50 protein-coding genes and 2 riboswitches (2 of these 52 only partly in view) are annotated in these 56,317 nt (G+C 71.3%); of the genes, 10 read left to right on the plus strand and 40 right to left on the minus strand.

The window, feature by feature from the left end:
- The 3 genes in view from ACYVO7_RS03595 to thiM are tightly spaced (each overlapping or abutting the next) and all read right to left on the minus strand, a layout consistent with a single transcriptional unit that may run on beyond the window.
- Positions 1–169, minus strand: the 5' end (the start) of a protein-coding gene (locus ACYVO7_RS03595) for a TRAP transporter substrate-binding protein (RefSeq protein ID WP_460448456.1). It extends 896 nt beyond the left edge of the window; only the first 169 of its 1,065 coding nucleotides appear in the window; the start codon lies at positions 167–169; its stop codon lies beyond the left edge, outside the window.
- The gene (gene thiE, locus ACYVO7_RS03600; RefSeq protein WP_460448457.1) at positions 166–816 is read right to left on the minus strand and encodes a thiamine phosphate synthase; all 651 of its coding nucleotides are present in this window, start codon (positions 814–816) and stop codon (positions 166–168) included. Before thiE ends, ACYVO7_RS03595 begins: the two co-directional genes overlap by 4 nt.
- Entirely contained in the window at positions 816–1,634 is an 819-nt protein-coding gene (gene thiM / locus ACYVO7_RS03605; RefSeq protein WP_460448458.1) for a hydroxyethylthiazole kinase, read from the minus strand. The genes thiE and thiM overlap by 1 nt, the downstream gene beginning before the upstream one ends.
- A gap of 46 nt (positions 1,635–1,680) precedes the next feature.
- A riboswitch (TPP riboswitch) is annotated at positions 1,681–1,779 on the minus strand.
- A 125-nt stretch (positions 1,780–1,904) separates the two neighbouring features.
- Here thiM and ACYVO7_RS03610 point away from each other — a divergent pair.
- Positions 1,905–3,548: a Na/Pi cotransporter family protein gene (locus ACYVO7_RS03610; RefSeq protein WP_460448459.1), complete on the plus strand. Its 1,644-nt coding sequence runs from the start codon at positions 1,905–1,907 to the stop codon at positions 3,546–3,548.
- Positions 3,549–3,560: 12 nt separating this feature from the next.
- On the opposite strand, the gene pcaDC is transcribed toward ACYVO7_RS03610, so the two are convergent.
- From pcaDC to ACYVO7_RS03645, 7 genes are all read right to left on the minus strand, one after another.
- Complete coding sequence (gene pcaDC, locus ACYVO7_RS03615) at positions 3,561–4,766, minus strand: bifunctional 3-oxoadipate enol-lactonase/4-carboxymuconolactone decarboxylase PcaDC (RefSeq protein WP_460448460.1); 1,206 nt, start codon at positions 4,764–4,766, stop codon at positions 3,561–3,563.
- A 172-nt stretch (positions 4,767–4,938) separates the two neighbouring features.
- The gene (gene pcaB, locus ACYVO7_RS03620; protein ID WP_460448461.1) at positions 4,939–6,303 is read right to left on the minus strand and encodes a 3-carboxy-cis,cis-muconate cycloisomerase; all 1,365 of its coding nucleotides are present in this window, start codon (positions 6,301–6,303) and stop codon (positions 4,939–4,941) included.
- A gap of 206 nt (positions 6,304–6,509) precedes the next feature.
- Positions 6,510–7,103 carry a protocatechuate 3,4-dioxygenase subunit alpha gene (gene pcaG, locus ACYVO7_RS03625; RefSeq protein WP_460448462.1) on the minus strand — a complete coding sequence of 198 codons (594 nt, stop codon included), beginning with the start codon at positions 7,101–7,103 and terminating at the stop codon, positions 6,510–6,512.
- Positions 7,096–7,806: a protocatechuate 3,4-dioxygenase subunit beta gene (gene pcaH, locus ACYVO7_RS03630; protein WP_460448463.1), complete on the minus strand. Its 711-nt coding sequence runs from the start codon at positions 7,804–7,806 to the stop codon at positions 7,096–7,098. The genes pcaG and pcaH overlap by 8 nt, the downstream gene beginning before the upstream one ends.
- A gap of 59 nt (positions 7,807–7,865) precedes the next feature.
- Entirely contained in the window at positions 7,866–9,068 is a 1,203-nt protein-coding gene (pcaF, locus tag ACYVO7_RS03635) for a 3-oxoadipyl-CoA thiolase (RefSeq protein WP_460448464.1), read from the minus strand.
- Positions 9,065–9,838, minus strand: a complete 774-nt coding sequence (locus ACYVO7_RS03640; protein ID WP_460448465.1) for a CoA-transferase subunit beta — start codon at positions 9,836–9,838, stop codon at positions 9,065–9,067. The genes pcaF and ACYVO7_RS03640 overlap by 4 nt, the downstream gene beginning before the upstream one ends.
- A gap of 11 nt (positions 9,839–9,849) precedes the next feature.
- Entirely contained in the window at positions 9,850–10,698 is an 849-nt protein-coding gene (locus ACYVO7_RS03645; RefSeq protein WP_460448466.1) for a CoA transferase subunit A, read from the minus strand.
- A 142-nt stretch (positions 10,699–10,840) separates the two neighbouring features.
- On the opposite strand from ACYVO7_RS03645, the gene ACYVO7_RS03650 reads away from it, so the two are divergent.
- Together ACYVO7_RS03650 and ACYVO7_RS03655 are read left to right on the plus strand one after the other, a co-directional pair.
- Positions 10,841–11,626, plus strand: coding sequence for an IclR family transcriptional regulator domain-containing protein (locus ACYVO7_RS03650; protein ID WP_460448467.1), 786 nt, complete (start codon positions 10,841–10,843; stop codon positions 11,624–11,626).
- Positions 11,627–11,711: 85 nt separating this feature from the next.
- Positions 11,712–12,008 carry a hypothetical protein gene (locus tag ACYVO7_RS03655; protein ID WP_406855802.1) on the plus strand — a complete coding sequence of 99 codons (297 nt, stop codon included), beginning with the start codon at positions 11,712–11,714 and terminating at the stop codon, positions 12,006–12,008.
- Between the two features lie 48 nt (positions 12,009–12,056).
- On the opposite strand, the gene ACYVO7_RS03660 is transcribed toward ACYVO7_RS03655, so the two are convergent.
- The 8 genes from ACYVO7_RS03660 to hutI form a co-directional block, all read right to left on the minus strand.
- Positions 12,057–12,797 (minus strand): ABC transporter ATP-binding protein, encoded by a 741-nt coding sequence (locus ACYVO7_RS03660; RefSeq protein ID WP_460448555.1) that lies wholly within the window; start codon positions 12,795–12,797, stop codon positions 12,057–12,059.
- Positions 12,798–12,844: 47 nt separating this feature from the next.
- A complete protein-coding gene (locus ACYVO7_RS03665) occupies positions 12,845–13,621 on the minus strand; it encodes an ABC transporter permease (RefSeq protein WP_460448468.1) in 777 nt (258 codons plus the stop codon).
- Between the two features lie 73 nt (positions 13,622–13,694).
- Entirely contained in the window at positions 13,695–14,675 is a 981-nt protein-coding gene (locus ACYVO7_RS03670; RefSeq protein ID WP_460448469.1) for an ABC transporter substrate-binding protein, read from the minus strand.
- 134 nt (positions 14,676–14,809) lie between these two features.
- The gene (locus tag ACYVO7_RS03675; RefSeq protein ID WP_460448470.1) at positions 14,810–15,202 is read right to left on the minus strand and encodes a response regulator; all 393 of its coding nucleotides are present in this window, start codon (positions 15,200–15,202) and stop codon (positions 14,810–14,812) included.
- Positions 15,203–15,339: 137 nt separating this feature from the next.
- Complete coding sequence (gene hutU, locus ACYVO7_RS03680; RefSeq protein ID WP_460448471.1) at positions 15,340–17,022, minus strand: urocanate hydratase; 1,683 nt, start codon at positions 17,020–17,022, stop codon at positions 15,340–15,342.
- Between the two features lie 64 nt (positions 17,023–17,086).
- A complete protein-coding gene (hutG, locus tag ACYVO7_RS03685; protein WP_460448472.1) occupies positions 17,087–17,905 on the minus strand; it encodes an N-formylglutamate deformylase in 819 nt (272 codons plus the stop codon).
- A complete protein-coding gene (gene hutH, locus ACYVO7_RS03690) occupies positions 17,902–19,449 on the minus strand; it encodes a histidine ammonia-lyase (protein WP_460448473.1) in 1,548 nt (515 codons plus the stop codon). Before hutH ends, hutG begins: the two co-directional genes overlap by 4 nt.
- Complete coding sequence (gene hutI / locus ACYVO7_RS03695) at positions 19,446–20,699, minus strand: imidazolonepropionase (RefSeq protein WP_460448474.1); 1,254 nt, start codon at positions 20,697–20,699, stop codon at positions 19,446–19,448. The genes hutH and hutI overlap by 4 nt, the downstream gene beginning before the upstream one ends.
- Before the next feature lie 63 nt (positions 20,700–20,762).
- On the opposite strand from hutI, the gene ACYVO7_RS03700 reads away from it, so the two are divergent.
- Both ACYVO7_RS03700 and hutC read left to right on the plus strand, forming a co-directional pair.
- On the plus strand, positions 20,763–22,124 hold the full coding sequence (locus ACYVO7_RS03700; RefSeq protein WP_460448475.1) for a formimidoylglutamate deiminase: 1,362 nt from the start codon (positions 20,763–20,765) through the stop codon (positions 22,122–22,124).
- Between the two features lie 24 nt (positions 22,125–22,148).
- Positions 22,149–22,892: a histidine utilization repressor gene (gene hutC / locus ACYVO7_RS03705; RefSeq protein ID WP_460448476.1), complete on the plus strand. Its 744-nt coding sequence runs from the start codon at positions 22,149–22,151 to the stop codon at positions 22,890–22,892.
- A 48-nt stretch (positions 22,893–22,940) separates the two neighbouring features.
- Here hutC and ACYVO7_RS03710 read toward each other — a convergent pair whose 3' ends face one another.
- The 5 genes from ACYVO7_RS03710 to ACYVO7_RS03730 form a co-directional block, all read right to left on the minus strand.
- A complete protein-coding gene (locus ACYVO7_RS03710; protein ID WP_460448477.1) occupies positions 22,941–26,243 on the minus strand; it encodes an error-prone DNA polymerase in 3,303 nt (1,100 codons plus the stop codon).
- A complete protein-coding gene (locus ACYVO7_RS03715) occupies positions 26,240–27,712 on the minus strand; it encodes a Y-family DNA polymerase (protein ID WP_460448478.1) in 1,473 nt (490 codons plus the stop codon). Before ACYVO7_RS03715 ends, ACYVO7_RS03710 begins: the two co-directional genes overlap by 4 nt.
- 31 nt (positions 27,713–27,743) lie before the next feature.
- Positions 27,744–28,769: an ImuA family protein gene (locus tag ACYVO7_RS03720; protein WP_460448479.1), complete on the minus strand. Its 1,026-nt coding sequence runs from the start codon at positions 28,767–28,769 to the stop codon at positions 27,744–27,746.
- Positions 28,770–28,946: 177 nt separating this feature from the next.
- The gene (locus ACYVO7_RS03725) at positions 28,947–30,632 is read right to left on the minus strand and encodes a methyl-accepting chemotaxis protein (protein ID WP_460448480.1); all 1,686 of its coding nucleotides are present in this window, start codon (positions 30,630–30,632) and stop codon (positions 28,947–28,949) included.
- A gap of 124 nt (positions 30,633–30,756) precedes the next feature.
- Complete coding sequence (locus ACYVO7_RS03730; protein ID WP_460448481.1) at positions 30,757–31,662, minus strand: DMT family transporter; 906 nt, start codon at positions 31,660–31,662, stop codon at positions 30,757–30,759.
- Positions 31,663–31,876: 214 nt separating this feature from the next.
- Here ACYVO7_RS03730 and thiD point away from each other — a divergent pair, with 214 nt between their 5' ends.
- Positions 31,877–32,695, plus strand: a complete 819-nt coding sequence (gene thiD / locus ACYVO7_RS03735; protein ID WP_460448482.1) for a bifunctional hydroxymethylpyrimidine kinase/phosphomethylpyrimidine kinase — start codon at positions 31,877–31,879, stop codon at positions 32,693–32,695.
- Between the two features lie 9 nt (positions 32,696–32,704).
- Here thiD and ACYVO7_RS03740 read toward each other — a convergent pair whose 3' ends face one another.
- Both ACYVO7_RS03740 and ACYVO7_RS03745 read right to left on the minus strand, forming a co-directional pair.
- Positions 32,705–33,670 (minus strand): ABC transporter substrate-binding protein, encoded by a 966-nt coding sequence (locus tag ACYVO7_RS03740; RefSeq protein WP_460448483.1) that lies wholly within the window; start codon positions 33,668–33,670, stop codon positions 32,705–32,707.
- A 26-nt stretch (positions 33,671–33,696) separates the two neighbouring features.
- On the minus strand, positions 33,697–34,536 hold the full coding sequence (locus ACYVO7_RS03745) for an ABC transporter permease (protein ID WP_460448484.1): 840 nt from the start codon (positions 34,534–34,536) through the stop codon (positions 33,697–33,699).
- A riboswitch (TPP riboswitch) is annotated at positions 34,527–34,634 on the minus strand. Its footprint overlaps the gene before it by 10 nt.
- Positions 34,635–34,797: 163 nt before the next feature.
- On the opposite strand from ACYVO7_RS03745, the gene ACYVO7_RS03750 reads away from it, so the two are divergent.
- Both ACYVO7_RS03750 and ACYVO7_RS03755 read left to right on the plus strand, forming a co-directional pair.
- Complete coding sequence (locus ACYVO7_RS03750; protein WP_460448485.1) at positions 34,798–36,018, plus strand: MFS transporter; 1,221 nt, start codon at positions 34,798–34,800, stop codon at positions 36,016–36,018.
- Positions 36,018–36,494 carry a YaiI/YqxD family protein gene (locus tag ACYVO7_RS03755; RefSeq protein ID WP_460448486.1) on the plus strand — a complete coding sequence of 159 codons (477 nt, stop codon included), beginning with the start codon at positions 36,018–36,020 and terminating at the stop codon, positions 36,492–36,494. Before ACYVO7_RS03750 ends, ACYVO7_RS03755 begins: the two co-directional genes overlap by 1 nt.
- 18 nt (positions 36,495–36,512) lie before the next feature.
- Here ACYVO7_RS03755 and ACYVO7_RS03760 read toward each other — a convergent pair whose 3' ends face one another.
- From ACYVO7_RS03760 to ACYVO7_RS03820, 13 genes are all read right to left on the minus strand, one after another.
- Positions 36,513–36,863 (minus strand): RidA family protein, encoded by a 351-nt coding sequence (locus ACYVO7_RS03760; protein ID WP_460448487.1) that lies wholly within the window; start codon positions 36,861–36,863, stop codon positions 36,513–36,515.
- A gap of 60 nt (positions 36,864–36,923) precedes the next feature.
- On the minus strand, positions 36,924–37,172 hold the full coding sequence (locus tag ACYVO7_RS03765) for a DUF1272 domain-containing protein (protein WP_406855781.1): 249 nt from the start codon (positions 37,170–37,172) through the stop codon (positions 36,924–36,926).
- A gap of 110 nt (positions 37,173–37,282) precedes the next feature.
- Positions 37,283–40,342: a DNA polymerase I gene (gene polA, locus ACYVO7_RS03770; protein WP_460448488.1), complete on the minus strand. Its 3,060-nt coding sequence runs from the start codon at positions 40,340–40,342 to the stop codon at positions 37,283–37,285.
- A gap of 57 nt (positions 40,343–40,399) precedes the next feature.
- Positions 40,400–42,031: an HAL/PAL/TAL family ammonia-lyase gene (locus ACYVO7_RS03775; RefSeq protein ID WP_460448489.1), complete on the minus strand. Its 1,632-nt coding sequence runs from the start codon at positions 42,029–42,031 to the stop codon at positions 40,400–40,402.
- Between the two features lie 64 nt (positions 42,032–42,095).
- Positions 42,096–42,533 carry a hypothetical protein gene (locus tag ACYVO7_RS03780; protein WP_460448490.1) on the minus strand — a complete coding sequence of 146 codons (438 nt, stop codon included), beginning with the start codon at positions 42,531–42,533 and terminating at the stop codon, positions 42,096–42,098.
- Positions 42,534–42,633: 100 nt separating this feature from the next.
- Positions 42,634–43,734, minus strand: coding sequence for a sn-glycerol-3-phosphate import ATP-binding protein UgpC (locus ACYVO7_RS03785; RefSeq protein ID WP_460448491.1), 1,101 nt, complete (start codon positions 43,732–43,734; stop codon positions 42,634–42,636).
- Positions 43,735–43,736: 2 nt separating this feature from the next.
- A complete protein-coding gene (gene ugpE / locus ACYVO7_RS03790; RefSeq protein WP_460448492.1) occupies positions 43,737–44,585 on the minus strand; it encodes a sn-glycerol-3-phosphate ABC transporter permease UgpE in 849 nt (282 codons plus the stop codon).
- A gap of 25 nt (positions 44,586–44,610) precedes the next feature.
- Entirely contained in the window at positions 44,611–45,492 is an 882-nt protein-coding gene (gene ugpA, locus ACYVO7_RS03795) for a sn-glycerol-3-phosphate ABC transporter permease UgpA (RefSeq protein WP_460448493.1), read from the minus strand.
- Between the two features lie 119 nt (positions 45,493–45,611).
- Positions 45,612–46,922, minus strand: a complete 1,311-nt coding sequence (gene ugpB, locus ACYVO7_RS03800) for a sn-glycerol-3-phosphate ABC transporter substrate-binding protein UgpB (RefSeq protein WP_460448494.1) — start codon at positions 46,920–46,922, stop codon at positions 45,612–45,614.
- Between the two features lie 129 nt (positions 46,923–47,051).
- The gene (locus tag ACYVO7_RS03805) at positions 47,052–48,584 is read right to left on the minus strand and encodes a UxaA family hydrolase (RefSeq protein ID WP_460448495.1); all 1,533 of its coding nucleotides are present in this window, start codon (positions 48,582–48,584) and stop codon (positions 47,052–47,054) included.
- Between the two features lie 132 nt (positions 48,585–48,716).
- Positions 48,717–49,748 carry an ABC transporter permease gene (locus tag ACYVO7_RS03810; protein WP_460448496.1) on the minus strand — a complete coding sequence of 344 codons (1,032 nt, stop codon included), beginning with the start codon at positions 49,746–49,748 and terminating at the stop codon, positions 48,717–48,719.
- 39 nt (positions 49,749–49,787) lie between these two features.
- On the minus strand, positions 49,788–51,314 hold the full coding sequence (locus tag ACYVO7_RS03815; RefSeq protein WP_460448497.1) for a sugar ABC transporter ATP-binding protein: 1,527 nt from the start codon (positions 51,312–51,314) through the stop codon (positions 49,788–49,790).
- Positions 51,315–51,402: 88 nt separating this feature from the next.
- Positions 51,403–52,365, minus strand: coding sequence for an ABC transporter substrate-binding protein (locus tag ACYVO7_RS03820; protein WP_406855771.1), 963 nt, complete (start codon positions 52,363–52,365; stop codon positions 51,403–51,405).
- Between the two features lie 281 nt (positions 52,366–52,646).
- On the opposite strand from ACYVO7_RS03820, the gene ACYVO7_RS03825 reads away from it, so the two are divergent.
- Positions 52,647–54,185: a trimethylamine methyltransferase family protein gene (locus ACYVO7_RS03825; protein WP_460448498.1), complete on the plus strand. Its 1,539-nt coding sequence runs from the start codon at positions 52,647–52,649 to the stop codon at positions 54,183–54,185.
- Positions 54,186–54,342: 157 nt separating this feature from the next.
- Complete coding sequence (locus ACYVO7_RS03830) at positions 54,343–54,933, plus strand: NADPH-dependent FMN reductase (RefSeq protein WP_460448499.1); 591 nt, start codon at positions 54,343–54,345, stop codon at positions 54,931–54,933.
- Positions 54,934–54,961: 28 nt separating this feature from the next.
- Here ACYVO7_RS03830 and ACYVO7_RS03835 read toward each other — a convergent pair whose 3' ends face one another.
- Both ACYVO7_RS03835 and ACYVO7_RS03840 read right to left on the minus strand, forming a co-directional pair.
- Complete coding sequence (locus ACYVO7_RS03835) at positions 54,962–55,312, minus strand: GFA family protein (RefSeq protein WP_460448500.1); 351 nt, start codon at positions 55,310–55,312, stop codon at positions 54,962–54,964.
- 150 nt (positions 55,313–55,462) lie between these two features.
- Positions 55,463–56,317, minus strand: the 3' portion of a protein-coding gene (locus tag ACYVO7_RS03840; RefSeq protein ID WP_460448501.1) for a flagellar motor protein MotB. 12 nt of this gene lie beyond the right edge of the window; only the last 855 of its 867 coding nucleotides appear in the window; the start codon falls outside the window, past its right edge; the stop codon is at positions 55,463–55,465.

Raw genomic sequence — 56,317 nt, forward strand, 5'->3', positions numbered from 1 at the left:
TCCGGATCCGGTCCGCCACGCGGCGGGCGGAGACGCCGGGACCGGGCAGGTTCTTCGGCCAGGACGTCGCCATGCGCCAGCGGATCTGGGGCTCGGCGCGCGCCAGCGCGGGGGCGCCCAGCAGCGCGGCGGCGCCGGCCGCGAGCGTCGAGCGACGGCTGGGGGTCATCGCCGGGCCGCCCTGGAGTCGCGGATGATCCGGGCCAGGTCGCGGGCCGCAGCCTCCGGATCCGGGGCCGAGCAGATGGCGGACACGACCGCGATCCCGTCGACGCCCGTCGCCACGACGCCCTCGGCGTTCGCCGGCCCTATGCCTCCGATGGCGACCTTCGGGAGCGGGCTCAGCGGCAGGAGCCGCGCCAATCCTTCGACGCCGATGGGAGGATCATGGTCCGGCTTGGTGCCGGTCGCCCGGATCGGGCCCACGCCCAGATAGTCCACGACATCCGGCGGAACGGCGGCGAATTCCGCCTCGGTTCCGGCCGACAGCCCCAGGATCATGTCCGGGCCGATCAGGTCGCGCACGCGGCGGGGGTCGCCGTCCTCCTGGCCGATATGGACGCCGTCGGCCCCGACCGCCCTGGCGATGGCGGCGCGATCGTTGACGATCAGCGGAACGCCCTTCGGCCTGAGCACGGCGAGCAGCGCCTCGGCCGCGGCGGCGAAATCCCGGTCGTCCGACGTCTTGTCGCGCAGCTGAACGAGGGTGACGCCGCCGCGGACGGCGGCCTCCACGGTCGCCGCCAGCCCGCGCGGCTCGACCAGCGCCGGGTCGGTGACGAGATAGAGCGAGAGGTCGAAGGGGCGCTTCCCCATCAGGCGATCCTCGCGCCGGCGGACAGCGCCTCGGGCGTCAGCGCCGCGAGTTCGTCCAGCAGGCGGACCTGGAACGTCCCCGGCCCAGGCGCGTCGCGGGCGGCGCGTTCGCCGGCCAGCCCGAAAGCGGCGAGCGCGGCCGTCGCCGCCTGGAGCGGCGGTATCCGGGCGCCCAGGAACGCCGCGCAGAGCGCGCCGGCGACGCAGCCCGAGCCGGTGATGCGCCCCATCAGGGCGTGGCCGTTATGGACGGCGAGCGACGCCGACCCGTCGGTGACGAAATCCACCTCGCCGGTGACGGCGACCACGCATCCGAGGCTCCTGGCCAGCGCGGTCGCGGCCTCCTGGACGGCGCGGGGATCCTGGTCCTCCGAATCGACTCCCCGGCCGGCCGCCTGGCCCGTCGCCATGGTGAGGATCTCGGCCGCGTTGCCCTTGACCACCGCCGGATTGAGCGAAGACAGCCACGCGGCCGCGCCCTGGCGGAAGGGCGACGCCCCGACGCCGACGGGATCGAACGTCCACGGAACGCCGGCCTCGTTCGCGGCCTGGGCCGCCGCCGCCATCACGTCGACGCGCTCGCGCGTCAGCGTGCCGATATTGACCAGGAGCGCCCCGGCGCGGGCCGCGATCACGGCCGCCTCCTCGGGCGCATGCGCCATGACGGGCGCGGCCCCGGCCGCCAGCAGGGCGTTGGCGGTGACGGACGCGACCACGTCATTGGTGAGGCAGTGCACGAGGGGACGCCTCCAGCGCAGCGCGGCGAGCGCCCCGCCGACGTCCGGGGGCGAACCGATGGGATGAAGCGAAACCGTCATGGCGGCCGAAACGTCCTTCCTTCCAGCGGAAGAGACGCATGGCGCCCAAGCGGCGCCGTGCCCCTCCCTGCGCTGGCATTACCCAGATCAGGTTCGATGGGTGTGATCTCAGCCGCCCGCGAAGGCAGCACCCCATGGCGCGCCTAATCTAGGACGCGGGCGGCCGCGCCACAAGGTCGGCTCACCCCTGTCGCATTTGCGGTATAGGCGTTCCATTCACCGTCATGATGTAATGCTGTATTCTACGCCCGTTCGCGCGAGGCCCCCCGCATGTCCGCCACGCAGGTCATCATCCATCTCTTCGGCGACATCGCGCTGCTGCTGTGGGGCATCCACATGGTGCATAGCGGCGTCATGCGGGCCTTCGGCAGCGAGCTGCGGCGGGTGCTCGGCGTCGGGCTGAAGTCGCGCCTGAACGCCTTCGTGGCCGGCGTCGGCGTCACGGCGCTGCTGCAGAGCAGCACCGCCACCGCCCTGATGGCCACCTCCTTCGCGGCGGACGGCGTCGTGGCGCTGGCGCCCGCGATGGCGCTCATGCTGGGCGCGAATGTGGGCACGACGCTCATCGTGCAGCTGTTCTCGTTCGACATGGGGCTCGTCTATCCGGTGCTGATCTGCGCCGGCGTGGCGGCGTTCCGGCGCAGCGGGCGCACCACGGTCCGCGACCTGGGGCGCGTGTCGATCGGGCTCGGGCTGATGCTCCTGTCGCTGCGGCTGCTGACGGAGGCCATCGCGCCGGTGGAGAGCGCGCCCGCGGTCCGCGACCTGCTGGCGGCCCTCACCCGCGAACCCGTGCTCAACCTGGCGCTGGCGGCGGCCATCACCTGGGCGGCGCATTCCAGCGTGGCGGTGGTGCTGTTCGTCATGTCGCTGGCCGGCGCGGGGGTGATCTCGCCGGTCGCGGCGCTTGCGATGGTGCTCGGGGCCAATCTCGGCAGCGCGCTGAACCCGGTGCTGGAGGGGTCCTCCGGCGATCCCCAGCGGATGCGGCTGCCGCTCGGCAACCTGATCAACCGGGCGGTGGGCTGCGTGCTCTTCCTGCCGCTCCTGAATCTGTGCGCGTCCTGGCTCGCCGCCCTGGACGCCTCGCCCGCCCATATGGCGGCTTTGTTCCACATGGGGTTCAACCTGGCGATGGCGGCGCTGGCGACGCCGCTGCTGCCCGTCATGGCGCGCGTGTTGACGCGGCTCCTGCCGCAGACCATCAAGGCCTCGGACCCGGGCACGCCGCAATATCTCGACGCGTCCGCGCTGGAGACCCCTTCGGTCGCGCTCTCCAACGCGGCGCGCGAGTCGCTGCGCATGGCGGACGTCGTCGAGGCGATGCTGCGCGGGTCGCAGGACCTGATCCACAGCGGCGACCGCAAGCGCGTGGCCGAGATCGGCCGCCTGGACGACGTCGTCGACCGGCTCCATGGCGAGATCGAGCGCTATCTGACGGCGATCAGCCGCGAGGCCTCCAGCGACGGCGAGACGCGCCGGCTGGCCGAGATCCTGGGTTTCGCCATCAATCTCGAGCATATCGGCGACATCATCGACAAGAACCTGAAGGAGCTCGGCGCCAAGTGCATCAAGAACCGGCTGAAGCTCTCCGGCGAGGGCCTGGCCGAGATCGACTCCATGCACCAGCGCCTGATCGACCACATGCAGCTCGCCATCGCGGTGTTCATGGGGGGCGATCTCAACGCCGCCCGCCGCCTCGTGGCCGAGAAGGAGCAGTTCCGCGAGCTGGAGCGCATCGCCACCGAGCGCCATTTCGAGCGCGTCCGGGACGGCGACACGGCCTCGATCGAGACGAGCGGCGTGCAGCTCGACATCGTGCGCGACCTGAAGCGCATCGAGGCCCACATCGCCGCCGCGGCCTATCCGCTCCTGGAGCAGAGCGGCGTGCTGCGCCAGAGCCGGCTCAAATAGGCCGGGAGGCGCTCAGGCTCCCGCCTCCCACGGCCCGACGGCGTCGACCTCCGGTCCCAGCACGTCCCTGACCCAGCGGAACGCCGCATTCGCGGCCGGCACGCCGGCGTAGATGGCCGTCTGGATCAGGAGCGAGCGCAGCTCCTCCAGCGAAACGCCGTTCTTCAGCGCCGGGCGGACATGGAGCTTGAACTCTTCCTCGCGGTGCAGGGCGACCATCATGGCGAGCGTCACGCAGGAGCGCGTCTTCCAGGGCAGCGTGGCGTCGCCCCACACTTCGCCCCAGGCGGCGCGGGTGATGAAATCCTGCCACGGCGTGGCGAACGGGCCCGCGCCGGCCAGGGAGCGCTGCACATGGTCGACGCCCAGCACCGCCTTGCGGTTGGCGAGCCCGCGCTGGAAGGCGGCGTCCGCATGGGCGCCGGGCGGGCCTGCCCGCGCGGCCAGGAACTCGCCCAGCAGCGCGTTGACGTCGCCCGGCCGCTCGGCCGCGAGCAGATGCGCGGCGTCGGCGACCACTTCGAGCCGCGCGCCCGGAATGGCGGCGGCGAGCTCCTGTCCCATGACGGGCGTCGTGACGGGATCGCCGGCCCCGGCGATCACCAGCGTCGGCGCCGTGATCGCGCCGAGCCCCGGCCGCAGGTCCATGTCCCGGATGGCGCGGCAGCAGGCGGCGTAACCCTTCGGGTCGACGCCGAGCACCATCCTGGTGAAGAAGGCGAGCCTGGCCGGGTCGCGATCCGCGAAGGCGGGCGTGAACCAGCGCCCGAGCAGCGGCCCCGCGATGGCCGCCATGCCCTCGCTCAGCACCGTGGCGGCGCGCGTCTCCCAGGTTTCGGGCGGCGGCAGCGCGGGCGCGGTCGCCATCAGGACGAGGCTCGCGACCTTGGCGGGATGACGGATGGCGAGGTTTTGCGCCGCCATGCCGCCGAGCGACAGGCCCACCACATGGGCCTTCTCGATCCCGAGCGCGTCCAGCAGGCCCGCGAGATCGTCGCCCAGCGTGTCGATGGTGACCGGCCCGTCGCCGGCGGGCGACCGCCCATGGCCGCGCGTGTCGTAGCGGATCAGGCGGTAGCGACCCGCAAAGGCGCGCGCCTGCGCCTCCCACATTTCGAGCGTCGTCCCGAGCGAGTTCGAGAAGACGACCGGCGGGGCCTCGCGCGGGCCGGTTTCGTCATAGAAGAGGGTGGTCCCGTTGACGTCGATCAGCGGCATGGCGGATGTCCTGGATGGTTTTGCGAAGCCGGCGAAGCCCTCACCCCAGCCCTCTCCCCTGTGGGGGAGAGGGGGCGGCTGCGGCGTCGCGCGAAAGGCGGGCGCGTTCCTGCGCCCCGGAACGGGGAGACGGCGGCCGAGCGAAGCGAGGTCGGATGAGGCGCTTCGTACGTCACGTGAGCGCGTCCCGGATGGGCTGCGTCGCCGCGAGCGCGCGATCGACGAACCGACCGGCGGCTTCCACGGATGGGCCCGGATCAAACGCGCGGTCGAGCGCGGCCCGGTCGAAGTCCCCGGGCAGGTCCGGCAGCGCCTCGACGACCTCGCGCAGCGGCTTGCCGGTCCGGCGCACCTCGCCGGCGGCCTCTTCGACCAGGGAATGCGCCCTGGCGCGGCCCAGCGCCGGCGCGAGCGCCGCCGCGACCGCGTCGGCGAAAAGCAGGCCCCGCGTGAGGTCGAGGTTGCGGGCCATGCGCGCGGGATCCACCTCCAGCCCCTCGGCCAGGCGCCGCGCCTCCGCGAGCGCCCCGGAGGCGAGGCCGAAGAGCTGGGGCAGCGCATGCCACTCGGCGTGCCAGGCGCCGGCCGGACGCTCATGCGCGGCCGTCATGCCGGCGAGCAGCGTCGAGGCGAGCCCCGGCGCAGCGCCGGCCGCCGCCAAGATCACCGTGCACGAGACGGGGTTGCGCTTGTGCGGCATGGCCGAGGAGCCGCCGCGGCCCGGCGCATAGGGCTCGGCGACCTCGCCGACCTCGGTGGACGCCAGATGGGCCACGTCCGTGGCCATCTTGCCGAGCCCGCCGATCAGCATCGCCAGCCAGGTCCCGGCCTCCGCGACGGCGCTGCGGCGCGCGTGCCAGGACAAGGGCGGCGCGCCGAGGCCGAGCTCGTCCGCGAAGGCGTCCTGCACGGCCGGGCCATGCTGGCGCAGGCCGGCCAGCGTGCCGACAGGGCCGCTGAGCGAGGCCAGCAGCGTGCGGGAGCGGATCTCAGGCAGGCGTCCGGCGACGTCCGCGATCCCGGCGAGCCAGACCGCGGCCTTGAAGCCGAAGCTCACCGGCGCGGCGTGCTGCCCATAGGTGCGCCCCACGCAGGGCGTCGCGCGATGCGCCCGGGCCAAAGCGGCGAGGCCCGCCAGGGTGGGGCCGAGGTCGGCCCGCAGCGCCTCGAAAGCGTCGCGCATCTGCAGGACCAGCGCCGTATCGGCGATGTCCTGCGTGGTCGAGCCCTTGTGGAAGGCTGCTTCAAGCTCTTGCGGCAGGCGCTTCTGGACCGCCTTCACGAAGGGGATCACCGGAACCCCGGCGAGCGCGGCGTCGCGGCCCAGCGCTTTCAGGTCCAGGCTGGCGGGATCGATCGCCTCGATGGCCGCCGCCAGCCCCTCGGGGGCGAGCCCAAACCGCGCCTCCGCACGGGCCAGGGCGGCCTCGGCCCGTAGCATCGCGGCGACCCGCGCCTCGTCCGAAAAAATCGCCCGCATCCGCTCGGTGGCGAAGAGCGGGCCCGTGAGGGCGGAGTCGAGGGCTGAGAAGGTCATCTTTGGCTTGTTCCGGAGCCGCTGCCGCAGCATGGCACGTCGGGCCCTAGCCCGGAATGGCGGCGCCGCGCTTCCCTCTCCCCACCAGGGGAGAGGGGGCACGGGTGAGGGTGGATGGAGCCGCCTCGATCTCAGAGACGGAGCCCCGTCGCGCCGCCCTCACCCCAGCCCTCTCCCCTTGCGGGGGAGAGGGAGCGCATTGCGGCTCACGCCTCGAAGAACACCGTCTCGCCTTCGCCCTGCAGCCGGATGTCGAACCGGTAGGTCGGCTCGCGCTCCGCCGGCAGGCGGCGGGCGATCAGGGTCTGGCGCGCATCGGCGTCAGGGACCAGCGCGAGGATCGGATCCTGCGCGTTCGCGGCCTCGTCCTCGAAATAGATCCGCGTGTAGAGGTGCTTGAGCAGGCCGCGCGCGAACACCGTCACGGCGATGTGGGGCGCCTGGGGCCTGCCCGCCGGGCCGGGTACCGGCCCCGGCTTCACGGTCGTGAACGCGAAGAGGCCGTCCGCCGTCGTGGGCGCGCGGCCGAAGCCCGCGAATCCCGTGTTGCCCTTCGGCCGGGCGTCGGCCGGGTGAGCGTAGCGGCCCTCGGGATCGGCCTGCCAGATCTCGATCATGGCGTCGCCGACGCCGACGCCGTCGCCGTCCAGCACCCGCCCGACGATGCGGATGCGCTGGCCGCCGACCGCCGGGACCGTGAGGTCGGACGAGAAGATCTCGCGCGTGTCGTAGTCCTTCGGCGTCAGGCAATAGGCGAAGTAGGGGCCCACCGTCTGCGATGGGGTGATGCCGTCAGTCATCGTGCGGCTCCTCCATGGGGGTGGCGTTGCGGCCGCGCACCACGATGTCGAACACGAAGCCCAGCGCCCATTCGGGGTGGGTGGTGTCGAGGTCGAAGCGCGAGATCATGCGGTTTCGGGCCTTCTCGTCCGTCACCGAGTTGAAGATCGGGTCGAACGGGAACAACGGGTCGCCCGGGAAATACATCTGGGTGACGAGCCGCGACAGGTAGGACGGCCCGAACAGCGAGAAGTGGATGTGCGCCGGCCGCCAGGCGTTGTGGTGGTTGCGCCACGGATAGGCGCCCGGCTTGATGGTGACGAAGCGGTAGCGTCCTTCGGCGTCGGTCACGACCCGGCCCGCGCCCGAGAAATTGGGGTCGAGCGGCGCCGGGTGCTGGTCGGCGACATGGACGTAGCGTCCCGCCGCGTTGGCCTGCCAGACCTCCAGCAGCGTGTTGGGGATGGGCCTGCCGTCCTCGTCGAGCACGCGGCCGGACACGATGATGCGCTCGCCCAGCGGCTCGCCGGCGTGCTGGAGGGTGAGGTCGGCGTCCTCGGGGCGCACGATCTCGTGGCCGTAGACCGGCCCGGTGACCTCCGAGAGCGTGTGCGGCAGGATCACCAGCGGCCGCTTGGGGTGACGTTTGGCGGTGCTGCGATAGCCCTCATAGGCGTTGGAGGGATGCGCCAGCGCGCTCTCCCGTGGATAGATCAGGCCCATGGCCGTCCTCCTGGCTGCTTCTTCGGCTTCGGTGGTCGCTCAGCCGGGGGACTTCGCGTTCAGATGCGCTCGACCGCGAGCGCCACGCCCTGGCCGACGCCGACGCACAGCGTCGCGAGGCCGAGCTTGCCGCCCGTCTTGTCGAGGTGGTGGGCCAGCGTCATCGCCAGCCGCGCGCCCGACATGCCGAGCGGGTGGCCGAGCGCGATGGCGCCGCCATTGGGGTTCACGTGGTCGGCGTCGTCCGGCAGGCCGAGCCCGCGCAGCACGGCCAGCGACTGGCTGGCGAAGGCCTCGTTCAGTTCGATGGCGTCGAAATCCGACACGGCGAGACCCAGCCGCTCGCAGAGCTTCTTCACCGCCGGCACGGGGCCGATCCCCATGACGCGCGGCGCGACCCCGGCGGTCGCCATGCCGAGGATGCGGACGCGCGGATGCAGCCCGTGGCGGCGGACCGCCTCCGTGGAGGCGATCAGCATCGCGCAGGCGCCGTCGTTGACGCCCGACGCGTTGCCGGCCGTCACGGTGCCGTCCGGGCGGACGATGGGCTTCAGCTTGGCGAGCGCCCCGGCCGTCGCGTCGGCGCGCGGATGCTCGTCCGTGTCGACCATGATCGGGCCGCCCTTGCCGCCGGGCGCCTCCACGGCGACGATCTCCTCGGCGAAGAACGCCTTCGACCGCGCCGCCCGCTGCTGGCTGCGCAGCGCGAAGGCGTCCTGGTCTTCGCGCGAGACCTGATGCTCCTGGGCGACGTTCTCGCCCGTCTCGGGCATGGAATCCGTGCCGTACTTGGCCTTCATGGCCTTGTTGACGAAGCGCCAGCCGATGGTGGTGTCGTAGATCTCGGCGGAGCGGCCGAAGGCCTGCTCGGACTTGCCCATCACGAAGGGCGCGCGCGTCATGCTCTCGACGCCGCCCGCGATGGCGAAGTCCATCTCGCCGGCCCGAACGGCGCGGGCGGCGGAGCCCACCGCGTCGAGGCCGGAGGCGCAGAGGCGGTTCAGCGTCACGCCCGGCACGTCCTGCGGCAGGCCGGCCAGCAGGGCCGCCATGCGGGCGACGTTGCGGTTGTCCTCGCCGGCCTGGTTGGCGCAGCCGAAGAACACGTCGTCGACATGGCCCCAGTCCGCGCCCGCGTTGCGCTCCATCAGGGCGCGGATGGGCAGCGCGGCGAGGTCGTCGGCGCGCACCTTCGACAGGCCGCCGGCGTACCGCCCGATGGGGGTGCGGACGGCGTCGCAGAGAAAGACGTCCCGGCTCATTTGGATCCTCCATGCGCCTTCTTGGTGCGGGCCTGGATGTCGCGCAGGACCTCCAGCTCCTGGGCGGTCGGCGCGGGGGTCTCGACCACCTGGGCAGCATAGCGCACGGGCCAGCCGGTGTTCTCCTGGATGCGCTCGCGGGTGACGCCGGGGTGGATGGACGCCACCGTCATCTCCTTGGTCTCGGGATCCGGCTCGAACACGCACAGATCCGTCATCAGCCGGCTCGGCCCCTTGGTCCTGACCCCCATGGCGCGGCGCTCGCGGCCGGTGCGGCCGTGCCCCATGGAGGTGATGAACTCCAGCTCGCCCACGAAGGAGCGCGGCGATTGCGCCATGGTGATGAAGATCTCGCCGCAATTGGTCGCGATCTCGGGCGCGCCGCCGCCGCCGGGCAGGCGCACCTTGGGGGCGTCATAGGGGCCCACCACGGTGGTGTTCAGGTTGGCGAAGCGGTCGATCTGCGCGCCGCCCAGGAAGCCCACCGTGATGCGGCCGCCCTGCAGCCAGTAGCGGAACATCTCCGGCACCGACACGGTGGTGAGCGCCGTATCGCAGAGCTCGCCGTCGCCGATGGAGAGCGGCAGGACATTGGGGCGGGTGGCCAGCGTGCCGCTCTCGTAGATCAGCGTGATCTGCGGCGCATGCGTCAGCCGGGCGAGGTTGCAGGCCGCCGAGGGCGCGCCGATGCCGACGAAGCACACGTCGTCGTTCTTGAGCGCGCGCGCGGCCGCGATGGTCATCATCTCGGTCGGGGTGAAGTCGGTCATGGCGCTCATCCTCAGGCCGCCTGTCGGCCGTGGGCCGCGAAGGCCTCCGGTCCCTTGGCGAGCACGTTCTCCTTCATCCAGGCGAGGAAGCTCTCGCGATCGCGGGCGATCTTGTCCCAGGCGATGTAGAAGGCGTTGTCGCGCTTGTAGTAGCCCTGCGCGTAGGAGGGATGCGCGCCGCCCGGCACGACCGCGACCGCGGTCACGGTCCAGCTCGGCAGCACCACGGCGTTTCTATTCAGCGGCCCAAATTCGTCCACGACCTCCTCGACGGTCACGATGGAGCGCTTCGAGGCCAGCACGGTCTCCTTCTGGACGCCCGTGATGCCCTCCAGCAGCACGTTGCCCTCGCGGTCTGCCCGCAGCGCATGGATGACGCCGACGTCCGGCCGGATCGCCGGCACCGCGGCCAGTTCCTCGCCCGTGAACGGGCACGTGATGCGCTTGATGTTGGGGTTCACCTTGGGCAGGTCGACGCCCAGATAGCCGCGGAACATCGCGAAGGGCAGGTTGGACGCGCCGGCCTCGTAGGCGTTGGCCATGGCGGCGTGGGAGTGCTCCTCGATGGCGAGCTTGTGCGGCCATCCGTTCTCGACGGCGTCGCGGAGGCGGTGCAGCGAGCCCACGCCGGGGTTGCCGCCCCAGGAGAAAACGAGCTTCTCGGCGCAGCCCATGCCGATCATCTGGTCGTAGATCAGGTCCGGCGTCATGCGGTAGAGCGTCAGGCCCTTGCGGCCCTGGCGGATCGTCTCGTGACCCGCCGCGTGCGGGATGAGGTGGGTGAACCCCTCCATGGCGACCTTGTCGCCATCGCGAATGCAGTCGGCCACCGCATCCTGCAGCGTCATGAATCGCGCCATCCGGGACGTCTCCTCGCGGCCTGAAACAGGCTTGACCTGTTCGCATTACGAACATAAATTCGTATTGCGAACAGTCTAGACCCCGCGCGAGCGGGGCGTCAAGGCGGGCGGGCCGGCGTCGGCCGCCCACGGGAGGGTGGCCATGGACGCGCCGGCTGCGGGCATCGCCGAGGACGATCCCTCTTATGTGGGAGCCCTGGCGCGCGGCATCTCGGTGATCCGGGCCTTCGACGCCGGCCGTGAATCCATGACCCTGGCCGAGGTGGCCAAGGCCACCGCCCTCCCCCGCGCGACCGTGCGGCGCTCCCTCCTGACCCTGCAGGCGCTGGGCTATGTGGCGAGCGACGGCAAGCAGTTCCGGCTGACGCCGCGCATCCTGTCGCTCGGCTACGCCTATCTGGCCTCGACCCCGATGGCGCGCGTGCTGCAGCCCGCGCTCGAGACGGTGAGCGAGCGCACCCGGGAGAGCTGCTCGGCCTCGACGCTGGACGGGCCGGAGATCGTCTATGTGGCCCGGGCCGCCACCAAGCGCATCATGTCGGTCGGCCTGGCGGTGGGCAGCCGGCTCCCGGCCTATTGCACGTCGATGGGCCGCGTCCTGCTCGCCGCCGAGAAGCCGGCCCGCGCGCGGGAGATCCTGGCCTCGTCGGACCGCAAGGCCATGTCGCCCCGCACGGTGACGGATCTGGACGCCCTGATGCGCATCCTGGACGACGTCCGGCGCCAGGGCTACAGCCTGGTCGACGAGGAGCTGGAGGTCGGCCTGCGCTCGGTCGCCGTCCCCATCGTCAGCTCCGGCGGCCAGGTGATGGCGGCGATGAACGTCAGCGCCCAGGCCGGCCGGGTCTCCTGCGACGAGTTGCTGCACAGCGTCCGGCCCGTGCTGCTGGAGCAGGCGGCGAGCGTGCGGTCGTCGCTGGTGGGGTGAAAGACCGCAGGGTTCGGCTTCGCCCGCGCGGGAACGATGGCGGCTCTGGGCGATTTCGGCAGGTCCCCCTCGCTGGAGCCCCGACATGAAGCCAACCCTCTCCGCACTCGCCGCCGCCGCCGCCCTGACGCTCGCCGGATTCGGCATGGGCGCGCCCTCGGCGAACGCCGCGCCGGCCGCGCCGAACGCCGTGGCGCAGTCCGCGCCGGGCGGCATGCTGAGCGACGTCCGCTGGGTGTGCGGCGCCTACGGCCGCAATTGCGTGTGGCGCGGCCCCGGCCGGCCCGGTCCCCGCTTCGTCGGACCGGCCCCGTATCGGCGCTGCGTCACCCGCGTGACCCGTGGCCCGTACGGGGTTCGCCGGGTCCGCACCTGCGGCTGACCGACTTGCCGTCGCCGAAGGCCTCCGCCCGGCTTCGGCCGGGCGGGACTAGCGCTCGGTCGCGGCCAGCACGGCCTCGGCGCGGATCTCCTCAGTGAGGCGCGCCTTGAGGGCGGAGAATTCCGGACTGGTCTTCACCGTGTAGTGGCGCGGATAGGGCAGGTCGACGCGGATGTCGGCCTTCACCCGGCCCGGGCGCGCGCTCATCACCAGCACGCGGGAGGCGATGAAGATCGCCTCCTCGATGTCGTGCGTGACGAACAACACCGTCTTGCGCTCCCGCTCCCAGATGCCGAGCAGCAATTCCTGCATCAGCGCGCGGGTCTGGTTGTCCAGCGCCCCGAACGGCTCGTCCAGCAGCAGGATCTCCGGGTCGTTGGCGAGCGCGCGCGCGATGGCGGTGCGTTGCTGCATGCCGCCGGACAGCTGCTTCGGCCAGTGCCGCTCGAATCCCCGCAGGCCCACCTTGTCGATATAGCTCTCGACGACGGCGCGCCGCTCCGCCTCCGACACGCCGCGCTCCTTCAGCCCGAAGGCGATGTTCTCGGCGACGCTGAGCCATGGAAACAGCGTGTAGCTCTGGAACACCATGCCGCGGTCGGCGCCCGGGCCGGTCACGGCGCGACCGTCCAGCAGCACCCTCCCGGTCGTGGGCGCATCGAGCCCCGCCACGATCCGCAGCAGCGTGGATTTTCCGCAGCCCGACGGGCCCAGGATGGTGATGAAGTCGTTCGGGGCGACCGACAGGCTCGTCGGCTCGAGCGCCCGGGTGGGCGCGCCGCCATGCATGCCGGGAAACACCCGCGACACGTTCTCGATGGTGAGCGAGCCGCTTCTCACGCCAGCCGCCACGGAAACAGGAAGCGGTTCGCCGCCTTGAACAGGAAGTCCGACACGAGGCCGATGAGCCCGATCACGATGATGCCGAAGATGATCTGCCCGGTCGCCATCAGCGACTGGCTCTCGATGATCATGTGGCCGATGCCCTCCGACGAGCCGATGAGTTCGGCCACGATCACATAGGTCCAGGCCCAGCCGAGCACGAGGCGCAGGATCTCGGCGATCTCCGGCGCATTCGCCGGGATGAGCACGCGCCGGACCACGCCCCGGTCGCCCGCCCCCAGGGTGTAGGCGGCCTCGACCAGGTCGCGCCGGGTGCCGCCGACCGCCACCGCCACCATGAGGACGATCTGGAACACCGCCCCGATGAAGATGACGAGGAGCTTCTGGGTCTCGCCCAGCCCGGCCCACAGGATCAGCAGCGGAATGAAGGCGGACGCCGGCAGATAGCGGGCGAAGGAGACGAAGGGCTCGAAGAAGGCCTCGACGGGCTTGTAGGCGCCCATCAGCACGCCGAGCGGCACGGCCACCAGCGCGGCGAGCACGAACCCGCCGACGACGCGCCAGACCGTCATGCCGATGTCGCGCAGAAAGCCGAACTGGGTGAGGAGCTCCCAGCCGTTGCGCAGCATGGTGAGCGGGTCGGCCAGGAAGATGCGGGACACGTAGCCGCCCAGCGTGGCGAAGGCCCAGGCGGCGACGAAGAGCACGAAGAACGAGACGCCCAGCGTCACCCTCAGCGGGTTGGAGATGGGCGTGAGGGGGCGCGGCATGCGGCACGGGTCCGTCGGCTGGCGGGCGGGGCCGTCGGGCCCGGGTCGGCTGCTCCCCGGGCCCGAACGGGCGTCACTGGATGAAGCGCGTGTCCGCCAGCGCGTTCAGGTCCGGGATCTGCTTGATCACGCCGGCTTCCAGCAGCAGGTCGGCCGCCTCCTTGGTGAAGGTCTTGAAGTCGCCTTCGAAGAACGCCTTGTTGGCGGCCTTGTCCTGCCAGCGGAGGTATTTGGAGGAGGCGGCGAAGTCGTCCCCGCTCTGCTTGACGTCCGCGCCCATGATCTCGTTGGACTTCTTGGGATCCTTGGCGATCATGTCGAGCGCCTCGAAGTAGCTGTCGGCCAGCGCCTTCACGGCCTTCTCGTTCTCGGCGATGAACTTGGGCGAGCAGCCGAAGGTGTCCATCACGACCGGATAGTCGAGCGTCGTCGCGATGATCTTGCCGGCCTCCGGCTTGGCGCGGACGCTCGACAGATAGGGCTCATACGTCATGGCGGCGTCGTTCTGGCCGGCGATGAAGGCCTGCGCGGCGGGGCCGGGCTCCATGTTGACGACGGTCACGTCCTTGGGGCTGAGGCCGTTCTTCTTCAGCATCCAGGCCATGACGAAATAGGGCGAGGTTCCCGGGCCCGAGGACGCGATGGACTTGCCCTTGAGATCCTTGATCGAGGCCGTGCCGGCGCGCACCACCATGCCGTCCGCCCCGTAGGACTTGTCGAGCTGGAAGATCTGCTTGATCGGGACGCCGGCCGCGTTCCACACCACATAGGTCTCGACCGTCGTGGCGGCGCACTGGATGTCGCCCGAGGCGACGGCGAGGTGGCGGCTGGCCTGCGGGATCTTCTTGATGGTGACGTCGAGGCCGTTCTTCTTGAAGATGCCGGCCTCCTTGGCGAGGGTCAGCGGCGCGAACCCGGTCCAGCCCGAAATGCCGATGGCGACCTTGGTCTCCTGCGCGCTCGCCGGAGCGGCCGCCCCGATCGCCGCCGCCAGCGCCGCGCCCGCCAGCCAGCCCGCCTTGATGCGGCGCCCTTCGATGAAGCTTGCGTCCATGCCTGTCTCCCTCCGCGTCCCCGCGCCTTTGCGGCGTCGGGGATCCGAGGGCATTCAAGCGCGACGCCGCGTATTTGTCTATACAATGATGCCCGCCATTGCTGCGCTGCAGCAGGGCCGGCGCGGCCTCGAGCTCAGGCGGCCCGCTGGCTCACCAGGGCGTCGATCTTCGCCGCCAGCGTGGCGGCGTTGAAGGGCTTGACGGCCATGTCCTCGAGGGCGGGACCGTTGCGCGGCCCGCGCTCCGGCCGGTCCGCCTGGGTGGTGATCAGCAGCACCGGGATGGTGGCCAGATCGGCGCGGGTCTGCATCGCGCGCTGCAGGTCGCCGCCGGTGTAGGGCGGCATGAACCAGTCGCAGATCACCAGGCCGTAGCGGCGCTGCGCCAGGCGGTCCAGGCCCAGCTGGGGCGACAGCGCCACGTCCACGTCCATGACGCCGATCTGGTGCAGCAGCTCCTTGACGATCCGGGTCATCACGGGGCTGTCGTCGATCACGAGAACGGGCTGGGTGCGGTCGAACGGCATCGATACCTCTGCGGGGGCGCCGGGGGCCTGGGCGTCTCTCCCCAGCGTTCTACCGGAGGTTGTGTAGCCGAGTTCTTACCGCTTGCTCTGGATTCCTCCACTTCGCCGAAAATTCAATCTTCCGGCCGGCCGGGCGATCAGCCCAGGATCCCGGGCAGGTTGAGCTGGTGCTCCCGCGCGCAGGCGAGCGCGTCCTCGTAGCCGGCGTCGGCGTGGCGCATCACCCCGGTGGCGGGGTCGTTCCACAGCACCCGCTCCAGCCGCCGGGCGGCCTCCGGCGTCCCGTCGGCCACGATCACCATGCCGGAATGCTGCGAGAACCCCATGCCGACGCCGCCGCCGTGATGCAGCGACACCCAGGTCGCCCCGGAGGCGCAGTTCAGCAGGGCGTTGAGCAGCGGCCAGTCGGACACCGCGTCCGAGCCGTCCCGCATGGCCTCGGTCTCCCGGTTCGGGGACGCCACGGAGCCCGAATCCAGGTGGTCGCGGCCGATCACGACCGGCGCCTTCAGCTCGCCCGAGGCGACCATCTCGTTGAAGGCGAGGCCGAGCCGATGGCGGTCGCCCAGCCCGACCCAGCAGATTCGCGCCGGCAGACCCTGGAAGCTGATGCGCTCGCGGGCCATGTCGAGCCAGTTGTGCAGGTGGGCGTTGTCGGGCAGCAGCTCCTTCACCTTGGCGTCGGTGCGGTAGATGTCCTCGGGATCGCCCGACAGCGCCGCCCAGCGGAACGGCCCCACCCCCCGGCAGAACAGCGGCCGGATATAGGCCGGCACGAAGCCCGGGAAGTCGAAGGCGTTCTCGACTCCCTCCTCGCGCGCCATCTGGCGGATGTTGTTGCCGTAGTCGAGCGTCGGAACGCCCCTGCGGTGAAACTCCAGCATGGCCCGGACATGCTCGGCCATGGAGCGCCGGGCCGCGCCGGCGACGCCCTTCGGGTCCGTCTCGCGGCGGCTCTCCCATTCGGAGACGGTCCAGCCCTTGGGCAGGTAGCCGTTCACAGGGTCGTGCGCGGAGGTCTGGTCGGTGACGACGTCCGGCCGCACCCCGCGCCGCACCAGCTCGGGGAAAATGTCGGCCGCGTTGCCGAGCACGCCGACCGAGACGGGCTTACGGTCCCGGCAGGACTGCTCGATGATGGCGAGCGCCTCGTCGAGGTCCTTGGCCTGCCGGTCGAGATAGCGGGTCTTCAGCCGCATCTCGATGCGCGACGCCTGGCACTCGACCGCCAGGCAGGAGGCCCCCGCCATGGTGGCGGCCAGCGGCTGCGCGCCGCCCATGCCGCCGAGCCCGGCGGTGAGGATCCACTTGCCGGCCAGCGACCCGCCACAGTGCCGGCGGCCCACCTCCACGAAGGTCTCGTAGGTGCCCTGCACGATCCCCTGCGTGCCGATATAGATCCAGGAGCCGGCCGTCATCTGGCCGTACATCATGAGCCCCTTGCGATCGAGCTCGTTGAAATGGTCCCAGGTGGCCCAGTGCGGCACGAGGTTGGAGTTGGCGATCAGCACCCGCGGCGCGTCCGGATGCGTCCTGAACACGCCCACGGGCTTGCCCGACTGCACCAGCAGGGTCTGGTCCGCCTCCAGGTCGCGCAGCGCCGCCGCGATGCGGTCGAAGCTCTCCCAGTCGCGCGCCGCCCGGCCGATGCCGCCATAGACGACGAGTTCGCCGGGCCGCTCGGCGACGTCCGCGTCGAGATTGTTCATCAGCATGCGCAGCGGCGCTTCCGTCAGCCAGCTCCTGGCGGAGATCTCGGATCCCCGGGGGGCGCGGATCCGGCGGGCGTTGTCGAGGCGGGCGTTGTCGAGGCGGGACATGGGCGGCTCCTCGTGGACTGCGGACCTCCGGTCCGCATGAAAGGGCGGCGGGGATGCGGGCCGGTTAGGGCGAACGCGCGAAGGCCAGGCAGGCCTGCAGGGCGGCGCGCAGCCGGGCCGTGATCGGCGCCGCATGGACGGGGTCGAACGCGGTCGGCCACTCGCCCTCGCGCACGGGGCCCGGCGTCTCGCGCATGTAGCCCCGGCAGGCGAGCTCCATCTGGATCGCGTGGACGCCCGCATCGGGCGCGCCAAAGAAGCGCGTGATCCAGCCGCCCTTGAACCGCCCATTCGTGACCTGCGTGAAGCCCGGCCCGTCGCAGGCGCCCTCGACGGCCGCGGTCAGCGCCGGGTCGCAGCTCGCGCCCGCATTCGTCCCGATGTTGAAATTTGGCAGCTCGCCGTCGAACAGCCGCGGGATGACCGAGCGGATCGAGTGGCAGTCATAGAGCACGACCTTGGGATGACGCTCCCGCAGCCGCTTCAGCTCCGCCCCGAGGGCGGCGTGGTAGGGCTCGAAATAGAGCGTGCGGCGCTGCGCCACGGATGCGTCGTCCGGCTCCGCGCCAGGCTCGTAGAGGGGCTCGCCGTCGAAGCTCGTCGTCGGGCACAGGTCCGTGGTGGCCTGTCCGGGATAGAGCGACGCGCCCGAGGGGTCGCGGTTGACGTCGATCACCGTGCGGGAGATCGCGGTGTGGACCGTCGTCGCCCCGAGCTCGCGCGCGAAGCCGTAGAGCCGGTCGACATGCCAGTCCGCGTCCTTGCGGGCGAGCCATGGCGAGACGAGCGCCCGGTCGAAGGGCGCCGGGATCTCCACGCCGGTGTGCGGGAAACTCAGGACCAGCGGAGCGTCGCCCCGCTCGACGGTCAGCCAGTCGTTCACGCGGCGTCTCCTTCCAGGCTCGGCAGCAACGCGGGCCCGACCGCCTCGGCCAGCGCGCCGCCGCGCACGAGATCGGCGGCGGCGGCGATGTCGGGAGCGAAATAGCGGTCTTCGCCGAGCGCCGGAACGTGGGCCCGCAGCGCCGCGACCGCCCGCTCCAGCGCGGGACTGGTCCGGAGCGGGGCGTGGAAGCCGCAGCCCTGCGCGGCCGCGAGAAGCTCGATCGCCACCACCTGGACGGCGTTCTCGGCCATCGGCGCCAGCCGCCGCGCGCCATGCGCCGCCATGGAGACGTGGTCCTCCTGGTTGGCGGAGGTGGGGATGGAGTCGACGCTGGCCGGATAGGCCCGCTGCTTGTTCTCCGAAACCAGCGCGGCGGCCGTGACCTGCGGGATCATGAAGCCCGAATTCAGCCCCGGATGGGCGGTGAGGAACGCCGGCAGGCGCGACAGGCCCGGGTCGACCAGCATGGCGACCCGGCGCTCCGCCAGCGAGCCGATCTCGCAGATCGCCAGCGCGATCTGGTCCGCCGCGAAGGCCACCGGCTCGGCGTGGAAATTGCCGCCCGAGACGATCTCGCCGGTGTCGGCGAAGACGAGCGGGTTGTCGGAGACCCCGTTCGCCTCGATCTCGAGCGTCGCGGCGGCCTGGCGCAGGAGGTCGAGGCAGGCGCCCATCACCTGCGGCTGGCAGCGCAGGCAATAGGGATCCTGCACGCGGTCGTCGCCGACGAGATGCGACGCCCGGATCTGCGAACCCGCCATCAGGGCGCGCAGGGCGGCCGCGGCCTCGATCTGCCCGCGATGGCGCCGCAGGGCGTGGATCCGCGGATCGAACGGGCCGTCGGACCCCTTGGCGGCGTCCGTCGACAGGGCGCCGGCGACGAGCGCCGCCCGGAAGGCGGTCTCCGCCTCGAACAGCCCGGCCAGCGCCAGCGCGGTCGAGACCTGCGTGCCGTTGAGCAGCGCCAGCCCCTCCTTGGGGCCGAGCTCCACCGGCCGCAGGCCGGCGGCCGCCAGCGCCCGGGCGGCCGGCATGCGCTCGCCCTGAGCGACGACCTCGCCCTCGCCGATCAGCCCCAGCGTCATGTGGGCCAGGGGAGCGAGGTCGCCCGAGGCCCCGACGGAGCCCTGCGCCGGGATCACCGGCAGAATTTCGGCGTCGAGCAGCGCCAGGAGGGCGTCCAGCGTAGCCGGCCGCACGCCGGACGCGCCTTGCGCGAGGCTCGCCGCCTTCAGGGCGATCAGGAGGCGCACGACGGGGCGCGCAAGCGGCTCGCCGACGCCCGCCGCATGCGACAGGACGATGTTGCGCTGGAGCTGCGCCAGGTCCGCATCGGCGATGCGCACGGAGGCGAGCTTGCCGAAGCCGGTGTTGACGCCGTAGACGGGCTCGCCCTTGGCGACGACGGCGGCCACCACGGCCGCGCCGGCCTCGACCTGGAGGCGCGAATCCTCCGCGAGCGCGATGCTCGATCCCGTGTAGACGCGCCGCCAGACGGCGAGCGGGACGTCCCCGGGGCGGAGAGCGACAGGTTCGCTCATGCGGTCCTCCCGTCCTGGGCGCGGTCCGTGCGGCCCCGCCAGACCCTGCGGTGCAGCGGGTTGAAGCCCATGCGGTAGACGAGTTCGGCCGGCCGCTCGACGTCCCAGATCGCGAGGTCGCAGGACTTGCCCGCCTCCAGCGATCCGACCTCGTCGAGGCGGCCCAGCGCCCGCGCGGCCTCGCGGGTCACCCCCGCCAGGCACTCGTCCACGGTCATCCGGAACAAGGTGGCCCCCATGTTCATCGTCAGCAGCAGGGAGGTGAGCGGCGACGTGCCGGGATTGCAGTCGGTGGCCAGCGCCATCGCGACGCCGTGGCGGCGGAAGAGCTCGACGGGCGGAAGCCGGGTCTCGCGGATGAAGTAGAAGGCGCCGGGCAGCAGCATCGCCACGGTCCCGGCGCGCGCCATCGCGGCGGCGCCGTCCTCGTCCGTGTGCTCCAGGTGGTCGGCCGAGAGCGCGCCGTGCTCGGCCGCCAGCCGGGCGCCGTGCAGGTTGGAGAGCTGGTCGGCGTGCAGCTTCACCGGCAGGCCGGCGGCGCGCGCCGCCTCGAAGACGCACGCGGTCTGCGCGGTCGAGAACGCGATGCCCTCGCAAAAGGCGTCCACCGCGTCGGCGAGGCCCGACCGGGCCACGGCCGGGATCATGTCGCGCGCGACGAGGTCGATGAAGGCGTCCTTGTCGCACTGCGCCTCGGGCGGCAAGGCGTGCGCGCCCAGGAAGGTCGTCGTCACCGAGACGGGCCGCTCAGAGCCCAGGCGGCGCGCGGCGCGCAGCTGCTTCAGCTCCGTCGCGAGGTCGAGGCCGTAGCCCGACTTGACCTCCACGGTGGTGACGCCCTCGGCCAGCAGGGCGTCGAGCCGGGGCAGGGCCGCCTCGACCAAGGCGTCCTCGCTGGCGGCCCGGGTCGCCTTCACGGTCGAGACGATGCCGCCGCCGGCGCGGGCGACCTCCTCGTAGGTCGCCCCGGCGAGGCGCAGTTCGAATTCATGGGCGCGGTCGCCGCCATAGACCAGATGCGTGTGGGCGTCGATGAGGCCGGGCGTGATCCAGCGGCCGTCGCAGGCCACCCGCTCGGCCGCGCTCCACCCGGCCGGCAGGCCGTCCTCGGGGCCCGCATAGGCGATCCGCCCGTTCCGGGCCGCCACGGCCCCGCGGTCGACGGCGCCCAGGCCCGGCGCGCCGGGCGCCATCGTGGCCAATCTCGCGCCGGTCCACACCGTGTCGAAATGCGTGTCAGGATGCGCCATGGGGGTTGCGCCCGTCCGGGTTTGGCGATTTAATTGTCTATACATAAACAGAACGGATCGCGCATGGGAAGGCTGATTTTCGACCACGCGCTCCTGCCCGCCGGCTGGGCCCGCGACGTCGCCGTGACGGTGCGGGACGGCGTCATCGCCGACCTGGCGACCGGCGCGTCGGCGCAGGCCGGGGACGAGCGCGTCCGCGGCGTCGCGCTTCCCGGCATGCCGAACCTGCACAGCCACGCCTTCCAGCGCGCCATGGCGGGGCTCGCCGAGACCCGCGGCCCGGCTGGCGACAGCTTCTGGACCTGGCGCCAGGTGATGTACCGCTTTCTCGGCGCGCTCACGCCGGACGACGTCGAGGCCATCGCGTCCTTCGCCTATATGGAGATGCTGGAAGGCGGCTTCACGACCGTGGGCGAGTTCCACTACCTGCACCACGATCCGGAGGGCCGCCCCTATGCGGACCTGGCCGAGATGTGCGGGCGGATCGCCGCCGCCGCGGACCGCACCGGCCTCGGCCTCACGCTCCTGCCCAGCCTCTACGCCCAGGGCGGTCTCGGCGGACAGCCGCCCGTCGAGGGGCAGAGGCGATTCCTGAACGATCCGGAGCGCTTCCTGCGGCTCCTTGAGGGCGCCCGCCGGGCCGTCGCCGGCCTGCCCGCCGCCGCGGTCGGGATCGCGCCCCATTCGCTGCGGGCCGTCACGCCCGACCAGCTCCGGGCCGCCCTCCAGGCCTGCCCGGACGGTCCGGTGCACATGCACGCGGCCGAGCAGGTGAAGGAGGTGGAGGATTGCGTCGCCTGGTCCGGCCGCCGCCCCGTCGAATGGCTGCTGGAGAACGCCGGCCTCGGCCCCCGCTGGTGCCTCATCCACACGACCCACATGACGCCGGAGGAGACGCTCGCTCTGGCGCGCTCGGGGGCCGTCTCCGGCCTCTGCCCGCTCACCGAGGGCAGCCTGGGCGACGGCGTCTTCGACGGCGCGCGCTTCCTCGGCGCGGGCGGCGCGTTCGGGATCGGCACGGACAGCAACATCGAGATCACGGCGCCCGGCGAGCTGAAGCAGCTCGAATACACGCAGCGCCTCGCGAGCCTCGGGCGCAACGTCATGACGCTGCGCCAGGGCGAGCACACCGGCCGGCGCCTCTACGACGCCGCGCTCGCCGGCGGCGCGCAGGCCCTGGCGCGGCCGATCGGCGCGCTGGAGCCCGGCCGCCGCGCCGACGTCGTCGTGCTGGACGCCGGCCATCCCGACCTCGCGGCCGTCTCGGGCGACCGCTGGCTCGACGCCTATGTGTTCACGGCAGGCCGCGGCGCCGTCGACCGCGTCTATGTCTCGGGCGCGCTCCAGGTCGAGGCCGGCCGGCATCGCGCCCGCGAGGCGATCGCGGCCCGCTATGTCGACGTCCTCAGGCGGATCGGCGCATGAGGGCGCGCCAGCGGGAGGGCGCGCATGCCTGAGCACCTGAAGCGCTCGGCCGCGGACCTCCATCTGCCCCGCTACGCGGAGATCCGCCGCGCCCTCGAGGAGGCCATCATGTCGGGCGCATGGCGGCCCGGGCGCCGGGTGCCGTCCGAGCACGCCCTCATGGAGCAGTTCGGCTGCTCGCGCATGACGGTCAACAAGGCGCTGTCGGCGCTGGCCGAGGCGGGCCTGATCCTGCGCAAGCGGCGGTCCGGCAGCTTCGTCGCCTCGCCGGCCTCCGAGCAGACCGTGCTGGAGATCCACGACATCCCCAAGGAGATCGCGGCCAGCGGGCGCGAGCACCGCTTCGAGATCCTGTCGCGCCATCGCCGCAGGGCCGGGCCGGGCGACGCCGAGCGCCTCGGGGTGAAGCCGGGCGCGCCCGTCCTGGCCATGGCGGTCCGCCATTTCGCCGCCGGCAAGCCCTTCGCCGTGGAGGACCGGCTGATCAACCTCGCCCGCGTGCCCGAGGCCGAGGCCGAGCCCTTCGACACGCTGCCGCCCGGCAGCTGGCTCCTCGCCCGGATCCCCTGGAGCGAGGCCGAGCACCAGATCCGCGCCGCCAATCTGGACGCCGAGACGGCGTCGCGCCTCGACCTCGCGCCCGGGGCCGCCGGCCTGGTGGTGGACCGCCGCACCTGGCAGGGCGGCGAGACCATCACCTGCGTGACCCTCGTCTATCCGGGCGACCGGCACCGCCTGACGGCGCGGTTCGGCCCGCCCCGGGGATGACCGGACCGCGGGCCTGCCGGCCGCCGTCCGTCCAGGCGGACGAGGCCGTCAGTGGAAGTCGCGCGACGGCGGCAGCAGGCGCACATTGCGCGGATGTCGGACGGCGTGGCCGCCGGAGGTCCGCGTCTCGGGGACCGGGCGGCGCACCTCGTCGGCGTTGGCCAGCGGCGTCGGCATGACGTCGTGCGACAGCCGGCCGAGTTCGCCCGAGCGGTCCACGAGGCGTTCGGCGACGACATGCACGATGCCCTCGGGGCTGCGCTGGATGCGGCCGTCGACCAGCACGAGCCGGGCGCCCATGACCTCCTTGCGGTAGCGCTCCATCAGGCTCGGCCAGACCACGCAATTGGCGATGCCGGTCTCGTCCTCGACGGTCATGAACACCACCCCCTGGGCGCTTCCCGGGCGCTGGCGCACCAGCACGACGCCGGCGACCTTCACCCGCCAGCCATTTCGCATGCCGGCCACGGTGCGGCAGTCGCTCACGCCCTCGCGGGCGAAGAGCCCGCGCAGGAAGCCCAGCGGGTGGCCCTTCAGGGACATCCGGATGGTCTGGTAGTCGGCGACCACGTGCTCGGGCGCCGGCATCGGCGGCAGCGTGGTCATCGGCTCCGGGGCGAGCTCCTCCGCCCCGGCCGCCTCGAACAGCGGCAGCGCCACGTCGTCCGGCAGGCGGCGGACCGCCCAGGCCCCGTCGCGGCGGTCGAGCCCGAGCGAGCGCAGCGCGTCGGCCTCCGCCAGGCGCACCAGCGCCGCCTTGGGCAGGCCGCCGCGCCGCTGCAGGCTCTCCGCCGTGGGATAGAACCCGCCGCGGCGCGCCACGAGGCGCTGGGCCCACTCCTCCCGAAACCCGTCGATCTGCCTGAAGCCGAGGCGCAGCGCCAGCGCCCCGTCCGGCCGCTGCTCCAGCGTGTTGTCCCAGAAGCTGGCGTTCACGTCCGGCGGGCGCGCCTCCACCCCGTGCTCCACCGCGTCCCGGACGATCTGCGCCGGGGCGTAGAAGCCCATAGGCTGGCTGTTGAGCAGCGCGCACGCGAAGGCGGCCGGGTGGTGGCGCTTCATCCAGGACGAGGCGTAGACCAGCAGCGCGAAGGAGGCGGCGTGGCTTTCCGGGAAGCCGTATTCGCCGAAGCCCTCGATCTGCTTGAAGCAGCGGGCCGCGAATTCCGGGTCGTAGCCGCGCCGGGTCATGCCCTCCACCATCTTCTGCTGGAACAGGTGGATGGTGCCCACCCGCCGGAAGGTCGCCATGGCGCGGCGCAGGTGGTTGGCCTCGTCGGGCGTGAACTTGGCCGCCTCGATGGCGATCCGCATGGCCTGTTCCTGGAACAGCGGCACCCCCAGCGTCTTGCCCAGCACGCGCTCGAGCTCGTCCGGGGGGCCGTGCTCCGGCGAGGGCCGGGGATAGACCACGCGCTCACGGTTCTGCCGGCGCTTCAGATAGGGGTGGACCATGTCGCCCTGGATGGGCCCCGGCCGCACGATCGCGACCTCGATGACGAGGTCGTAGAAGCAGGAGGGCTTCAGCCGCGGCAGCATGTTCATCTGCGCCCGGCTCTCCACCTGGAAGACGCCGAGCGAATCCGCCCGCTGCAGCATGCGGTACACCGCCGGGTCCTCGCGCGGGATGGTGGCGAGCTCCAGGTCCGGCCCGCCATGCAGGCGGATGAGGTCCAGCCCCTTGCGCAGGCAGGTCAGCATGCCGAGCGCCAGCACGTCGATCTTCATGATCCCGAGGGCGTCGATGTCGTCCTTGTCCCATTCGATGAAGGTGCGGTCGTCCATGGCGGCGTTGCCGATCGGGACCGTCTCGTCGAGCCGCCCGCGGGTCAGCACGAAGCCGCCGACATGCTGCGACAGGTGCCGCGGGAAGCCGAGGAGCTGCAGGGCGACGTCCACCGCCAGGCGGATCGACGGGTTGGCGGGGTCGAGCCCGGCCTGGCGCACCTGGGTCTCGTCGATGCCCTTGCCCCAGCTCCCCCAGACCGTGTTGGCGAGCGCCGCGGTGACGTCCTCGGTCAGCCCCAGCGCCTTGCCGACGTCCCGGATGGCGCTGCGCGGCCGGTAGCTGATCACCGTGGCGGCGAGGCCGGCGCGCTCCCGCCCGTAGCGCTCATAGATCCACTGGATCACCTCCTCGCGCCGCTCATGCTCGAAGTCCACGTCGATGTCGGGCGGCTCGCTGCGCTCGGCCGACACGAAGCGCTCGAACAGGAGGTCGATCTCGGTGGGGTCCACGGCCGTGATCCCGAGGCAGTAGCACACGGCCGAATTGGCCGCCGAGCCGCGGCCCTGGCACAGGATCCCGCGGCGGCGCGCCTCCGCGACGATGTCGTTCACGGTGAGGAAGTAGCGGGCGTAGTCGAGCTGGGCGATGAGCCGCAGCTCCTTCTCGATCGCCTGCGCGATCCGCTCGGGGACCCCCTCGGGCCAGCGCCGCGCCGCGCCGCGGCGGGCGAGCTCGGCCAGATGCTCCTGGGCGGTCCGGCCGGCCGGGATGGGGTCGTCCGGATACTCGTAGCGCAGCTCGTCCAGGCTGAACCGGCAGGCGTCCAGGAAGCGCATCGTCTCGGCCACGGCCTGCGGGGCCGGGCGGAACAGGCGGGCCATCTCGCCGGGGGACTTGAGGCGCCGCTCCGCATGCGCCTCCAGCCGCCGGCCGGCCTCCTCGATGGTGCAATGCTCCCGGATGCAGGTCATCACGTCCTGCAGGGGGCGCCGTTCGGCGCGGTGATAGAGCACGTCGTTGACGGCCAGCAGGGGCGTCCGGGCCGCGGCGGCGATCTCCTCCAGGCGGGCCAGGCGGCGCCGGTCGGCGCCGGCGTGCGGCAGGGCCGCGCCCAGCCAGACGCGGCCGGGCGAGGCTTCGCCGAGCCGGCCCAGCGCCGCCGGGATCCGGGCGGCGTCGGCGCCGGCGAGCCGCGCCGGCGGCATCAGGACGAGGTTGAGGCCCTCGGCGTCGGCCGTCAGGTCGTCCAGCGTCAGCGCGCAATCCCCCTTGGGGGCGCGGCGCTTGCCCAGCGTGATCAGCCGCGAGAGCCGCCCATAGGCGGCGCGGTCGGCCGGATAGGCGAGCACGTCCGGCGCGCCGTCGGCGAAGACCAGCCGCGCCCCCACGGCGAGCCGCATCCCGGCCTCGGCCGCCCCGGTCTCCTTCAGGGCGACATGCGCGCGCACGACCCCGGCCAGGGAGTTGCGGTCCGCCACCCCGATGCCGGCCAGGCCCAGGCGCCACGCCTCCGCGACCAGCTCCTCCGGATGCGACGCGCCGCGCAGGAACGAGAAGTTGGTCGTCACCGCGAGCTCGGCGTAGGGCGGGCCCTCGCCGCGGCGGGGCGCCGGCGGGATCATGCGAAAAGCCCGTGCAGGAACCAGGACGGGGAGGCGGTCTCGTAGCCCCACAGCCCCTCGCGGAAGAGCCAGAAGCGGCGGCCGGCCTCGTCCTCGACGCGGAAATAGTCGCGCGTGAGCGCGTCGGGGCTGGCCCGCCACCATTCGGGAGCGATGCGCTCGGGCCCCTCGGCCTTGCGCACCAGATGCAGCGCCCGCCGCCAGCGGAACCGGATGGGCGGCCCGTCCGGGATCTCGGCCAGGGCCTCGATGCGCTCCGGCGGGTCGAGCAGGCGCAGGGGCCGCGGCGGCGGCTCCTCGGGGACGCGGTGGAACGCCCACTCGGCCGCCGCCTCCGCCGTCTTGGCCGCGCCCGCCCCGCCGACGCGCTGCGCCGGCGCGGCGAAGGCGGCGCGCTCGGGAATGTGGGTGTCCTGCGCGACGAGGCGCTGCACGCGCCGGGGCCCGAAGCGGGCCGCCAGCCTGTCGGCGAGCTCGGCCAGGGCCTCGCCCTCCTCGGCCTGGCGGTCGAGGCCCGTCTGGGCGGCGTCCTGCCGCTCCGTCGCGAGCGCGGCGAGGCGCATCACGTCGAAGCCGAAGCCGGGGTCGACCGGATCGGCCAGGGCGTCGAGCTTCTCGCGATAGAGCCGCGCCAGGGCGGCGGGATCGCGCACCGGCCGCCCGGTGGCGACCGCGATGCGCCGGACCGCGCCGTCGGCGCGAAAGAAGGTCAGCTCCAGCCGCCGCGCGCCCTCGCCGCGGCGCTCCAGCACGCCCGCCAACTCGCCCGCCATCGCCAGGATGGAGCGGCGCACGTCCTCCTCGTGCCCGATCGGCTCGGCGAAGCGGCGCTCCGCCGTGCAGGCCGGCAGGGGCCGGCGCGGCGAGACCGGCTCGCCGGCGAGGCCGCGGACCCGGTCGAGGCGGTCCAGCAGGCCGGCCCCGAACCGGGCCGCCAGGGGGCCGCGCGGCCGCTCGGCCAGATCCTCGATCCGCTTCAGGCCGAGCCGGGCCAAAGCCGTGACCGTCTCGGGCGGCGCGATCGCCTCGACCGGCAGGCGGCCCACAGCGAGGGCTTCGCCCCCGGCCGGGACCACGCGGCCGCCTGCGCCGCCGAAGCGCGCCAGCGCGCGGGCGGCCGACAGGGTCCCGGCGATGGCCCCGCGGGCCTCCACGCCGCCGCGGCGCAGGCGCGCCACGAGGTCGTCCAGCATCGCGGCCTCGCCCCCGAACAGATGGGCCGAGCCGGTGACGTCGAGGGCCAGCCCGTCCGGGCCGTCCAGCCCCACGAAGGGGGTGTAGCGCTCGGCCCAGTCCGCCAGGACCTCCAGCAGGGCGGCGTCGGCGGCCGCGTCGGCCTCCACGGCCAGGAGGGCCGGGTGGATGGCGCGGGCCGTCGCCAGCGTCATGCCGACGCAGACCCCGGCCCGCAGGGCGGCGTCGTCCGCCGCCGCGATCACGAGCGCGTTGCGCGCCTTGTCGACCACCACGATGGGGGGATCGCCAGCGCCGGCCTGCGCCTCACCCGGCCTTGCGGCGTCCGGGGCGGGCGGCCGGGGAGGTTCGGATCTCCTTCGGCGCAGCGTCTCCCGCCTCCACCGGTCGACCGGGAGCCGCGGCAGGTGCAGCGCCAGCAGGCGCGAGCCTTCCAGCCTGCGCGAAGGCTCCGGGCCTGGAGCTCCAGTCCGGGGCGGCCCGGCCGGGGCCGTCTCGCCGAGCGTCGCGGAACGCGTGTTCATCGGGGTTCCACTCCATGATCCAGCGGTCGCCTTCCCGGCCCGCCTGGGCGTCGTCGGGATCGGCCTCGCATGCGTCGGGACGGCCGGCCGGAGACGCGGCCCTGGCGGGCGCCGACAGCGCGTCCGCGCCCGATTGGCGGCTGCGCGCCAGGGTGACGGCGAAGGCCGGGCGGCCCACCCCGCGCGCCGGCGTCGGCAGGCTCGGGGCGGGTCCCACCATCCAGCGGGTCGCGGCGCCGCCCGGGCCTTCCCGCGCGCCGGGGCGCAGCAGCACCGCCGTGACCCCCGACGCCTCCGCCGCCAGAGCGAGGCGCCGCGTCGCCGTGAGGTCCAGCGTCCTGGGATCGCCCCAGGGCTCGACCAGCACCGCCCCGACGGCCGGGCAGCGCAGGCCCTCCTCGGCCGCCCGCAGCGCGTCGGCGGCGTCGGCGGCCGTCACCAGGATCAGGCGCGAGGGATCGAGCCCGTAGGCGGCGAGGCCCGGCCCATAGGGCGAGCCGGCCTCCAGGGTCGAGAAATCCTGCCGCACCCACAGCCAGTGCGCGGCGCGCTCCCCCGCGCCGGTGAGGCGCGCCGCGATCCCGAGCGCGAACCCGCAGGCCGGCAGCGGGGCGGCCGGCTCGGTCGAGCGCACCTCGTGCAGCGCCCCCCGGCGCAGGCCGCCGCCCAGCGCCCGGTCCGCCCCGGCATGGCCGAGGGTGGCGAAGGCGGCCGCCGGCCGCAGCGCGCGCGCCTGTCCGTCCGCCCCGATGGCGGCGATGCGCTCGCGCAGCGCGGAGACGACGAAAGGCGACGCGGATGCGGGCATGGCTCCACGGGGGTTGGTCAGCGGTGAAATGTGTTCTGTCTTTGTTCTCTATGGATTCCAGCGATTGACGAAGGAGTCAACGAGAGTCTTTCTCCAGGATGCGGGAACGCGTCGGGAACGCGCGCGCCCGCCCAGGCTCCGCTTCCCCAAGCCGCTGAATTGGCCCGGAAATCCCGGCTACGCGGCTTCCAGCATCTGGAAGAACCGCTCCACCTCTTCGCGCATGGCGACGGCCTGGCGGTCGATCTCGCGCACGATGGACAAGAAGGTGCCGGCGCTCTGGGCGCTTTCGAACGAGGACGCGTCCACGTCCTCGGCGAGCTTGGCCATGGCCTGCGCGCCGTCCGCGGTCGACCGGATCGTGGCCGCGATGCTGGCCGTCGAGGCGCGCTGCTGGTCGGCCGTCACCGCGATGGCGGCCGAGATCTCGTCCACTTCGGCGATCTTGGTCTGGATCGCCCGCAGGGCGGCGGCCGATCCGGCCCCGGCCCGCTGCATCGAATCGATCTGCTCGGCGATCTCCGCCGTGGCGCGGGCGGTCTGCGAGGCCAGCGACTTCACCTCCGCGGCCACCACGGCGAAGCCGCGGCCGGCCTCGCCGGCGCGGGCCGCCTCGATGGTGGCGTTGAGGGCCAGGAGGTTGGTCTGCCCGGCGATCTCGCCGATGACCTGCACGACGCCGCCCACCCGGTTCGAAATGGCGGCGAGATCGTCGACCGAGAAGCCGGTCTGGCGCGCGGTCTCGACGGTCTGGCGCACGATCGCGGCCGATTCCACGATGCGCCGTTCGATGTCCTCCACCGAGCGCGACAGCTGCTCGGCCGACGCCGCCGCCTGCGACACCTCCGCGGCGGCCTTGCGGGAGGATTCGGTCAGGAACTCGCTGCCCATGCGCGAGCGGCCGGACGAGGCCGTCATGGCCCCGGCCGCTTCGGCCAGCTGGGTGATCAGGCCGCCGATCTCGTTGATCCAGGCCCGGAGCCGCTGGTCGAAGCTCATGGCGCGGCCCTTGACCTCGGCCTGGCGCCGCAGCACGGCCTCGCGGTCGTCGCGGCTCTTCAGCTCGGTCACCAGATCGTTGTTGCGCTTCACGGCGTCCCGCAGCACGGCGAGAGCGCGGTTCATGTCGCCGATCTCGTCGAAGCGGTCCTGCGGCGGCAGCGCGATGGTGGTGTCGCCTTCCGCCAGCCGCGTCATCGAGCGGGTGAGCTCCTCGATCGGCCGGGCGATCACCACCAAGCTGAGGAAGAAGGCGAGGCCCACCGCGACGACCACGCAGGTGAGCGCGATCATGGACACCAGCGCCTGCATGGCGCTGACCTCCTGGGCGGCCTCCCGGCTCTGGGCCAGCATCCTGGCCTGGGCGCGGGTCTTGAGCAGCTGCAGGTCGCCCGTCAGCCGCAGCCGCACGACCCTGGCCTCGTCGGCGTTGCCGAGCGCCCTGGCCGCGGCGGGGTCGCCGGCCGACGCCATCCCGGCGAGCCTCTTGCGGAACGCCACGAAGCGGGCGACGCCTTCGCGGATGGCCGCGGGCCCGATGTCGGCGCCGGCGACGTCGTCGGCCCAGCCCAGATCCATGGCTTCGATCTCGGCCAGCACGGCCTCCAGGCGGCGGACGGCGGGCTCGGCCGCCGCGCCGGTCGCCGCGAGATAGACCCCGCGCGACTCCATCACGGCTTCCTTCACCAGCCCGTCCAGGCGCTCGGCCATCAGGGCCTCGCGGGCGGCGCGGTCGACCCCGGGAAGCTTCTCGCCCACCTGTCGGGCCGCCAGCGTCGCATGCAACGCGATGGTCAGAGCCACCGCGGCGAGCAGCGACAACGCCAGGAAGAGCTTCGACTTGACCGAAAAGCGGTACAGCATGGGTCCGGGGGCAGCGTGATGACGCGGTTGTCGGCCGCCATCATGCGTCAGGTCAGGTTAACGAAACGCAAGATCTGCCCGTTAAACGCGCATTTGCGTTGAACAAAGGCGCCGGCGGGGGCGTTCAGCCGGCGCGCCGTTCGGCGATCAGCAACCCCACGCCGCTCGCGATGATGAGCGCCGCGCCGCCGAACACCGCCGCCTTGGGGATGTCGCCCCAGATCGCGAAACCGAAGATGAAGGCCCAGACCAGGGCCGAATATTCGAAGGGGGCCACCGCGGAGGCGGGCGCGTGCCGGAAGCCCTCGAAGACGAAATACTGCCCGGCGCCGCCCGCCACGCCGAGGCCCAGCAGCAGCAGCGCCTGCGTGACGGTCGGGGTCACCCACAGGAAGGGCAGCGCCGCCGCGCAGCCCACCGCGAAGATGAAGTTGGAGGCGATCATCTGCGTGGCGGTCGCCTCGGTGCGGCTGATGATGCGGACCAGCACGTTGGTCCAGGCCCACAGGAAGGCCGAGCCCAGCACCATGGCGGCCGGCAGGAGGTCGACGGTCCCGCCCGGGTCGGACGCCAGCGCCACCCCGGCGAAGCCGACGCCGGCCGCGATCCAGCGCGCCAGCGTGACCTTCTCCTTCAGGATCAGGATGGACAGCACCATGACGAAGATCGGGGCCGCGAAATAGAGCGTCACCAGCTCGGCCAGGGGCAGCCACTTGGCGGCCGAGTAATAGGAGAGCCACGCCGCCAGGATCAGCACGCCCCGGCCCAGCAGCGCCCCCTTGCGGCGGCTGCGCAGGGCGGCCCCATAGACGTGCGGCCCCGCCAGGACGCCGGCGAAGAGCATGATCATGACGCTGCGCGCGAACAGGATCTCGAACACCGGCAGGTCGGCCACGAGCCATTTCACGATGGCGTCCTGCACGCTGAAGCAGGCGTAGCCGCACATCGCCAGCCCGATCCCGGTCATCACGCGCGGCGGTCCGAAGGCCGGCGTCGGCAGGGCGGGACTCTCGGTCGGAGGCGGCTGCATCGGGGGCGCGGACCATCGGCGGTGGAACAGGGAAGCGGCGGGGCGGCGGCGCGTCCCGCCGGAACGCGCCCCCTTCTGTCATCCCCTCGCCCCCGGCGCCAGACGCGGGCCGGCATGGCCCCCATGCCGGCGGGCGGCGGGGCGGCCAGAGGCGTGCGACTTGCCGTGGGCCGGCAGGGGCCTTAGCTGTCGGGCGTGACGCGAGGACGACGCCGTGACCCCAACCTCACCTGCCAAGACCCCGATCGCGGTGACCATCGCGGGCTCCGATTCCGGCGGCGGCGCCGGAATCCAGGCCGACCTGAAGACCTTCTCGGCCCTGGGCGTCTATGGGGCGACCGTCGTCACCGCCCTGACGGCCCAGAACACCGTGGGCGTGCAGGGCATCCATGACGTCCCGGCCGACTTCATCGCGCAGCAGATGGAGTCCGTCTTCTCCGATCTGGCGGTCGACGCCGTGAAGATCGGCATGCTGTCGCAGGCCGCCGTCATCGAGACCGTCGCGGCCGGACTGGACCGGCGCGGCGTCTCCCGGATCGTGCTCGATCCGGTGATGATCGCCACCAGCGGCGACCGGCTGATCGCGCTGGACGCCGTCCAGGCGCTGCGGACCGTGCTGATCCCGCGCGCCTGCCTGATCACCCCGAACCTGCCGGAAGCGGCGGCGCTGCTGGACGCGCCCGTCGCCCATCGCGAGGACGAGATGCGCCGCCAGGGCGAGGCGCTGCTGGCGGCGGGCGCGCGCGCCGTGCTGATGAAGGGCGGCCACGGAGCGGGCGACCGCAGCGTCGACCTGCTGGTCGAGCCGGCCGGGACGACCCGCTTCGAGGGCCCCCGCGTGGCGACCCGCAACACCCACGGCACGGGCTGCTCGCTCTCGGCCGCCATCGCGGCCGGGCTCGCCAAGGGCCTGGACCTGCGGGAGGCGGTGGGCGCCGCCAAGATTTGGCTCACGTCCGCCCTGCAGGCCGCCGACGCGCTGCGGATCGGGCGTGGCCACGGCCCGGTGCACCACTTCCACGCCTGGTGGTAGGCCCCCGCCTCAGCGGGCGACGGCGTAGCGCTCCACCGGCTCCACGGTCTGGATCAGGCCGCGGTCCTTCATGAACTGCGCGAACCGGGAGTAGCGGGTCTTGTCGAGCGCCGCCGGGCTGGCGGCGAGCCGCTTCAGCGTATCGGTCCAGGCGGTCTTGTTCAGCTCGTCGTCGAGCTTGGGATTGGCCTTCACGAAGGCGCTCCACGCCTCGTCGGGGTCGTTGAGGATCGACAGGGTCGCCAACTCGACCGCGTCCAGGAAGCGCTGCACCCGCGCGTCCCGGGCGCGGTCCTGCCGGACGATGTAGATCAGCTCGTCATAGGGCGGGACGCCGTGCTCCTCCGGGTAGAAGGCCCGGCCGGCCTTGCCGGCGAGCCGCAGCTCGGTCAGCTCGAAATTGCGGAAGGCGCCGATCACGGCGTCCACCTGCCCGGCCATCAGCGCCGGGGTCAGGGCGAAGTTGATGTTGACCAGCTTCACGTCCGTCAGCTTCAGCCCGGCCTCGGCCAGCATGGTGGAGAGCAGCGCCTCCTCGAAGCCGGCGATGGAGTAGCCCACGGTCCTGCCCTTGAGGTCCGCGATGGTCTTCACCGGGCCGTCGGCGAGCGCGACGAGGCTGTTCAGGGGCGTCGCCACCGCGGCGCCGACCCGGATCACCGGCATCCCTTCCTGGACCTGCTGGTAGAGGTTGGGCTGGTACGAGATGGCGATGTCGCCCTGTCCGGCCGCGACCAGCCGGGGCGGCGCGGACGGATCGGCGGGCTCCACCAGGGTCACGTCGAGCCCGGCCTTGGCGAAGAAGCCCTTCTCCTTGGCGACCACCAGGGCGGCGTGGTCGGGATTGACGAACCAGTCGAGCAGGACGGTGAGCTTCTCGACCGGCTGGGCCTGCGCCGGCTTCGCCGGGAGGCCGGCCAGGGGAGCGGCGGCCGCGAACATCAGCAGGCCGAAGAGGAGGGAGCGAACGCGCATCGTCGGACCTTTCAGGGAGGGAAGCGTCAGGCTTTCGATCGGGAGAGGACGGGACCGGAGAAGCCCGGCCCGAGGCTGTCGGGCGCCCAGCGCAGCCAGCGCCGCGTCAGGCGGTCGACCAGCATCCACAGCGCCACCGACATCGCGGCCAGCACCGCCAGGGAGGCGAACACCATGTCGGTCTGCGAGCGGCCATTGGCGTGCAGGATCAGGAGGCCGAGGCCCGCCGAAGAGCCCACCCATTCGCCCACGATCGCCCCGATGGGGGCCACGGCGGCGGCGATGCGCAGGCCCGCCGCCCAGGACGGCAGCGCGGACGGGATGCGGATCATCCACAGGCTCTGGAGCGGCGTCGCGCCATGCAGGCGCGCCAGCTCCAGGAGGCCCGGATCGGTGCGGCGGAGCCCCTCGAGGCCGTTGGTGGCGACCGGAAAGAAGATGATCAGGGTGGCCATCACCACCTTGGACGCGAGCCCGAAGCCGAACCACACCACCAGCAGGGGCGCGATCGCGAACACCGGCAGCGCCTGGCTGACGACCAGGATCGGGCCCAGGGCCCGCTCCAGGGCGGGCCAGCGCGACATCGCCAGCGCGGCCGCGAGCCCGGCCAGCGAACCGGACGCGAAACCGCACAGGATCTCGACGAGCGTGGTCAGGGCCTCCGCGCCTATCACCGGCCAGCGGTGGACGAGCGTCGCCAGGATGCGGCTCGGCGCCGGCAGCAGATAGGCGGGCGCGTCCGTCAGCCGCACCCCGACCTCCCAGGCCAGGACCAATGCGGCCGCGGTGACCCACGCGAGCGGATCGAAACGCCAGGCGGGGCGTCGCGCGGGACCTGGACGGATGTCGGGGGGGCTCGTCGCCATCTCACGTTCCCTCCGCCGGTGCGAGCCGGATCAGGTTCGACGAGTTGGCGGGACGCCTCTCAGCGCCTTCTGCGGAAGGCGCACCCCGACGAGAGATGCTCCACACCTACCCCGAGAGCCGACGCCCGCGCAAGGCCGCCCGTCGCGCCGCACGCCTCTCCCATGGGCGGACGGTTGACACCCCCGCCGGCGGGAAGCGACGGTGGCGCCGGGGCCGCCATGCGTGGAGGCCTGGCCGCCCGCCGCGCGAGTCGCGGCGGGATGGACCGATGCTGGCCCGGGGAGTTCAAGCTGGACGCGAAACGGGAAAAGCGGCTCCTGCTGGTGCTGGGTCTGTGCGGCTTTGCGAGCGCCTTCGCGGCGCGCTCCACCGACCCCATGGTCAACTCCATCGCGGCCCAGTTCCAGGCGCCCGTCGCCACGGTGGCGCTGCTGTCGTCCTGCTACGCCCTTCCGTATGGGCTGGGGCAGCCCGTGCTGGGCCCCATGGGGGACGCGGCGGGAAAGACCTCCGTGCTGCGCATCTGCCTCGTGGTGTTCGCCCTGGCGCTGGCGGCCGGCGTCTTCGCCATGTCGCTGGAGCAGCTCTTCGTCAGCCGCATCCTGGCCGGGGTGGCGGCGGGCGGCGTCATCCCGCTGGCCCTTGCGATGGTGGGCGACGCCTTCGCGTATGAGCGCCGGCAGGTGGCGATCTCGCGCTTCCTGGCCGCCGCCCTCATCGGCCAGCTTCTCGGCGTGACCTCCTCCGGGGTCATGGCCGACTGGGTCGGCTGGCGCGGCGCCCTGGCCGTCACGGCCCTGGCGGCCCTGCTGGCGGTCGTGGGCGTCTTCGCCGGGCTTCCGGCCGAGGCCGTCCGCCGCGAGCGGTCGCGGTTCAGCGTCGCGGACGCGATCGGGCGCTACCGGCTGGTCTTCGCCAATCCGCGCTCCCTGGTGTGCTTCGGGACCGTCTTCGTCGAGGGCCTCGCCATCTACGGGGTCCTGCCCTTCGTGCCCGAGCTGCTCCAGGCGCGCGGGGGCGGCACGGCGACCCAGGCCGGCTTCGTCATCGCCGGGCTCGGACTCGGCGGGATGGCGTTCTCGGCCTCGGTGTCGTTGCTGCTGCGCCGGTTCCCGGTCTATCTCCTGATGCGGGCCGGCGGCCTCCTGGGCGGGCTCGGGCTCGCCGGGCTGGCCGCGGCGCCCGACTGGCTCACCATGCTGGCCTGCTTCACGGCGCTCGGATTCGGCTTCTTCATGCTCCACAACTCGCTGCAGAACCGCGCCACCGAACTGGCCCCGACCGCGCGCGGCTCGGCCATCGCGCTGCACGCCTTTTTCTTTTTCCTGGGCCAGGCGCTGGCCCCGCCGGCGTTCGGCGCCGGCCTGCACCGGCTGGGCGCCGCGCCCGCGCTGCTCGCCTGCGCGGTCATCCTCGCCCTGGGGGGCGTGGCCGCGGGCCTGCTGCTCAAGCGCGCCGACATCCGGGAGGGCCTCGCCTGATGGACGCGCCCGGCTCCATCGCGATCTATGTCGACGCGGACGCCTGCCCGGTGAAGGCGGAGGTCTACCGCGTCGCCGAGCGCCATCGCCTGCGCGTCTTCGTGGTCGCCAACAGCTTCATGCAGATCCCGCGCGACCCCATGATCGAGCGGGTCGTCGTGCCGGCCGGGCCGGACGCCGCGGACGACTGGATCGCCGAGCGGGCCGTGCGCGGGGCGGTGGTGATCACCGCCGACATCCCGCTCGCCAGCCGCTGCATCAAGTCCGGGGCCGACGTGATCGGGCCGACCGGCAAGCCGTTCACGCCGGATTCGATCGGCATGGCGCTGGCCTCCCGCAACCTGATGGAGGAGCTGCGCTCCGCCGGGGAGACCACCGGCGGCCCGCGGCCCTTCTCGCCGCGCGACCGCTCCGCCTTCCTGTCGGCCCTCGACCTCGCCATCGTGCGGCTGAAGCGGGCTGGCTTCACGCCCTGAGGCGCCGGGAGCGCGTCCTCAGCGGGCCGCCACCATGACGATCTCGACCGTGTAGTCGGGCGCCGCCAGCTTCGCCTCGACGGTGGCGCGCGCCGGGGTGTTCCCCTGCGAGACCCAGGAGTCCCACACGGCGTTCATCTCCTGGAACGTCTTGATGTCGGCGAGATAGATCGTCGCCGACAGGATCCTGGTCTTGTCGCTGCCGGCTTCCGCCAGCGTCTCGTCGATCTGGGCCAGGATGTCGCGGGTCTGCTCGCCGACGCTCTTGCCCTTGGCGGCGTCGGCGACGTGGCCGGCGAGATAGATCGTGTTTCCGTGCACCACGGCGTCGCTCATGCGCGGGCCGCAACCGATGCGTTCGATGGTCATCATGTTCCTCCTGGATGGGAGCCCCCGATTAGAGGGGCGGCGCCAGGAGCGCAACCGGGATCAGGCGGCCGCGGGACAGGGCGGGTCCGCATGCACCCTCACCGCGCTGGCCGGATGCCTGGCGAGCATCGCCGGGGGACGGACGGGGCGCGCCGCAAACTCGCCGCCGCAATTCGGGCAGCGGCCGCCGAGACGCGTCTCCACGCAGTCGCGGCAGAACGTGCACTCATAGGTGCAGATCATCGCCTCGCGGCTGTCGGGCGGCAGGTCCTTGTCGCAACACTCGCAATTGGGTCGCAGCGCCAGCATGGCGGGGCTCCTTGGGGGCCGAGCCACCCATCCTAACCGCAGAAAACACCACTGTGAAGCCACCGCCGCCCTTCCGTCGCCGGAAGGGTGAGGCGCGGCCCATGCGAAGCTCAGTGCGCCTCGTCCCAGTTGTGGGCGGCGCGGGCGTCGACCTGGAGCGGGACGGAGAGGTTCACGGCCGGGTGCGGAGCCTCCTCCATGACGCGCCGGACGACCGGGATGGTCTTCTCGACCTCCTCGTCCGGAACCTCGAAGACCAGCTCGTCATGGACCTGCAGGAGCATGCGGGCCGCCAGCCGGGCCTTCTCGAGCGCCGGCTCGATGCGCACCATGGCGCGGCGGATGATGTCGGCCGCCGAGCCCTGGATGGGAGCGTTGATGGCGGCGCGCTCCATGAAGGCGCGCTCCTGCGGGTTCTTGGAGTTGATCTGCGGGTAGTGCGCCTTGCGGCCGAAGATGGTCGCCACATAGCCGTTGGAGCGGGCGAAGCGCTTCGTCTCCTCCATGTAGTCGCGGATGCCCGGGAAGCGCTCGAAATACTTCTTGATGTAGGCGCCAGCCTCCTCGCGCGGAATGCCGAGCTGGTTGGCGAGGCCGAAGGCCGAGATGCCGTAGATGATGCCGAAATTGATCGCCTTGGCGCGGCGGCGGACCATCGGGTCCATGCCCTCGACCGGCACGCCGAACATCTCCGACGCCGTCAGCGCGTGGATGTCGATGCCCTCCGCGAAGGCGCGCTTGAGCTGGGGGATGTCGGCCACATGGGCCAGCACGCGCAGCTCGATCTGCGAGTAGTCGGCCGACAGGAGCTTGCAGCCCGGCGCCGACACGAAGGCGGCGCGGATCTTGCGCCCTTCCTCGGTGCGGATCGGGATGTTCTGGATGTTCGGCTCGGAGGAGGAGAGCCGCCCGGTGGTGGTCGACGCCATCGAGAAGCAGGTGTGCACACGCTGGGTCTGCGGGTGCACATAGCCGGGCAGCGCGTCCGTGTAGGTCGACTTCAGCTTGGAGAGCTGGCGCCAGTTGAGGATGCGCGACGGCAGCTCGTGCCCCTGCTCGGCCAGTTCGTCAAGCACGCCGGCGCTGGTCGACCACGCGCCCGTGGCGGTCTTCTTGGCGCCGGGCAGGCCCATCTTGCCGAACAGGATGTCGCCCAGCTGCTTGGGCGAGCCGAGATTGAAGGGCTCGCCGGCCAGCTCGTGGATCTCGGCCTCCAGGCTCGCCATCTTCTGGGCGAACTCGCCCGAGAGGCGCGACAGGATCTGCCGGTCGATGGCGACGCCGCGCTGCTCCATGCGGCCCAGCACGGTGCTGAGCGGCCGCTCCAGCGTCTCATAGGCGGCCGTCATGCCCTCGGCCGGGAGGCGCGACTTCAGCACGTGCCAGAGCCGGAAGGTGACGTCGGCGTCCTCGGCGGCGTATTCGGTCGCCTTGTCGATGGCCACGCGGGCGAAGCCGATGAAGCTCTTGCCGCTGCCGGCGACATGCCCGAACTGGATTGACTGGTGCCCGAGCCAGCGGTCGGCGAGGTCGTCCATGCCGTGGTTGGAGCGCCCCGCGTCCAGCACGTAGGACAGCAGCATCGTGTCGTCGGCGGGCGCCACCTCGACGCCGTGCCGGCGCAGCACCATCCAGTCATATTTGAAGTTCTGCGCCGCCTTGAGGACCCCCTTGGCCTCCATCAGGGGCTTCAGGCGGGCGAGCACGTCCGCCAGGGACAGCTGATCCGGCAGCAGCTCGGCGCCGCCGAAGAGGTCGCCCTTGCCCTCGCCCTTGTGGCCGACCGGGATGTAGCAGGCGCGCCCGGGCGCGGTGGCGAGCGAGAAGCCCACCAGCTCGGCCTGCATGGCGTCGAGCGACGTCGTTTCGGTGTCGAAGGCCACGAAGCCGAGGTCGAAGGCCTCGGCGATCCAGGCGTCGAGCCGGTCGAGGGTGCGGACGGTCTCGTATTTCGACAGGTCGAAAGGGATCGCCCGCATGCGGGCCGCGATCTCGCCCGCCCGGTGGGCGGGGGTCTGGCCCGCCGCGTCGGCGGCCGACGCCGCCGGGACGGCGTTGGCCGCCCCCGGATAGGTTCCGGCCCGGGTCTGGGGGGCGCCCATGGCGGCGCTGCGGCCCGGCCGGGCCGGCGCCTCCGCGTCGCCGCGGACGGCCGGCTCGGCGTTCTCGTGGCCGCCTTGGAAACCGGTCCCCGCCCCGGGGGCGGCCAGACCGGGATCCGCGTCGATCGCGCCGGCGTCGATGCCGTAGGCCTCGCTCACCCGGCGGGTGACGGCGTTGAACTCCATCGCCTTCAGGAAGGAGATCAGCAGCTTCGGATCGGGATCGTGCACGCCGATGCTGTCGATGGGCCGGTTCAGCGGCACGTGCTTGTCGAGCAGCACGAGCCTGCGGGAGAGCCGCGCCTTCTCGGCGTTCTCGATCAGCGCCTCCCGGCGCTTGGGCTGCTTGATCTCGGCGGCGCGGGCCAGCAGCGTCTCCAGGTCGCCATACTCGCCAATGAGCTGCGCGGCGGTCTTCACCCCGATGCCCGGCACGCCCGGGACGTTGTCGATCGGGTCGCCGATGAGCGCCTGGACCTCGACCACCTTCTCGGGCTGCACGCCGAACTTCTCGACCACCTCGTCGCGGCCGATGCGCTTCTCCTTCATGGTGTCGTACATGGTCACGCCGTTGCCGACGAGCTGCATGAGGTCCTTGTCGGAGGCCACGATGGTGGTGGTCGCGCCGGCCTCGCAGGCCAGGCGCGCATAGGTGGCGATGATGTCGTCCGCCTCGTAGTTCTCCTGCTCGACGCAGGGGATGTCGAAGGCCCGCACGGCCTCGCGGATCAGGCGGAACTGCGGCCGCAGGTCGTCCGGCGGCTCCGGGCGCTGGGCCTTGTAGCCGTCATACATGGCGTTGCGGAAGGTCGTGGCCGAGTGGTCGAACACCACCGCCAGATGGGTCGGCTTCTCGCCCGCGACCGAGTCGCGCAGGAGCCGCCACAGCATGTTGCAGAAGCCCGCCACGGCCCCGATCGGCAGCCCGTCGGACTTGCGCGTCAGCGGCGGCAGCGCGTGATAGGCGCGGAAGATGTAGGACGACCCGTCCACCAGGAAGACGTGGTCGCCCTTCTGGACGGGGCGTTCGGCGGATCGGGGGAGGGAGGCGAGGGCGGGTTCGGACATGCCCTCTTCTACACGCCCTCGCGCGCGCGGGCGAGAGGCGGCGGGCGCTCCCGGACGTTACTCCAGCCGTCCCACGGCGGCCTCCACCGCCTCCACGACGCTGTCGAACCGCACCAGTTCGCGGGCCTTGCGCATCTCGCTGGCGTACCAGCGGTCGCCGTCCAAAGCCGGCTCGATGAAGCTGCGGATGGACTCCAGCGCGGCGCGGGACCCGGTCCCGAGCGGATGCGCCCTGGCGACGGGCTCGACCAGCGACAGCGCCTGGGCGGCCATCAGCAGTTCGCCCGCGACGATCTGCTCGACGTTCTCCACCACGGTGCGGGCCTTGCGGGCGCACCAGGTGGAGTTCGACACATGGTCCTCGGCGTTGCTCTTGCCCGGGATGGAGTCGACCGACCCCGGCATGCAGAGCGTGCGGTTCTCCATCACCAGCGCCGACATGGAGCACTGCACGGTGGCGAAGCCCGTGTTGAGGCCCTTCTTGCCCGCCAGCAGGTTGCGGGGCAGGCCGTAGCTCATGGTCGGATCGATGAGCCGCGCCAGCCGGCGCTCGCAGATCGAGCCGAGATCCGCCATCGCGATGGCGAGCAGGTCCATGGCCTGCGCCACATACTGGCCGTGGAAGTGCCCGCCCGACAGGGAGACGTAGCCCCCCTTGGAATCGTCGAAGATCAGCGGGTTGTCGGTGGCCGAGTTGATCTCGGTGGCGATCACGCCGTCGATATAGTCCAGCGCCTGGATCACCGGGCCGTGCACCTGGGGGGCGCAGCGCAGCGAGTAGACGTCCTGCACGCGCGGCGGCGGGGCGACGCCCTCCTTGCGGTTCTCCTCCGGGAACACCGTGAGGCGGGCCGCCTCCGAGCAGCGCTCGCTGTCGCCGATCAGCTTCAGCACGTTGCGGGCCACGGCGGCCTGCCCCGGATGCGGCCGGGCGGCGTGCACGATCGGCAGGAAGGCGACCTTCTCGCAGCGCATCGCCTCCAGGCTGAGGCTGAGCGACACGTCGGCCGCCTTGCGGATGCGCTTGGCGTCCTCCAGCGCCAGCACGGCGATGGCCAGCGACACCGTGGAGCCGTTGATGAGCGCCGAGGCGTCCTTGGCGCCGAGGTCGAAGTCGGGCGTCAGGCCCGCCGCCTCGATCGCCTCGCGGGCCGGCATGCGCTGGCCGCGATAGACGATCTCGGCCTCCGGGAAGCCGCAGACCGCGCCGGCCATGTGGGCCAGCGGCGCGAGGTCGCCGGAGGCGCCCACCGAGCCCTTCGCGGGAATGACCGGGTGCAGGCCGGCGTTGAGGAAGGCGAGCAGCCGCTCGACGAGCTCCACGCGCGGCCCGGAGAAGTTGGACGCGAAGGCGTTGGCGCGCAGCAGCATAGTGGCCCGCACCGCATCCTCGGGCAGCGGCTCGCCGATCCCGGTGGCGTGGGCGTAGATGGTCTTGGTCTGGTAGGAGACCATCTCGGACATCAGCACCCGCTGGTCCTTGAACAGGCCCACCCCGGTGTTGAAGGCGTACATCAGGGGCGCCTGGTCGTTCATCCAGTGCGCGTCGATATAGGCGCGCGTGGCCGCGATGCGGTCGCGCGCCTCGGGCGCCAGCACGGCTTCCTCGAAGGAGCCTGCCGCGTCGGATCGGGCGACCCGCATCACGTCGGCGGCGGTCAGCGTGCGTCCATCGATCTCGATCGCCATCGCGGCTCCCCCTGCGGTTCTGGGGTTCATCCCTACTGCATGGCGGGCGGCGATGTCGACCCGATCAGCAGGGCAGCCTGGTCAGGCTCGGCCTGACGCTGCGGACGATGGCGTCCTTGACCTTCTGGCTGTGCAGGGGCGCGCCCTTCGCGGCGACGACCAGATAATCGGCCCGAAGTCCCAGATATTGCTGCTCGTCGCGGCACATCGGCGGGGTCGTGCAGGCCGTCAGCTGCACGGAGAACTGCGGATCGGGCGGGAAGGCGTAGAACACCTCGCGGCAGCCGCCGGCCGTGATGTCGACCTCCTTCTCGACCGGCGGGAACGGACCGCCGGCGGCGACCGCCAGGACGATGCGGTCGCGTTTCTGCGAAATGACGATGTCGGCCGCCACGACGCCGACCTCGAGCTGCGTTTCGACCCGCTGCTCGGCCAGGACCTGAGCCTTGGCGTCAGGCGCGGCGACGTAGAAAAGAATAGGAAGCACAACTAAAAGACGCATGATCGCAACCTCTCAGGTTTCGATCATCAAGCCATGAGACCTTCAAGACATTCTGAATCTCGAAGGACGAGTCGTCTTCAAAAGCGTTCCGCCGTTGCTTTCACGCTGCGCGTGCATTCTCGCTTTCTACACGCCCAAGCCGCTTTCCGGTCTGGGCGTCGAAGACGTGCACGCAGCGGGCCGGAATGCTCAGCGTCAGCGCCTTCATCCCCGCCGGAACGGCCCCGGTCGCGACCTGGAGGATGAACGGCGCGCCGGCCACGAAGCCGTGCAGCAGCTCGGTGGCGCCCAGCTCCTCGATGAAGTCGATGGCGAAGGGAGTTCCCGGCGCGCCCTGCGGGGCGATCTCCGCCTCCTCGGGCCGCACGCCGACCTCGACGCGGGTTCCCGCCGCGAGGCCGGCCCGCATGTCGTCGGACGCCAGCGTCACCCCGTCCAGGGCCAAGCGGCCGTCCGCCTCCACGACGCCGGGCAGGAGGTTCATGGGCGGCGAGCCGATGAAGGTCGCCACGAAGCGGCTCTCAGGACGGCGGTAGATCTGGGTCGGCGTGCCGATCTGCTCGACCTCGCCGGCGTTCATCACCACGAGCTTGTCCGACAGCGTCATCGCCTCGACCTGGTCGTGCGTCACATAGATCGAGGTGACGCCCAGCGCGCGCTGCAGCTTCTTGATCTCGACGCGCATCTGCACGCGCAGCTTGGCGTCCAGGTTGGAGAGCGGCTCGTCGAACAGGAAGACCTGCGGCTTGCGCACGATGGCGCGGCCCATGGCGACGCGCTGGCGCTGGCCGCCCGAGAGCGCCCGCGGCTTGCGCTGCAGGAAGGGCTCGATCGCCAGGATGCGGGCGGCTTCCGCCACCCGGGCCTCGATCTCGGCCTTGGGCGTGCCGCGGTTGCGCAGGCCATACGCGATGTTGTCGTAGACCGACATGTGCGGGTAGAGCGCGTAGTTCTGGAACACCATCGCGATGTCGCGGTCGGCGGGCTCGATCTCGTTGACGATGCGGCCGCCGATGGCCACGTCGCCGGACGAGATCGTCTCCAGGCCCGCCACCATGCGCAGCAGCGTGGACTTGCCGCAGCCGGAGGGGCCGACCAGCACGCAGAAGCCGCCGTCCGGGATGGAGAAGCTGACGCCCTTCACGGCCTCGACGCCGCCGGCGTAGACCTTGCGGACGTCCCTCAGTGTGACTTCGGCCATGCTTACTTCTCCGTCTCGACGAGGCCGCGCACGAACAGCTTCTGCATCAGCAGCACGACCAGGACCGGCGGCAGCATGGCCAGCACGGCGGTGGTCATCGCGAGCTGCCATTCGGTCAGCGCGTCCTGGGTGACCAGCATCTTCTTGATGCCGATCACGATGGTCTGCATGTTCTCGCGGGTGGTGATCAGAAGCGGCCAGAGATACTGGTTCCACCCATAGATGAACTGGATGACGAACAGCGCCGCGATGGTGGTGATCGACAGCGGCAGGACCGTGTCGACGAAGAACTTCCACGGCCCGGCGCCGTCAATCTTGGACGCCTCGGCCAGTTCGTCCGGGATGGTCATGAAGAACTGCCGGAACAGCAGCGTCGCCGTCGCGGAGGCGATCAGCGGCACCGCCAGGCCCGCATAGGTGTCCAGAAGGCCGAGATCGGCGACGATCTTGTAGGTCGGGTAGATGCGCACCTCGACCGGCAGCATCAGGGTGACGAAGATCAGCCAGAACGCAGCCATGCGGAACGGAAAGCGGAAATACACGACCGCATAGGCCGAGACGATCGAGATCGCGATCTTGCCCACCGCGATCGACATGGCCATCACGAAGCTGTTGAACAGCATCCGGCCGACCGGCTCCCCGGCCGAGCGGGATCCCGCCAGCAGGGTCCGCCGGTAGTTCTCCGGGCCGAAGGGGCCCGGCGTCAGCGGCATCGTCCCGTTGGCGATGGTGCCGGCGTCCCAGGTCGACGCCACGATGGCGAGCCAGACCGGGAAGGCCAGGATGAGGACGCCCAGGCACAGCACGATGTGCGGCAGCGCGTCCGAGAACCAGTGTCGGCGCTCTACCATGGTGAGGATCCTCGCGCGGCGCGCATCAGTAGGTCACCTTGCGCTCGACATAGCGGAACTGGATCGCCGTCAGGGCGATGACGATGACCATCAGCACCACCGACTGCGCCGCCGAGCCGCCGAGGTCGCCGCCCAGCCGGCCGTCCTGGTAGACCTTGTAGACGAGCGTCTCCGTGGCCTTGGCCGGCCCGCCGCGCGTGATGGCGTCGATGATCCCGAAGGTGTCGAAGAAGACATAGACGACGTTGACGACCAGCAGGAAGAAGGTGGTCGGCGACAGCAGCGGGAACACGATGGTCCAGAACCGCCGCGTCGGGCGGGCGCCGTCGATGGCCGCCGCCTCGATCAGGCTCTTGGGGATCGACTGCAGGCCGGCCAGGAAGAACAGGAAATTGTAGGAGATCTGCTTCCAGGTCGCCGCCAGCACGACCAGGATCATGGCGTGGTCGCCGTTCAGCAGCGGGTTCCACGGCACGCCCATGGACTGGAGGCCGCGGCCCAGCATGCCGAGCGAGGGCTGGAACATGAACAGCCACAGCACGCCCGCCACCGCCGGCGCCACCGCGTAGGGCCAGATCAGCAGCGTGCGGTAGATCGTGCCGCCGCGGATCTGCTTGTCCGCCATCACGGCCAGCAGCAACGCCAGGCCCATCGACAGCACCGTCACGGCCGAGGAGAAGATCAGCGTGGTCCCCATCGCGGCGTAGTAGTCGGGCTGCCGGAAGAGATGGACGTAGTTCTCGAGCCCGACGAACTCGGTCGAGGTGCCGAACGCGTCCTCCAGCATGAAGGAGGTCCACACCGCCTGCGAGGCCGGCCAATAGAAAAACACGAGGGTGACGGCGAGCTGCGGCGCCAGCAGCGCGTAGGGCAGCAGCTTGTTGGTGAAGACGGAGCGCTTTTCCATGGAGGCCGTGCGTGAGGGGGCAGGTTGTCGGCGAAGCGCGCGCAAGCAGCGCCGCCCTCACCCTGGCCCTCTCCCCGTCGCCGGGGAGAGGGGAAGACGGCGCCGCCGGCGACCGGACCTCAGCGGCCCGCGGTGCGCTCGAACTGGCGCAGCGTCGCGTTGGAGCGGCTGACCGCGTCGTCCAGCGCCTGCTGCGGCGACTTCTTGCCCGCCAGCGCGTTTTCGAGCTCTTCCGACACCATGTCGCGGATCTGCACCATGTTGCCGAAGCGAAGCCCGCGCGAGTTCTCGGTCGGCTCCTTGTTGGTCAGCTCCTTGAGGGGCGTCTCGCGGTCCGGGAACTGGTTGTAGAAGCCCGACGCCTTGACCTTCTCGTAGGCCGCCTTGGTGATCGGCAGGTAGCCGGACTCGATGTGCAGCTTCGCCTGGCGGTCCGTGTCGGACAGGAAGGTGAAGAACTTCGACACGCCCTTGTACTCGGCCGCCGTCTTGCCGCCCATGACCCACAGCGAGGCGCCGCCGATGATGGAGTTCTGCGGCGCGCCGGCCACGTCCGGGTAATAGGGCATCGGCGCGGCCGCGAAGTCGAACTTCGCGTTGGCCTTGACGTTGCCGTAGAAGCCCGAGGAGGTCAGCATGATCGGGCATTCGCCCGAGGTGAACCGGCCCTCGTTCTCGTTGGTGCGGCCCGAATAGTCGTAGGTCTTGTCCTTCTGCAGCGCGACGAGATCGGTCAGCAGGCGCACATGCAGCGGGCTGTTGAACTTCATCTCGGTGTCGAAGCCGTCGAGGCCGTTGGCCTTGGTGCCCATCGGCACGTTGTGCCAGGCCGAGAACTGCTCCACGAGCGCCCAGGGCGACCACGCGGCCGTGAAGCCGCACTTGTCCCAGCCTGCCGCCTTGAGCTTCTTGCCGGCCTCGAACACCTCCGGCCAGGTCTTCGGGATCTCGGCGATGTTGGCCTTCTTCAGGGCGTCCCGGTTGACCCACATCACCATGGAGGAGGAGTTGAATGGGAAGGACAGCATCTCGCCCTTGGCGGTCGAGTAGTAGCCCGTGATGGCCGGCAGGTAGGACTTGGGATCGAACTTCTCGCCCGCTTCCTGCATCATCTGGCCGACCGGCTTCACGGCGCCCTTGGCGGACATCATGGTGGCGGTGCCGACCTCGAAGACCTGCATGATGTGGGGGGCGTTGCCGGCCCGGAACGCCGCGATGCCGGCGTTCAGCGTGTCGGGGTAGCTGCCCTTGTAGGTGGCCATGACCTTGTAGTCGCTCTGCGAGGCGTTGAAGTCGGCCGCGAGCTTGTTGACCACGTCATTGTTGGCGCCCGTCATCGCGTGCCACCACTGGATCTCGGTCTGGGCGAAGGCCGAGCTCGCCGTCATCATGGCGACGAGGGACGCCGCCACGGTCGTAAGGATCTTCATTCCACTCTCCCTGTCGACTCCGCGCCTGAGGCGGAGCTCTTGTTTTCGTTGTCTGGCAGCCCGGCGCGACGCTCGGGCGACAGCGCTATGACAATCAGATGACGGCGCTTTTCGCAACTGGCGGTCGTGTCACATCGTGGCGCCGACGGTCCACGGCACGAATTCGGCGTCGCCATAGCCGAGCAGCTCCGATTTGGAGCGCTCGCCCGAGGCGATGCGCAGGACCGTGTCGAAGATCTCCTGGCCCTTCTCCTCGATGGACACGCCGTCCAGGATGTCGCCGCAGTTGATGTCCATGTCGTCGAGCATGCGGCGGTAGATCTCGCTGTTGGTGGCGAGCTTGATGGAGGGCGTCGGCTTGCACCCATAGGCCGAGCCGCGGCCCGTCGTGAAGCACAGCACGTTGGCGCCGCCCGCCACCTGGCCGGTCGCCGCCACGGGGTCGTAGCCGGGCGTGTCCATGTAGACGAAGCCCTTGGCGTCGACCTGCTCGGCGTAGTGGTAGACGCCCGCCAGCGTCCTGGTGCCGCCCTTGGCGGCCGCGCCGAGCGACTTCTCCAGGATGGTGGTGAGCCCGCCGAGCTTGTTGCCCGGAGACGGGTTGTTGTTCATCTCCATCTTGTTGCGGGAGGTGTAGTCCTCCCACCAGTGGATCATGCCGACGAGCTTCTCGCCGATCTCGCGCGTCGCGGCGCGGCGGGTGAGCAGGTGCTCGGCCCCGTAGATCTCGGGCGTCTCCGACAGGATGGCGGCGCCGCCGTGTTTCACCAGGATGTCGACGGCCGCGCCCAGCGCCGGGTTGGCGGTGATGCCGGAATAACCATCCGAGCCGCCGCACTGGAGGGCGAGCAGCAGCTCGGAGGCCGGCACGGTCTCGCGCCGGGCCGCGTCCGCGATGGGCAGCATGGTCTTGATGGCCTCGACGCCGGCCTGGACGGTCTTCTTGGTGCCGCCGATCTCCTGGATGGTCATGGTCCGGAAGGTGTCGGACTCCTTGATCCCGTAGGCGTCCTTCCAGCGGCCGATCTGGAAGCCCTCGCAGCCGAGGCCGACCATGACGACGCCCGCCATGTTGGGGTTGGTGGCGTAGCCCCACTGGGTGCGCTTGAGGATGTCGTAGCCTTCGCCCTTGATGTCGAGCGCGCAGCCGCCGCCATGCACGAGCGGGATGACGCCGTCGATGTTGGGGTATTGCTCCAGGATGCCGGAGCGCTCGATCTCGAGCGCCATGAAGCGCGCCACCGAGGCCGAGCAGTTCACCGAGGTGAGGATGCCGATATAGTTGCGCGTGCCGACCTTGCCGTTGGCGCGCCGGAAGCCCTGGAAGGTGGCCTGCAGCTCGACAGGCAGCACCTCCTCGACGCGCGCGTCCTCGGCGAACCGATAGTCGCGCTCGAAGTCGTGCATGCCGACATTGTGCTCGTGCACCCAGTCGCCCGGCGCGATGTCCTTGGACGCGAAGCCGATGATCTGGCCGAACTTGACGATGGGCGAGCCGTCCGGGATCGCCGCGGTGGCCATCTTGTGGCCGCGCGGCACGCGGGCGCGGGCGGTGACGCCTTCGGCGACGGCGCCGACATCCACCGGGTCGACGGCGACCACGACATTGTCCGCCGCATGGAGCCGCACGGTGCGCGGCGCGTTGAGGACCGGAGCGTTCATGGCCTTCCCTTCCTGTTGCGGCGCTCTTGCGGGCCGCCGATCATGTGAGGCGCAAGCCCCGGGGCGGCGCACTCTTTACGCGAATTCTCGGCGGGCGAAAGACCCGCGTCGGCATCCTATCCCGACCGGGCCTCAGCGCCTACGGCGGCGCAGGCCGTCCGCGTAGACGATGACGATGATCAGCACGCCCGTGATGATGAACTGCCAGAAGGAGTTCACGTTCATCAGATTCGCGCCGTTGCGGATGGTCGCCAGGATGAAGGCCCCGAGAAGCGGCCCCCAGACGGAGCCGACGGCGCCGAAGAGGCTGGTGCCGCCGATCACCGAGGCCGCGATGGCCTCGAGCTCGAAGCCGATCGCCTGGGTGGCGTTGCCGGTGCCGGTGCGCGACGCCAGCATGACGCCCACGATGGCGGCGCAGAGCGAGGACAGGATATAGGCGGTCGCCGTGACGGCGTTGACGTTGACGCCCGACAGGCGCGCCGCCTCGGCGTTGGACCCGACCGCGTAGAGATAGCGGCCCCATTTGCTCAAGTGCAGGTAGACGAAGGCCGGGACCGCCACCACCACGACGACCATGAACAGGTTCGGCACGCCCAGGAACTCCCCGCGCGAGAAGCCGGTGAAGACGTCGTTGGTGACATTGATGGTGGAGCCGTTGGTCATCAGCAGGCCGACGCCGCGCAGCGCCGTGAAGGTCGCGAGCGTGATGATGAAGGGCGGCAGGCCCATCTTCACCACACCGAAGGCGTGAAACGCCCCGATCGCCATGCCGAGCAGAAGCGAGGCCAGGATCACGGTCCACAGCGCCAGGACGTTGGCGGCGGCCTCGGGCAGGCCCACCCCCGCCAGCGAGGCCGCGATGTCGGGCGCGACGCTCTGGATCAGCATGGCGACCACCACGGTGATGAAGCTCGCCACCGCGCCCACCGACAGGTCGATGCCGGCCGTGATGATCACGAAGGTCTGGCCCAGCGCCAGGATGGCGAAGATCGCGCCCTGGCGGGCGAGGTTCGACATGTTGCCGGGCGTGGCGAAGGTCGAGGTCTTCCAGGACAGGAACAGGAACATGGCCAGGAGCACGCCCACCAGCGTGAGGCCGAGCAGGCGCGAGAACTCGAACTTGGTCTTCGGCGCGCCCAGCGTGCTCACGGTGTCGCTCATGATGCGGGTTCCTGGTGGCGGTTCTCTGGACGGTTGGGATCAGACGCCGATGGCCTCGGTGAGGATCTGTTCGTGGCTCACGGCCTTGAAGCCGTGGCTGGCGATCCGCCGGCCGGCGCGGAACACGTGGAGGCGGTCGGCCAGCTCGTAGACCTCCGGCAGGTAGGACGAGATCAGCAGGATGCCGGCGCCTTTCGCCAGGAGCGCGCCGAAGAGCCGGTAGATCTCCGCCTTGGTGCCGACGTCGACGCCCACGGTCGGCTCGTCGAAGATGAAAAGCTTGGCCCCGTGGTTGAGCCACTTGCCGATCACGATCTTCTGCTGGTTGCCGCCCGAGAGGCTCAGCGCCAGCGCGTTGCGGCTCGCCGTCTTGATGCGCAGGTCGGCGATCTGGCGGTCGGCGGCGCGGCGCTCCTCGCGGCCCGAGATCGTCAATCCCCGGGTGAGGCGGTCGAAGACCGGCAGGTTGAGATTGTGGCCGACGCCGAGATTGAGGCAGAGCCCCTGATCGCGCCGGCTTTCGGGCGCCAGCGCCATGCCGAGCGCGATGGCGTCGCGCTCGCTGCGGATCGCGACCGGACGGTCCCGCCACAGCACCTCGCCGCCCGTCACCGGCTCGCGGCCATAGACGCCCATCACGAACTCGCTGCGCCCAGCGCCGATCAGGCCGTAGAGGCCGACGATCTCGCCCTCTCGCACGGTGAGCGACACGTCCTGGAAGCCGCGCCCGCTGAGGTTGCGGGTCTCCAGGATCGGCGCGCCGAGCGCGAAGGTCTCCTTGTGGTAGACCTGCTCGATGGAGCGGTTGATCATCATGCCGATCAGCTCGGCGTCGCTGGTCTCCGAGACTTTCCGGGTGCCGACCAGCATGCCGTCGCGCAGCACCGAGACGCGGTCGGCGAGCTCGAAGATCTCCTCCATGCGGTGGCTGATATAGACGATGGTGACGCCCTGCCCTTTCAGGCGCCGGATCAGCGCGAAGAGCTGGGCGGCCTCCTGGCGCGTCAGATAGGCGGTGGGCTCGTCGAAGATCAGGAAGCGCGTGCCGCGGGTGGCGGCGCGCGCGGTGGCGATGAGCTGCTGCTGGCCGATGGTGAGGGTGGACAGGAGCGCGCCCGCCGGCAGCGCGAAGCCGAGATCGTCCAGGATCGCCTGCGCCTCGCGCACCATGGCGCGGTCCCGCAGCAGGCCGCCGGACGCGGTGCGCTCGTCGCCCAGGAAGATGTTGGCCGCCACCGTCAGGTGCGGGCAGAGCACCACCTCCTGGTGCACGGCGTTGATGCCGAGCGCGATCGCCTCGTTGGGGGTGGAAAGATCGGTGGGAACGCCCTTCCAGACGATCTCGCCCGCGGTGCGCGGCGTCACGCCGGTGAGCAGCTTGATCAGGGTGGATTTGCCGGCGCCGTTCTCGCCCACGATGGCGTGGATCTCGCCCGCCTCGAAGGCGAGGTCGGCGGGCTTCAGCGCATGCGTGCCGGTGTAGCGCTTCTCGAGCCCCCGCAATTCGAGAATGGGGCCGGCGAAAGGCGCGTCCCGGGCGGGCGATGGGTCGGCGATGGCGGACACGAGCGCTGTTCCGGCTGAGGGGAAAGACGCGTCCGCCGCCCGGGCGGCGAGGCGGCCCGGGCGGCGATCGTCGCTTGGGAAGCGCGGCTTACTTGACCTTCGGGTTCAGGAGCTCCTGGGCCCGGGCGCCGTTCATGTTCTCGCCCGTGATCAGGTTCGCGCCGGTGTCGACGAAAGCTTGCACCTTCTCGCCCTTGGAGGCGGCCAGCGCGGTCTTGACGCCGTCATAGCCCATGCGGAACGGGTCCTGCACGACGGTGGCCGCCATGACGCCGTCCTTCAGCGCCTTCACGAGCTTGTCGTCCGAGTCGAAGCCGACCAGCTTCACCTTGTCCTGCGCCTTGGACTCGGCGATGGCCTGGATCGCGCCCTGGGCCTGGATCAGGTTGGAGGCGAAGATTCCGCGCAGGTTCGGGAAGGCGGTGAGCAGGTCGGTGGTGATGTTCAGCCCGCCATTGGCGGTGCCGTCCGACACCTTGTCGGCCACGAGCTTGATGCCCGGGTACTTGGCGGCGAGCTGCTCCTTGAAGCCCTTGGCGCGCTCGTCGAGCGAACCGACGCCCGGCAGATGCGTGATCAGGGCCACGTCGCCCTCGGCCTTGCCGTATTTCTTGGTGATCGCCTCGGCGAGGCCGTCCGCGGCGATGCGGCCGCCCTGGACGTTGTCGGTGGTCAGGAAGGACGTGAACGCCTTGGAGTCGGCGGCGGAATCGATGCCGACGATCTTCACCGACTTGGCGGCCTCGTCGATCGGCTTGCCGAGCGCGGCGCGCTGGGTGGGCGAGATCACGATGGCGGCCGGCTTCGTCGAAACGGCGTTCTCCAGGATGGCGATCTGGCCGTTGATGTCGGCCTCGGACTGGGCGCCCAGCTCCGGAACCTTCACGCCCAGGTCCACGCCGGCCTTGCGGGCGCCGGCGAGCACGATCTGCCAGTAGAAGGAGGTCGTGTCCTTGACGATGATCGGGATGGTCGGCTGCTGCGCCAAGGCGGGCTGCCCGAGCGCCGTGGATACGGCGACGAGCCCGGCGAAAAGCCAGGATGTCCTCATGGGTGCTTCCTCTCGTCTCGGGGCGGTTTGGCCGCCTCGCTGTGGTCCGGACCCAACGCCCGGAGTGCGGATGCTAGAACGAACGTTTCACCCAATGCAATGCACGTTATGAGCGTTACGACACCCCGGTTCCGCGCTCCCCGCGCGCGCCCCTTGCGGGTTCCCGACGCGCCATGTCGGTTTCCCGCTTGGGGCTGTCGCTTGCCTCACCCGCGGGGCGGACGCCTCTGACAAGATGCGGGCGGCGCGCGACGCGGCGCGCCATCGGCATGGAGCGGCGGATGAGTTCGGAGCGGCGGCGACGCGAGGGCGGGCGGGCGCGCAACGCGGCGCCCACGAAGCTGCCGCAGCTGGCGCTGCAGGACGTGATCAACCCCTACCCGCCCATGGACCTGCTCTCGGCGGACCAACTGGAGGCCATCCACCTGGCCTCGCTGCGGATCCTGGAGGAGCTCGGCGTCGAGGTGATGTCCCCCCGGGCGCTCTCGATCCTCGCCGCGGCCGGCGCCCAGGTCGATCACGCCTCGATGACGGTGCGGCTGGACCGGGGCCTCGTCGAGCAGGCGCTGTCCACCGCGCCGTCGCTGTTCCGGCTCACCCCGCGCAATCCCGCCAAGCGCGTCATCCTGGGCGGCGCCCACCTGAATTTCGGCCTGGTGGCCGGTCCCCCCAACGTGCATGACTGCGTGCGCGGCCGGCGGACCGGCAATTTCCAGGACTATTGCGACCTCATCCGCCTGGCGCAGAGCTTCAACTGCATCCATCTGCTCGGCAACCAGGTCTGCGCGCCCGTCGAGATGCCGGCCAACTCCCGCCATCTGGACACCTACCGGGCCAACCTCACCTGCACGGACCTCGTCTTCCACTGCTCCGCCATCGGGGCGGGGCGGGCCACCGACGCGATCCGGATGACGGCCATCGCCCGCGGCCTCACGCTGGACCAGATGGCGCAGAGCCCGGGCCTGCTCACCATCATCTCGGTGAACAGCCCCCGGCGCTTCGACGACGCCATGACGGAAGGCCTGATGGCCATGGCCGAGCACGGGCAATGCGTCGTCGTCACCCCGTTCACCCTGATGGGCGCGATGGCGCCGGTGACGCTGGCCGCCGCGCTCGCCCAGCAGAACGCCGAAGCGCTGTTCGGCGTCGTGCTGGCGCAGCTGATCCGCCCGGGAGCGCCGGTGATGTACGGCGCATTCACCTCGAACGTCGACATGCGTTCGGGGGCGCCGGCCTTCGGCACGCCCGAGCAGACCAAGGCGAACGTCGCCAGCGGCCAGCTGGCGCGGCGCTACGGCCTGCCCTACCGGGCCTCGAACTCGAACGCCTCCAACGTGGCCGACGCCCAGTCCGCCTATGAGACGGAGATGTCGCTCTGGGGCGCCGTGCTCGGCCACTGCAATCTCGTCTACCACGCGGCGGGATGGCTGGAGGGCGGCCTGACCAGCTCCTATGAAAAGCTGGTGCTGGACGTCGAGATGCTCCAGCACATGATCGAGTTCCTGAAGCCGATCGTCGTCGACGAGGAGGAGCTCGGTTTCGACGCCATCGCGGGCGTGGCCACGGGCGGGCACTTCTTCGGGTCGCCCCACACGCTGGCGCGCTACGAACGGGCGTTCTACCAGCCGATCGTCTCCAACTGGCAGAACTACGAGAGCTGGCAGCTCGCCGGCGGCCTCGACGCGACCCAGCGGGCGACGCGGATCTGGCAGCGCGTCCTGGCGGACTACGAGGAGCCGCCGATGGACCCGGCCATCCGCGAGGAACTCGACGCCTTCGTGGAGACCCGCCGCGCGGAGATCGGAAGCGGCGAGCCCTAGGCGGAGCCCGCCCGCCAGCGGGGACCCGCCGGACCCCCACGGTGGCGCCCTGGCGCTCACGAGATTATTTCTGGACACAAGCGGCGGAGGTCGTCGAACCTCGTCCCCGCAGTCCCGGTCCGAACCCGTCCGGCGCCGTCGTCACCCAGGAGACACGATGAGCCACCAGGTCCTCGTCTTCTACGGCTCCTATCGCTCCGACCGGCAAGGCGTCCGTCTGGCCGACTACATCGTGCGGTCGCTTCGCGAAGGCGGGGCCGACGCCGAGCTGATCGACGCCAGGGAGATCGGCCTGCCGATGCTCGACCGCATGTACAAGGAGTACCCCGCCGGCGAGGCGCCGCCCGCGCTCGAGACGCTGGCGGGGAAGATCCGCTCCGCGGACGGCTTCGTCTTCGTCACGGGCGAGTATAATTGGGGCGTCCAGCCGGGCCTGAAGAACCTCACCGACCACTTCCTGGAGGAATGGTTCTGGCGGCCTGCGGCGATCGCGAGCTACTCGGCCGGCCGGGCGGCCGGAGTGCGGGCGGCTGTCGCCTGGCACAGCATCCTGTCCGAGATGGGGATGGTGGTGATCAGCAGCGCCCTGTCGGTGGGATCGATCGGCAAGGCGCTGGACGCCGAGGGCCATCCGGTCGGCGAGGGCGGGGCGGCGCTGGCGCGCGCCTTTCCGCGCTTTTCCGCGGACCTCTCCTGGTGGATGGAAGCCGCTCGCACCCAGCGCCGGACGACGCCCCCGCCCTACTGAGACCGGCCGACGGCCACGCGGCGGCCCGCTAGGCCGAGGCCCCGTCATAGGGGACGATGGTCAGGCTCTTGAGGTCCAGGCCGTCCACGCAGCGCAGGTTGATCTCCACCATTCTCTTGCCGTCCGGGCCGACGCCCTTCGCGAAGGGCGCGCAGCCGCAGACGCGGCAGAACTGGTGCTGGATGTTGTGCGTGCGGAACGTATAGACGGAGATCGCCTCCTCCTGGCCGCGGAAGGCGAAGCGCTCGGGCGTGGTGAAGTGGTGCAGGGTCCCCTTCCTCCGGCAGATCGAGCAGTTGCAGTCCAAGGCCTGCGTCGGAAGGGCCTCGTCGACGTCGTAGGCCAGCGCTCCGCAATGACAGCTTCCCGAAAACGGCATGATCTCGATCTCCCGGTCCGTCTCGTCCCAGGATCGCAAGGTTCGGCCCGTTCGTCGAGTTGGCCCGGCGGCGCTGCTGGCGTTGACCGCCACACGCGGCGCCGGGGATGCGCGAACACGAAGGGCCGAGGCGGCCGAGGCGCCCTGTCGTCAGTGAAAGCCGATCGGGGGCAGCGGCGGCGCCTCGTTGATCAGCGTGATCGTCACCCGTCGGTTCGACGCAAGGTAGGGATTGTCGGGGAAGACCGGCTCGGTGTCGGCGCGACCCGCCACGGAGGTGAAGCGGTCGTTGGGGAAGCCGGCGCCCGACAGGATCTCGCGCACGGCGATCGCCCGCCCCGCGGTGAGGCTCCAGGAGTCGACGGCCCGGACCGAGCCCGGGCGCGCGGCGGCCGTGTGGCCGGTGACGGACAGGCGGTTCTGCAGCCGGCGCAGGGTGGGCGCGAGCGCCTCCAGCACGAGACGCGTGCGCTCGTAGGGGTGGACCGAGCCCTCGGGGAACATGGAGCGGCCGTCCTGGTCCGTGAGGGAAATGTTCAACCCCTCCTTGGTCGGCTCGATCACGATGTTGCGCGACAGCTCGCCGAAATCGGGCATTTTCTGGAGCGCCGCCCGGATGGAGGCCGCGGCGCTTTGGTTCGCCTGCCCGCTGTCGGCCGCGCGGCTGACCTCGCGGTCGCCGGCGGTCTGGCGGCTGACCTCGTGGTCGCTGGCGCGGCCCGAACTCCACGGCGTGTCGCGAGGATCCGACGCCTTGGCGCCGGCCTTGTCGATGGAGGTGCCCATCAGGATGCCGCCAGAGCCGCTGGTGGTCGGACTCACATTCGGCGGCGAGAAGTAATTCGCCAGGCCGGTCTTCTGCTCCTTCGTCGTCATGCTGATCAGCCACATCAGCAGAAAGAACGCCATCATGGCGGTCACAAAGTCTGCGTAGGCGATCTTCCAGGCCCCGCCATGGTGCCCGTGAGCGGCCTTCTTGACCTTCTTGATGATGATCGGCTGGGT

The sequence above is a fragment of the Alsobacter sp. SYSU BS001988 genome (assembly GCF_054796215.1).

Coding starts and splice junctions, on each gene's coding strand:
- ACYVO7_RS03720 (WP_460448479.1), bottom strand. CDS start 28,769: ATGCCCGCATCCGCGTCGCCTTTCGTCGTCTCCGCGCTGCGCGAGCGC.
- ugpE (WP_460448492.1), bottom strand. CDS start 44,585: ATGGTAGAGCGCCGACACTGGTTCTCGGACGCGCTGCCGCACATCGTG.
- thiM (WP_460448458.1), bottom strand. CDS start 1,634: ATGACGGTTTCGCTTCATCCCATCGGTTCGCCCCCGGACGTCGGCGGG.
- ACYVO7_RS03835 (WP_460448500.1), bottom strand. CDS start 55,312: ATGCCGTTTTCGGGAAGCTGTCATTGCGGAGCGCTGGCCTACGACGTC.
- ACYVO7_RS03825 (WP_460448498.1), top strand. CDS start 52,647: ATGAGTTCGGAGCGGCGGCGACGCGAGGGCGGGCGGGCGCGCAACGCG.
- thiE (WP_460448457.1), bottom strand. CDS start 816: ATGGGGAAGCGCCCCTTCGACCTCTCGCTCTATCTCGTCACCGACCCG.
- ACYVO7_RS03820 (WP_406855771.1), bottom strand. CDS start 52,365: ATGAGGACATCCTGGCTTTTCGCCGGGCTCGTCGCCGTATCCACGGCG.
- ACYVO7_RS03675 (WP_460448470.1), bottom strand. CDS start 15,202: ATGCCGTTCGACCGCACCCAGCCCGTTCTCGTGATCGACGACAGCCCC.
- pcaF (WP_460448464.1), bottom strand. CDS start 9,068: ATGAGCCGGGACGTCTTTCTCTGCGACGCCGTCCGCACCCCCATCGGG.
- ACYVO7_RS03745 (WP_460448484.1), bottom strand. CDS start 34,536: ATGGCGACGAGCCCCCCCGACATCCGTCCAGGTCCCGCGCGACGCCCC.
- ACYVO7_RS03780 (WP_460448490.1), bottom strand. CDS start 42,533: ATGCGTCTTTTAGTTGTGCTTCCTATTCTTTTCTACGTCGCCGCGCCT.
- hutC (WP_460448476.1), top strand. CDS start 22,149: ATGCCTGAGCACCTGAAGCGCTCGGCCGCGGACCTCCATCTGCCCCGC.
- hutH (WP_460448473.1), bottom strand. CDS start 19,449: ATGAGCGAACCTGTCGCTCTCCGCCCCGGGGACGTCCCGCTCGCCGTC.
- ACYVO7_RS03670 (WP_460448469.1), bottom strand. CDS start 14,675: ATGGACGCAAGCTTCATCGAAGGGCGCCGCATCAAGGCGGGCTGGCTG.
- ACYVO7_RS03760 (WP_460448487.1), bottom strand. CDS start 36,863: ATGACCATCGAACGCATCGGTTGCGGCCCGCGCATGAGCGACGCCGTG.
- pcaB (WP_460448461.1), bottom strand. CDS start 6,303: ATGACCTTCTCAGCCCTCGACTCCGCCCTCACGGGCCCGCTCTTCGCC.
- ACYVO7_RS03775 (WP_460448489.1), bottom strand. CDS start 42,031: ATGGCGATCGAGATCGATGGACGCACGCTGACCGCCGCCGACGTGATG.
- ACYVO7_RS03640 (WP_460448465.1), bottom strand. CDS start 9,838: ATGACCGACTTCACCCCGACCGAGATGATGACCATCGCGGCCGCGCGC.
- ACYVO7_RS03785 (WP_460448491.1), bottom strand. CDS start 43,734: ATGGCCGAAGTCACACTGAGGGACGTCCGCAAGGTCTACGCCGGCGGC.
- hutU (WP_460448471.1), bottom strand. CDS start 17,022: ATGTCCCGCCTCGACAACGCCCGCCTCGACAACGCCCGCCGGATCCGC.
- polA (WP_460448488.1), bottom strand. CDS start 40,342: ATGTCCGAACCCGCCCTCGCCTCCCTCCCCCGATCCGCCGAACGCCCC.
- ACYVO7_RS03610 (WP_460448459.1), top strand. CDS start 1,905: ATGTCCGCCACGCAGGTCATCATCCATCTCTTCGGCGACATCGCGCTG.
- ACYVO7_RS03710 (WP_460448477.1), bottom strand. CDS start 26,243: ATGATCCCGCCGGCGCCCCGCCGCGGCGAGGGCCCGCCCTACGCCGAG.
- ACYVO7_RS03665 (WP_460448468.1), bottom strand. CDS start 13,621: ATGCCGCGCCCCCTCACGCCCATCTCCAACCCGCTGAGGGTGACGCTG.
- pcaH (WP_460448463.1), bottom strand. CDS start 7,806: ATGGGCCTGATCTATCCACGGGAGAGCGCGCTGGCGCATCCCTCCAAC.
- pcaDC (WP_460448460.1), bottom strand. CDS start 4,766: ATGCCGCTGATCGACGTCAACGGGACCACCCTCTTCTATGACGAAACC.
- ACYVO7_RS03810 (WP_460448496.1), bottom strand. CDS start 49,748: ATGAGCGACACCGTGAGCACGCTGGGCGCGCCGAAGACCAAGTTCGAG.
- ACYVO7_RS03750 (WP_460448485.1), top strand. CDS start 34,798: ATGGACCGATGCTGGCCCGGGGAGTTCAAGCTGGACGCGAAACGGGAA.
- ACYVO7_RS03725 (WP_460448480.1), bottom strand. CDS start 30,632: ATGCTGTACCGCTTTTCGGTCAAGTCGAAGCTCTTCCTGGCGTTGTCG.
- ACYVO7_RS03805 (WP_460448495.1), bottom strand. CDS start 48,584: ATGAACGCTCCGGTCCTCAACGCGCCGCGCACCGTGCGGCTCCATGCG.
- ACYVO7_RS03755 (WP_460448486.1), top strand. CDS start 36,018: ATGGACGCGCCCGGCTCCATCGCGATCTATGTCGACGCGGACGCCTGC.
- pcaG (WP_460448462.1), bottom strand. CDS start 7,103: ATGACTGACGGCATCACCCCATCGCAGACGGTGGGCCCCTACTTCGCC.
- ACYVO7_RS03700 (WP_460448475.1), top strand. CDS start 20,763: ATGGGAAGGCTGATTTTCGACCACGCGCTCCTGCCCGCCGGCTGGGCC.
- ACYVO7_RS03765 (WP_406855781.1), bottom strand. CDS start 37,172: ATGCTGGCGCTGCGACCCAATTGCGAGTGTTGCGACAAGGACCTGCCG.
- ACYVO7_RS03660 (WP_460448555.1), bottom strand. CDS start 12,797: ATGCATGGCGGCGCGCCCACCCGGGCGCTCGAGCCGACGAGCCTGTCG.
- ACYVO7_RS03655 (WP_406855802.1), top strand. CDS start 11,712: ATGAAGCCAACCCTCTCCGCACTCGCCGCCGCCGCCGCCCTGACGCTC.
- ACYVO7_RS03830 (WP_460448499.1), top strand. CDS start 54,343: ATGAGCCACCAGGTCCTCGTCTTCTACGGCTCCTATCGCTCCGACCGG.
- ACYVO7_RS03645 (WP_460448466.1), bottom strand. CDS start 10,698: ATGGCGCGATTCATGACGCTGCAGGATGCGGTGGCCGACTGCATTCGC.
- hutI (WP_460448474.1), bottom strand. CDS start 20,699: ATGGCGCATCCTGACACGCATTTCGACACGGTGTGGACCGGCGCGAGA.
- ugpA (WP_460448493.1), bottom strand. CDS start 45,492: ATGGAAAAGCGCTCCGTCTTCACCAACAAGCTGCTGCCCTACGCGCTG.
- ACYVO7_RS03740 (WP_460448483.1), bottom strand. CDS start 33,670: ATGCGCGTTCGCTCCCTCCTCTTCGGCCTGCTGATGTTCGCGGCCGCC.
- ugpB (WP_460448494.1), bottom strand. CDS start 46,922: ATGAAGATCCTTACGACCGTGGCGGCGTCCCTCGTCGCCATGATGACG.
- ACYVO7_RS03730 (WP_460448481.1), bottom strand. CDS start 31,662: ATGCAGCCGCCTCCGACCGAGAGTCCCGCCCTGCCGACGCCGGCCTTC.
- ACYVO7_RS03650 (WP_460448467.1), top strand. CDS start 10,841: ATGGACGCGCCGGCTGCGGGCATCGCCGAGGACGATCCCTCTTATGTG.